Annotated in this window: 56 protein-coding genes and 1 riboswitch (1 of these 57 only partly in view); of the genes, 7 read left to right on the top strand and 49 right to left on the bottom strand. The window is 44.7% G+C overall.

Annotated elements, in window-relative coordinates; translation table 11 throughout:
- Positions 1–504: 504 nt before the first annotated feature.
- From ACIFSR_RS09170 to spoIIR, 12 genes are all read right to left on the bottom strand, one after another.
- Positions 505–1,467: an ABC transporter ATP-binding protein gene (locus ACIFSR_RS09170; protein WP_339205413.1), complete on the bottom strand. Its 963-nt coding sequence runs from the start codon at positions 1,465–1,467 to the stop codon at positions 505–507.
- A complete protein-coding gene (locus ACIFSR_RS09165; RefSeq protein WP_339209780.1) occupies positions 1,464–2,462 on the bottom strand; it encodes an ABC transporter ATP-binding protein in 999 nt (332 codons plus the stop codon). The genes ACIFSR_RS09170 and ACIFSR_RS09165 overlap by 4 nt, the downstream gene beginning before the upstream one ends.
- Before the next feature lie 13 nt (positions 2,463–2,475).
- On the bottom strand, positions 2,476–3,399 hold the full coding sequence (locus tag ACIFSR_RS09160) for an ABC transporter permease (protein WP_339205414.1): 924 nt from the start codon (positions 3,397–3,399) through the stop codon (positions 2,476–2,478).
- Positions 3,396–4,331 (bottom strand): ABC transporter permease, encoded by a 936-nt coding sequence (locus ACIFSR_RS09155; protein ID WP_076266265.1) that lies wholly within the window; start codon positions 4,329–4,331, stop codon positions 3,396–3,398. Before ACIFSR_RS09155 ends, ACIFSR_RS09160 begins: the two co-directional genes overlap by 4 nt.
- A 134-nt stretch (positions 4,332–4,465) precedes the next feature.
- Complete coding sequence (locus ACIFSR_RS09150) at positions 4,466–6,148, bottom strand: peptide ABC transporter substrate-binding protein (protein ID WP_076266266.1); 1,683 nt, start codon at positions 6,146–6,148, stop codon at positions 4,466–4,468.
- 721 nt (positions 6,149–6,869) lie between these two features.
- Positions 6,870–8,117: a serine hydroxymethyltransferase gene (gene glyA / locus ACIFSR_RS09145; protein ID WP_339205415.1), complete on the bottom strand. Its 1,248-nt coding sequence runs from the start codon at positions 8,115–8,117 to the stop codon at positions 6,870–6,872.
- Between the two features lie 98 nt (positions 8,118–8,215).
- Entirely contained in the window at positions 8,216–8,821 is a 606-nt protein-coding gene (locus ACIFSR_RS09140) for a TIGR01440 family protein (RefSeq protein WP_430056847.1), read from the bottom strand.
- A 16-nt stretch (positions 8,822–8,837) separates the two neighbouring features.
- Positions 8,838–9,296 (bottom strand): ribose 5-phosphate isomerase B, encoded by a 459-nt coding sequence (gene rpiB / locus ACIFSR_RS09135; protein WP_076266268.1) that lies wholly within the window; start codon positions 9,294–9,296, stop codon positions 8,838–8,840.
- 98 nt (positions 9,297–9,394) lie between these two features.
- Positions 9,395–9,475: riboswitch (ZMP/ZTP riboswitch) on the bottom strand.
- Between the two features lie 83 nt (positions 9,476–9,558).
- Positions 9,559–10,137, bottom strand: a complete 579-nt coding sequence (locus ACIFSR_RS09130) for a low molecular weight protein arginine phosphatase (protein WP_076266269.1) — start codon at positions 10,135–10,137, stop codon at positions 9,559–9,561.
- A gap of 142 nt (positions 10,138–10,279) precedes the next feature.
- Positions 10,280–10,840, bottom strand: coding sequence for a manganese efflux pump MntP family protein (locus ACIFSR_RS09125; protein ID WP_339205417.1), 561 nt, complete (start codon positions 10,838–10,840; stop codon positions 10,280–10,282).
- A gap of 123 nt (positions 10,841–10,963) precedes the next feature.
- Positions 10,964–12,025 carry an L-threonylcarbamoyladenylate synthase gene (locus ACIFSR_RS09120; RefSeq protein ID WP_339205418.1) on the bottom strand — a complete coding sequence of 354 codons (1,062 nt, stop codon included), beginning with the start codon at positions 12,023–12,025 and terminating at the stop codon, positions 10,964–10,966.
- A 124-nt stretch (positions 12,026–12,149) separates the two neighbouring features.
- The gene (spoIIR, locus tag ACIFSR_RS09115) at positions 12,150–12,917 is read right to left on the bottom strand and encodes a stage II sporulation protein R (RefSeq protein ID WP_339205419.1); all 768 of its coding nucleotides are present in this window, start codon (positions 12,915–12,917) and stop codon (positions 12,150–12,152) included.
- A gap of 184 nt (positions 12,918–13,101) precedes the next feature.
- Between spoIIR and ACIFSR_RS09110 the strand changes: the two genes are divergently transcribed.
- Together ACIFSR_RS09110 and ACIFSR_RS09105 are read left to right on the top strand one after the other, a co-directional pair.
- Positions 13,102–13,974, top strand: coding sequence for an RNA polymerase sigma-70 factor (locus ACIFSR_RS09110; protein WP_430056843.1), 873 nt, complete (start codon positions 13,102–13,104; stop codon positions 13,972–13,974).
- A 167-nt stretch (positions 13,975–14,141) separates the two neighbouring features.
- Positions 14,142–14,579, top strand: a complete 438-nt coding sequence (locus ACIFSR_RS09105) for a carboxymuconolactone decarboxylase family protein (protein ID WP_339205421.1) — start codon at positions 14,142–14,144, stop codon at positions 14,577–14,579.
- A gap of 748 nt (positions 14,580–15,327) precedes the next feature.
- Here ACIFSR_RS09105 and prmC read toward each other — a convergent pair.
- The 3 genes from prmC to ychF all read right to left on the bottom strand — a co-directional run bounded on the left by prmC (position 15,328) and on the right by ychF (position 18,926).
- Entirely contained in the window at positions 15,328–16,278 is a 951-nt protein-coding gene (gene prmC, locus ACIFSR_RS09100) for a peptide chain release factor N(5)-glutamine methyltransferase (RefSeq protein WP_430056840.1), read from the bottom strand.
- A 237-nt stretch (positions 16,279–16,515) separates the two neighbouring features.
- The gene (prfA, locus tag ACIFSR_RS09095; protein WP_076266276.1) at positions 16,516–17,586 is read right to left on the bottom strand and encodes a peptide chain release factor 1; all 1,071 of its coding nucleotides are present in this window, start codon (positions 17,584–17,586) and stop codon (positions 16,516–16,518) included.
- A gap of 239 nt (positions 17,587–17,825) precedes the next feature.
- A complete protein-coding gene (gene ychF / locus ACIFSR_RS09090) occupies positions 17,826–18,926 on the bottom strand; it encodes a redox-regulated ATPase YchF (protein ID WP_076266277.1) in 1,101 nt (366 codons plus the stop codon).
- A 351-nt stretch (positions 18,927–19,277) separates the two neighbouring features.
- Here ychF and ACIFSR_RS09085 point away from each other — a divergent pair, with 351 nt between their 5' ends.
- Positions 19,278–19,421, top strand: a complete 144-nt coding sequence (locus tag ACIFSR_RS09085) for a hypothetical protein (RefSeq protein ID WP_179089742.1) — start codon at positions 19,278–19,280, stop codon at positions 19,419–19,421.
- 93 nt (positions 19,422–19,514) lie between these two features.
- Here ACIFSR_RS09085 and ACIFSR_RS09080 read toward each other — a convergent pair whose 3' ends face one another.
- The 7 genes from ACIFSR_RS09080 to ACIFSR_RS09050 form a co-directional block, all read right to left on the bottom strand.
- Positions 19,515–21,899 (bottom strand): YcdB/YcdC domain-containing protein, encoded by a 2,385-nt coding sequence (locus ACIFSR_RS09080; protein WP_430056836.1) that lies wholly within the window; start codon positions 21,897–21,899, stop codon positions 19,515–19,517.
- Between the two features lie 139 nt (positions 21,900–22,038).
- Positions 22,039–23,301, bottom strand: a complete 1,263-nt coding sequence (locus ACIFSR_RS09075; protein WP_430056834.1) for a phospholipid carrier-dependent glycosyltransferase — start codon at positions 23,299–23,301, stop codon at positions 22,039–22,041.
- A 32-nt stretch (positions 23,302–23,333) separates the two neighbouring features.
- On the bottom strand, positions 23,334–23,678 hold the full coding sequence (locus tag ACIFSR_RS09070) for an EamA family transporter (protein ID WP_339205425.1): 345 nt from the start codon (positions 23,676–23,678) through the stop codon (positions 23,334–23,336).
- Positions 23,678–24,022 carry a DUF2304 domain-containing protein gene (locus tag ACIFSR_RS09065; protein ID WP_054025487.1) on the bottom strand — a complete coding sequence of 115 codons (345 nt, stop codon included), beginning with the start codon at positions 24,020–24,022 and terminating at the stop codon, positions 23,678–23,680. The genes ACIFSR_RS09070 and ACIFSR_RS09065 overlap by 1 nt, the downstream gene beginning before the upstream one ends.
- A 51-nt stretch (positions 24,023–24,073) precedes the next feature.
- Positions 24,074–24,856, bottom strand: coding sequence for a glycosyltransferase family 2 protein (locus tag ACIFSR_RS09060; RefSeq protein ID WP_430056831.1), 783 nt, complete (start codon positions 24,854–24,856; stop codon positions 24,074–24,076).
- Positions 24,857–25,140: 284 nt separating this feature from the next.
- Entirely contained in the window at positions 25,141–25,452 is a 312-nt protein-coding gene (gene trxA, locus ACIFSR_RS09055; protein WP_054025488.1) for a thioredoxin, read from the bottom strand.
- 73 nt (positions 25,453–25,525) lie between these two features.
- Positions 25,526–25,945 (bottom strand): RrF2 family transcriptional regulator, encoded by a 420-nt coding sequence (locus ACIFSR_RS09050; RefSeq protein ID WP_076266281.1) that lies wholly within the window; start codon positions 25,943–25,945, stop codon positions 25,526–25,528.
- Between the two features lie 303 nt (positions 25,946–26,248).
- Between ACIFSR_RS09050 and ACIFSR_RS09045 the strand changes: the two genes are divergently transcribed.
- Positions 26,249–26,458: a hypothetical protein gene (locus tag ACIFSR_RS09045; RefSeq protein ID WP_076266282.1), complete on the top strand. Its 210-nt coding sequence runs from the start codon at positions 26,249–26,251 to the stop codon at positions 26,456–26,458.
- 66 nt (positions 26,459–26,524) lie between these two features.
- Here ACIFSR_RS09045 and ACIFSR_RS09040 read toward each other — a convergent pair whose 3' ends face one another.
- The 20 genes from ACIFSR_RS09040 to cls form a co-directional block, all read right to left on the bottom strand.
- Positions 26,525–27,202, bottom strand: a complete 678-nt coding sequence (locus ACIFSR_RS09040; protein ID WP_430056827.1) for a serine/threonine protein kinase — start codon at positions 27,200–27,202, stop codon at positions 26,525–26,527.
- 129 nt (positions 27,203–27,331) lie between these two features.
- The gene (locus ACIFSR_RS09035) at positions 27,332–27,655 is read right to left on the bottom strand and encodes a DMT family transporter (protein WP_076266284.1); all 324 of its coding nucleotides are present in this window, start codon (positions 27,653–27,655) and stop codon (positions 27,332–27,334) included.
- A 1-nt stretch (position 27,656) separates the two neighbouring features.
- Positions 27,657–28,094, bottom strand: coding sequence for a DMT family transporter (locus ACIFSR_RS09030; protein ID WP_430056824.1), 438 nt, complete (start codon positions 28,092–28,094; stop codon positions 27,657–27,659).
- Positions 28,046–28,651, bottom strand: a complete 606-nt coding sequence (locus ACIFSR_RS09025) for a TetR/AcrR family transcriptional regulator (protein ID WP_430056821.1) — start codon at positions 28,649–28,651, stop codon at positions 28,046–28,048. Before ACIFSR_RS09025 ends, ACIFSR_RS09030 begins: the two co-directional genes overlap by 49 nt.
- 157 nt (positions 28,652–28,808) lie before the next feature.
- Positions 28,809–29,246: a hypothetical protein gene (locus ACIFSR_RS09020; protein ID WP_430056819.1), complete on the bottom strand. Its 438-nt coding sequence runs from the start codon at positions 29,244–29,246 to the stop codon at positions 28,809–28,811.
- A complete protein-coding gene (gene hisC, locus ACIFSR_RS09015) occupies positions 29,246–30,307 on the bottom strand; it encodes a histidinol-phosphate transaminase (protein WP_430056817.1) in 1,062 nt (353 codons plus the stop codon). The genes ACIFSR_RS09020 and hisC overlap by 1 nt, the downstream gene beginning before the upstream one ends.
- 74 nt (positions 30,308–30,381) lie before the next feature.
- The gene (locus tag ACIFSR_RS09010; RefSeq protein WP_430056814.1) at positions 30,382–30,834 is read right to left on the bottom strand and encodes a VanZ family protein; all 453 of its coding nucleotides are present in this window, start codon (positions 30,832–30,834) and stop codon (positions 30,382–30,384) included.
- A 3-nt stretch (positions 30,835–30,837) separates the two neighbouring features.
- On the bottom strand, positions 30,838–31,551 hold the full coding sequence (locus ACIFSR_RS09005; protein ID WP_339205432.1) for a metallophosphoesterase family protein: 714 nt from the start codon (positions 31,549–31,551) through the stop codon (positions 30,838–30,840).
- On the bottom strand, positions 31,548–32,054 hold the full coding sequence (locus ACIFSR_RS09000) for an N-acetyltransferase family protein (protein ID WP_430056812.1): 507 nt from the start codon (positions 32,052–32,054) through the stop codon (positions 31,548–31,550). The genes ACIFSR_RS09005 and ACIFSR_RS09000 overlap by 4 nt, the downstream gene beginning before the upstream one ends.
- 152 nt (positions 32,055–32,206) lie before the next feature.
- Entirely contained in the window at positions 32,207–32,809 is a 603-nt protein-coding gene (mobA, locus tag ACIFSR_RS08995) for a molybdenum cofactor guanylyltransferase (RefSeq protein WP_430056810.1), read from the bottom strand.
- A gap of 77 nt (positions 32,810–32,886) precedes the next feature.
- Positions 32,887–34,560, bottom strand: a complete 1,674-nt coding sequence (locus ACIFSR_RS08990) for a glutamine--tRNA ligase/YqeY domain fusion protein (protein ID WP_339205434.1) — start codon at positions 34,558–34,560, stop codon at positions 32,887–32,889.
- A gap of 126 nt (positions 34,561–34,686) precedes the next feature.
- Positions 34,687–36,051: a sodium-dependent transporter gene (locus ACIFSR_RS08985; RefSeq protein WP_430056807.1), complete on the bottom strand. Its 1,365-nt coding sequence runs from the start codon at positions 36,049–36,051 to the stop codon at positions 34,687–34,689.
- Between the two features lie 1,072 nt (positions 36,052–37,123).
- Positions 37,124–37,669 carry a glutathione peroxidase gene (locus ACIFSR_RS08980; RefSeq protein ID WP_339205437.1) on the bottom strand — a complete coding sequence of 182 codons (546 nt, stop codon included), beginning with the start codon at positions 37,667–37,669 and terminating at the stop codon, positions 37,124–37,126.
- A 260-nt stretch (positions 37,670–37,929) separates the two neighbouring features.
- The gene (locus ACIFSR_RS08975) at positions 37,930–39,276 is read right to left on the bottom strand and encodes a DUF2252 domain-containing protein (protein WP_430056804.1); all 1,347 of its coding nucleotides are present in this window, start codon (positions 39,274–39,276) and stop codon (positions 37,930–37,932) included.
- Positions 39,277–39,295: 19 nt separating this feature from the next.
- Positions 39,296–39,778 carry a CcdC family protein gene (locus ACIFSR_RS08970; protein ID WP_339205439.1) on the bottom strand — a complete coding sequence of 161 codons (483 nt, stop codon included), beginning with the start codon at positions 39,776–39,778 and terminating at the stop codon, positions 39,296–39,298.
- A gap of 267 nt (positions 39,779–40,045) precedes the next feature.
- Positions 40,046–40,546: a DUF559 domain-containing protein gene (locus ACIFSR_RS08965; protein WP_430057087.1), complete on the bottom strand. Its 501-nt coding sequence runs from the start codon at positions 40,544–40,546 to the stop codon at positions 40,046–40,048.
- Positions 40,547–41,801: 1,255 nt separating this feature from the next.
- Entirely contained in the window at positions 41,802–43,256 is a 1,455-nt protein-coding gene (locus ACIFSR_RS08960) for a catalase (protein ID WP_430056802.1), read from the bottom strand.
- A 169-nt stretch (positions 43,257–43,425) separates the two neighbouring features.
- The gene (locus ACIFSR_RS08955; protein WP_430056799.1) at positions 43,426–44,259 is read right to left on the bottom strand and encodes a winged helix-turn-helix transcriptional regulator; all 834 of its coding nucleotides are present in this window, start codon (positions 44,257–44,259) and stop codon (positions 43,426–43,428) included.
- Positions 44,235–44,630, bottom strand: coding sequence for a Fur family transcriptional regulator (locus ACIFSR_RS08950; RefSeq protein ID WP_076266298.1), 396 nt, complete (start codon positions 44,628–44,630; stop codon positions 44,235–44,237). Before ACIFSR_RS08950 ends, ACIFSR_RS08955 begins: the two co-directional genes overlap by 25 nt.
- A gap of 1,134 nt (positions 44,631–45,764) precedes the next feature.
- Positions 45,765–47,213 carry a cardiolipin synthase gene (cls, locus tag ACIFSR_RS08945; protein WP_339205444.1) on the bottom strand — a complete coding sequence of 483 codons (1,449 nt, stop codon included), beginning with the start codon at positions 47,211–47,213 and terminating at the stop codon, positions 45,765–45,767.
- 205 nt (positions 47,214–47,418) lie between these two features.
- Here cls and ACIFSR_RS08940 point away from each other — a divergent pair, with 205 nt between their 5' ends.
- Positions 47,419–48,735: a deoxyguanosinetriphosphate triphosphohydrolase family protein gene (locus ACIFSR_RS08940; protein ID WP_430056797.1), complete on the top strand. Its 1,317-nt coding sequence runs from the start codon at positions 47,419–47,421 to the stop codon at positions 48,733–48,735.
- A 157-nt stretch (positions 48,736–48,892) separates the two neighbouring features.
- Here the strand turns inward: ACIFSR_RS08940 and ACIFSR_RS08935 are convergent, their stop codons facing one another.
- On the bottom strand, positions 48,893–49,864 hold the full coding sequence (locus ACIFSR_RS08935) for a nucleoside hydrolase (RefSeq protein WP_430056794.1): 972 nt from the start codon (positions 49,862–49,864) through the stop codon (positions 48,893–48,895).
- 73 nt (positions 49,865–49,937) lie between these two features.
- Here ACIFSR_RS08935 and ACIFSR_RS08930 point away from each other — a divergent pair, with 73 nt between their 5' ends.
- The gene (locus tag ACIFSR_RS08930; protein ID WP_076266302.1) at positions 49,938–50,093 is read left to right on the top strand and encodes a DUF1540 domain-containing protein; all 156 of its coding nucleotides are present in this window, start codon (positions 49,938–49,940) and stop codon (positions 50,091–50,093) included.
- A 93-nt stretch (positions 50,094–50,186) separates the two neighbouring features.
- Here the strand turns inward: ACIFSR_RS08930 and ACIFSR_RS08925 are convergent, their stop codons facing one another.
- The gene (locus ACIFSR_RS08925; protein ID WP_430056792.1) at positions 50,187–51,074 is read right to left on the bottom strand and encodes a M15 family metallopeptidase; all 888 of its coding nucleotides are present in this window, start codon (positions 51,072–51,074) and stop codon (positions 50,187–50,189) included.
- Positions 51,075–51,414: 340 nt separating this feature from the next.
- Here ACIFSR_RS08925 and ACIFSR_RS08920 point away from each other — a divergent pair, with 340 nt between their 5' ends.
- Entirely contained in the window at positions 51,415–53,277 is a 1,863-nt protein-coding gene (locus ACIFSR_RS08920; RefSeq protein ID WP_430056790.1) for an LTA synthase family protein, read from the top strand.
- Positions 53,278–53,352: 75 nt separating this feature from the next.
- On the opposite strand, the gene bcp is transcribed toward ACIFSR_RS08920, so the two are convergent.
- The 5 genes from bcp to ACIFSR_RS08895 all read right to left on the bottom strand — a co-directional run.
- On the bottom strand, positions 53,353–53,823 hold the full coding sequence (gene bcp, locus ACIFSR_RS08915; protein WP_430056787.1) for a thioredoxin-dependent thiol peroxidase: 471 nt from the start codon (positions 53,821–53,823) through the stop codon (positions 53,353–53,355).
- Positions 53,824–53,837: 14 nt separating this feature from the next.
- Positions 53,838–54,518, bottom strand: coding sequence for a VOC family protein (locus ACIFSR_RS08910; protein WP_339205450.1), 681 nt, complete (start codon positions 54,516–54,518; stop codon positions 53,838–53,840).
- Position 54,519: 1 nt separating this feature from the next.
- Positions 54,520–55,578, bottom strand: a complete 1,059-nt coding sequence (locus ACIFSR_RS08905) for an asparaginase (protein ID WP_339205451.1) — start codon at positions 55,576–55,578, stop codon at positions 54,520–54,522.
- A gap of 222 nt (positions 55,579–55,800) precedes the next feature.
- The gene (locus ACIFSR_RS08900) at positions 55,801–57,132 is read right to left on the bottom strand and encodes an ABC transporter substrate-binding protein (RefSeq protein ID WP_430056783.1); all 1,332 of its coding nucleotides are present in this window, start codon (positions 57,130–57,132) and stop codon (positions 55,801–55,803) included.
- Between the two features lie 136 nt (positions 57,133–57,268).
- Positions 57,269–57,671, bottom strand: the final stretch of a protein-coding gene (locus ACIFSR_RS08895; protein WP_430056780.1) for a helix-turn-helix domain-containing protein. 1,148 nt of this gene lie beyond the right edge of the window; the window shows 403 of its 1,551 coding nt (coding positions 1,149–1,551); the start codon falls outside the window, past its right edge; its stop codon occupies positions 57,269–57,271.

Below are 57,671 nucleotides of genomic sequence, written 5' to 3'. Positions count from 1 at the left end.
CGTCGGTTCGTCTTACCCATATATTAACACATCTCCTAATCGCACGGGTCATCAGGATAATGAAGGTCACACATAAAATCGAGGCTCTCTTCTGAATAGAAGCCTTTAAACAGCGCTGTACTGCCCTGTATGCCTACTTCATGATACGGAAGGGTTCCCCTCAGTTAACCCCCCAATGTCCAGTACAACCGCTCTACGATCCTGCATCTTGCACTTACACACGGCGAAGCCGCTCTCCTCAAACTTATATAGTGGGCCTTGAAGTCATTTTGTAAACTTCTATCCACAATCAGTATAAAAATAATAAATTATTTATTGAAAAAACGTTTAAATGATAAACTATCCACATTTTTGATATGAGTTATCCACATTTGTCCACATGTTATCAACATTTTTGTGCACAACCTACTAAAAGCAAAAAAAGATGAAGCAGGAATCATCCTTGCTCCATCTTTTTTCAAAAACTTATTCACAACTAGCTTTATGCTAGATAATTGATAATGATTAAACTGACGCATAGTGACAAGCAGCAAAATGCCCTTTTCTCACTTCAAGTAGAGCTGGCTCATCCACCTTGCATTTGTTTGTCGCAATCGGACAACGCGTATGGAACTGGCAGCCTGTAGGCGGATTGATTGGGCTTGGCAAATCACCAGTCAGTACAATACGCTCACGGGTAGCTTCAATCTCCGGGTCTGGAATCGGAATAGCCGAAAGCAAAGCCCTTGTGTAAGGGTGAGCAGGATTCGCGTACAGCTCGCTGCTCTCTGCGAGCTCAACGATTTTACCAAGATACATAACCGCTACACGATCGCTTATATGCTTAACCATGGATAAATCATGCGCGATAAACAAGTAAGTCAAACCCATCTTGCGCTGTAGATCCATCATCAAGTTAACAACTTGCGCTTGGATAGATACGTCGAGCGCTGAGATCGGCTCATCTGCAATGATGAAGCGCGGATCAACAGCAAGCGCGCGTGCAATACCAATACGCTGTCTTTGACCGCCAGAAAATTCATGCGGATACCTTGTAGCATGGTCTGGATTAAGACCTACGACATCCAGCAGGTTCTCAACTCTGTGCTTGCGTTCTTTCTTGCTTGCAACAAGCTTGTGAATATCGAGCGCTTCTCCGATGATGTCCATGACCGTCATACGCGGGTTTAATGATGCGTAAGGATCTTGGAATATCATTTGCATATCACGGCGAAGCTCTTTTAGCTTAGGACCCTTCAACTTATAAATATCTTGCCCGTCGAAGTTAACACCGCCGCTAGTTGGTTCATACAGCCGCATAATAGTACGACCAGCTGTTGATTTTCCGCAACCGGACTCACCAACTACGCCGACCGTTTCTCCTTTTTTGATGGAGAAAGATATATCATTAACAGCGTGGAGCGTCGCTCCTCCGCCTAAATTAAATGATTTACGCAAATTATTAATTTCAATTAATGGCGCACTCATACTGACACCTCCCGATTTGCATAAGGATGTGCTAGCCAGCATGCCGACTCATGATTCTCATTGCCATCCACTGGGAGCAATTCGGGATCATTGTCCACGCAAACCCGCATGGCTTCATCACAGCGAGCACAGAAGCTGCAGCCCGTCGGCGGCTTAATCAAATCCGGCGGCATACCGTAAATCGGTACCAACGGCTCTTCCTTCTTCTGGTCAAGACGAGGAAGGGAGCGCAGCAAACCTCTTGTATAAGGATGCTTAGGGTTTTTGAAAATCTCCCATTTCGTACCGGTTTCCACAACCTTGCCTGCATACATAACGATAACACGGTCACACATATCTGCTACAACGCCTAAATCATGCGTAATAAGAATAATAGAAGTGCCAAGCTTTTGCTGCAAGTCCTTCATGACTCGCATAATTTGCGCTTGAATTGTAACGTCTAGTGCCGTTGTTGGCTCATCCGCAATAAGAAGCGATGGGTTGCATGCAAGCGCGATAGCAATCATCGCCCGTTGACGCATGCCTCCAGAGAACTGATGCGGGTATTGATTAACTCGTGATGCAGGGTTCGGAATACCTACAAGATCAAGCATCTCAATCGCACGTGCTGTCGCTTTTGCACCGCTTATTCCTTGATGCTTGATTAGTCCCTCTGTAATTTGACGGCCAATCGTTAGCGTAGGGTTAAGAGAGGTCATTGGATCCTGAAAGATCATCCCCATCTCTTTACCACGAATGTCCTCCATTTGATTATTGGACATTTTCAAAATTTCTTGGCCTTTAAACATAATCGATCCTTTAGTATCGGCCGGAGGCGATGGAATCAAACGCATGAGCGATTGTGCAGTTACACTTTTGCCGCAACCGGACTCCCCAACGATGGCTACTGCCTCGCCTTTGTTGACGTGAAAATTCACACCGCGAACCGCTTTAACGATACCGCCTCGAACTTTGAAATTAACACGAAGGTCTTTTACTTCAAGTAATTTCTCCATCATTGACCACCTCCTACTTCTTCATTTTCGGATCAAGCGCATCTCTCAGACCATCGCCAAAAATATTAAAGCAAAGCATCGTAACGCTTATAACTGCTGCTGGGAAAATCATTCTCCACGGATACAGTGTCCATGCTTTAATTGCATCATTTATCATCGTACCCAAAGACGCAGCCGGGGATTGAACACCTAGTCCCAAGAAGCTGAGGAATGCCTCTGCGAAGATCGCACTTGGAACAGTAAGTGTCAACGTTACGATAATCGGACCCATTGCGTTAGGAATAAGATGTCTGAATAGAATACGTGGAGTGCTTGCGCCGAGCGCTTGAGCAGCCATAACGTATTCTTGATTTTTGAGCTGCATGATCTGGCCGCGCACAATCCAAGCCATACTGATCCAACCGGTTATACTAAGCGCAAGCACGATCGTGAACATGCTCGGCTCTAATATGACAATCAAAAGAATGATAATAAGCATGCTTGGAATGGAGTATAGAACTTCACAGAAACGGTTCAAGATCTCATCGACACGACCGCCGAAGTAACCCATAATTCCACCGATAATTACACCAAGAACCAAGTCTGCGAGTGCAGCATATATACCAACCTGCAGAGATATCCCTGCCCCCATCCAAGTACGGGTGAAGAGATCCCGCCCAAGATCGTCTGTACCAAACCAATAGGTAGCGTTAGGATTCAGGTTCTTTTCCTTCAAGTGATTCGTTTGAAAATCCTGCTCTGATATGATCGGGCCAAAAATCGCCATAAGGGTGACGATAAGCAGCACAATTAAGCTGAACATCGCTATTTTGTTGGAACGCAGACGCAGCCAAGCATCTTTCCATGCCGAGATGCTCTCACGAACAACTACTTCCGTGTGCTTCTCATCTTTGTTCAGCTTCGCGAATTGATCCGGCGTAAAGGTCTTATCCTTCATCCTTTTCCGCCTCCTCTTGTTAGCTTGATACGCGGATCGACAAAGCCATAAGCAACGTCAGTCAAGAAACGCGCAACCATCAGGATAATTCCATAAAATAAAGTAAGCCCCATTATGAGCGTATAGTCGCGGTTAGTAATACTTTGTACAAAATATTTCCCAATTCCACCTATACCAAAAATTTGTTCGACAACGACAGAACCGGTAATAATGTTAGCGGTCATCGGTCCGATATAAGTTACTACTGGCAAAATAGCATTGCGTAGAGCATGACGAACCAAAATAATGCGGCCGCTGAGACCTTTAGCACGAGCGGTCTTAATGTAATCAGCGGATAGTACTTCTAGCATCGTTGAGCGCGTCAGACGCGCGATAAATGCAGCTGGAAGAAACGAAAGCGCAAGAACAGGCATAATAAAATCTGTAGGATCGTTAAGTCCCGATACATTGAGCCAACGCAGCTTGCTGCCTAGGACGAACTGTAAAATTGATGCTGCCAAAAAGTTAGGAATCGATACCCCAAGCACTGCAATAACAATCGTGAAGCTATCCAAAAATTTACGATGATTAAGAGCTGCAACTATGCCCAGAATCAAACCTAATGCTAGCGACACAATAACAGCAAAAAGGCCGATTTGCGCAGAGTAAATAAAGCTTTCTTTAATAATGCGAGTAACGGACATATATTGCTGCTTCATTGACATCCCTAAGTCGCCATGAAGCAAATTGTTCAAATACATCAAGTATTGTTTCCATACCGGCTGATCAAGGCCGTACATTTGCAAGAGGTGCTCCCTTATTTTCTCAGGAATAGCCTTCTCCCTAATGAAGGGATCGCCCGGGATAATTTTCATAAGAAAGAACGTAGCGGACGCAAGAACAAACAACGAGACAAACATGGACAGAAACTTCTTGGATACATATTTTATCAACGCAATGGACACCTCCTTACAGAATATAAACAAGAAGTAATGCTAAAAAGTGATAAAGCCTGAATCTGTCAACAAGAAAGGGATATATGCGGACACCCCGCATATATCCCTAGCTTCAGGTGCTGGAAGGACGACTATTTCGCTTCGTAGAAACCTCTAGTGTAGTCGATGTCCCCTTTGTAGTCCAAGAAGATGTTCTTGAATCCAGGTTTAAGCATGTAAACGTTGCTGTAGTAGTAAATTGGCATGATCGGCATGTATTCCATAAGAATTTTTTCTGCCTCAGTCATAGCCGCAATACGTTCAGCTTGATCTCCGCTTGCATTCGCTTTTTTGATCAAAGCGTCGTATTCAGGTGAAGCAAAACCAGTATTATTTTGACCGCCGCCAGTTACGAACATATCCAAGTAAGTCATTGGATCGTTGTAGTCAGCTCCCCAACCTGCGCGAGCGATTTGATAGTTCATTGCAGTACGGTTTTTCAATAGAACAGCAAACTCTTGGTTCTCGATACCAACTTCGATACCAAGGTTTTGACGCCACATTTCAACGATTGCTTCAGCAATTTTCTTGTGGCCGTCGCTTGTGTTGAACGTCAATGTTACTTTAGGGAACTTAGCAAGCTTAAGCTCAGCTAGACCTTCAGCAAGCAATGTTTTTGCTTCGTCAACATTTTCAGTGAAGAAATCATCTTTTACTTCGTTACGGTAATCTTCTTTCAAACCGATGATGCCTGGTGGTACAAAACCAAACGAAGGAACTTCGCCGGCCATTGTTACGCTCTCAACGATTGCTTGACGATCAATCGCCATTGCAAGTGCTTTACGTACTTTTACGTTGTTGAAAGGAACTTCTTCTGTGTTGAATTGGTAGTAGTACGAGCTTGCGATACCTTTAGTAACGATCTCGTCTTTTTTAGATTCTTTTAGAACCGGAATTTGCTCAGCTGGGATTTCACCAGTTGGTTTACCCGTGTAATCAAGTTTGCCTGTCTCGTAGTTAGCAAGCTCAGTTGCAGATTCAGCGATCATTGTGAAGTCAACGCCTGCAAATTTCACTTGTGCTTTATCGTAGTAGTTTTCGTTAGGAACAAGCTTAATGGAAGTATTGTGCTGCCATTCGCTCATTTTGAAAGGACCGTTACCGATGATTGTTTTAGCATCAGCAGCCCAAGCCTCGTTGTCCTTCACAGAAGGATGAACAGGGTTGTAAACATAGAATGATGTAAGGCTCAAGAAGTATGGTGTAGGTGAAACGAGTTTAACTTCAAGCGTTTGAGCATCAAGAGCTTTGATACCCACAGCGTCTGTGTTTGTCGTTTTGCCTTCGTTATAATCTTGTGCGCCAACGATGTAGTAGAATTGGTACGCGTAAGTTGAACCTACAGCTGGATCAAGCGCGCGCTTCCAAGAGAATTCGTAGTCATTTGCAGTAACAGGGTCGCCGTTACTCCATTTTGCGTCTTTGCGGATTTTAAATGTGTAGGTTTTGCCGTCTTCTGATTTTACCCAGCTTTCAGCTGTTGCAGGAATGGATTCACCATTCTCGTTTTTACGAGTAAGACCCTCGTAGATACCAGTTGCAAGTGTACCTGATACGTTGTCTTCCATAAGTGCCGGGTCAAGTGTCGAAGGCTCAGAGTGAATGTTCATTCTGAAAACTTTCGCTTCGGATGCTCCTCCATTTGTAGCGCCGTTTGTTGCGCCGTTCGTAGCACCGTTGTTGCCTGTTTCTTCTTTAGGCGTACAACCAACAGCGACAATAGCAAGAATGAGTAAAGCAGCAATAAATGATAAAGCAGACTTTCTTGTTCTCATTGTAATCCTCCCGTTTTTTTTCTGCTCAGTTCAACATGGCAAAATCGTCCAACTTACTCGCTTTGTACACAAACGTTTGCATCTTCTTCTAGCTTGTCCAATGCAAATATACGTATCCTCTTGAGCAATGCTAAACATTTTCCCCATTTAAACAATGAGTTTAAATATAATAATAAATTTCACTATACAACCATGTTAATTATTTATCAAGAATATGTAAGCTGTAAATTTTTGTTTATAATTACTTTTATACACTGTTCTTTAACACATTAACGCGTTTATTCAATTAATTATTCTGTTGCGTTAATGCTGTACAGCGTTTATTCAGTTAATTATTTTAATAATATTTCACTTTAATATTTTTACAGTCATTTATTTACAAAAATAGCACTAATACTTAAAAATACAGATTAAATTGAAAATCCTTTATATTTCCATATTGTTTTAAATTACATATATATTCCACAAATATATAATGTGTTTTTTTCGTATTTATACTATAACACAAATAATAACGACCATTATATTTAATTATTATTTTTCGGTTGTGCAAAATGAACGTTTTTTCATTTCAACATTGACGTTTGCTCATTTATTCCAAGCGGCTTTTAACTTTATTATTTTTTTTAGATATATTGTTTATGCACGGCATATAATCAAAAAAAGACCTATTCATGCATATGCACAAATAGGTCTTTTTTAATTAATAATATATTTATGATTAGTAAGTCATGCCAGGGTAAAGTGGGTATTGTGCCGTAAGATCACGAACCATGCCGCGCGCTTTGGAGAGCACCTCTTGATCTTGAGGGCTGTTAAGCACAAGTGCAATAACCTCAGCAATAACCTTCATTGCGTTCTCTTCCATGCCGCGAGCTGTCGCTGCAGGAGTACCAATACGAATACCGGATGTTACAAACGGGCTTGTTGGATCAAACGGAATGGCATTTTTGTTAACCGTAATGCCTACTTCATCAAGCACATGTTCTGCTACTTTTCCTGTAATGTTCAGGTTGCGCGTGTCGAGCAGCATCAAGTGATTGTCTGTTCCGCCAGATACGATATTAAAGCCTTTTGCAACAAGCTCTTCCGAAAGAACTTTAGCGTTCTTAACAACTTGTGTTGCGTATTGCTTGAATTCAGGTTGAAGCGCCTCGCCGAAAGCTACTGCTTTAGCAGCGATAATATGCATCAAAGGACCGCCTTGCGAGCCTGGGAAAACTGCTTTATCAATCGCAGCAGCCCAAGGTTGACGACAAAGGATCATACCACCGCGAGGTCCGCGAAGGGTTTTGTGCGTTGTAGTTGTTACAAAATGCGCATGAGGCACTGGGCTCGGGTGAAGGCCTGCAGCAACCAAACCAGCGATGTGAGCCATATCAACCATAAACAATGCGCCTACATCATTAGCAATTTTGCCAAGCTTCTCGAAATCGATTGTGCGCGGATACGCACTTGCGCCCGCAACGATCAAACGAGGACGGTGCTTGAAAGCAAGCTTGCGAACTTCTTCATAATCAATAGTGAAGGAATCTTCTTGTACACCATATGCAACAAAGTTATAAAGCAATCCAGATGCATTAACAGGGCTGCCGTGTGTCAAATGTCCGCCATGTGCTAGATTCATACCAAGCACAGTGTCACCAGGCTGCAAAGCTGCAAGGTAAACAGCCATGTTCGCTTGTGCGCCGGAGTGTGGTTGCACGTTCGCATGCTCAGCGCCAAAAAGCTCTTTCGCACGGTTGCGGGCAATATCCTCTACGATGTCAACATGCTCACAACCGCCATAGAAACGTTTGCTTGGGTAACCTTCTGCATATTTGTTCGTCAAAACGCTTCCCATAGCTTCCAATACCGCTTCGCTAACGATGTTCTCGGATGCGATAAGCTCGATATTGTCACGTTGACGAGTAAGTTCTAGTCCTAGAGCTTTCAATACTTCTGGGTCTTGTTTGCGCAAATTTTCCATGATTAAATTCCTCCTCAAATTAGATAACCTTTATCAAGCAAAAACGTCTTCGGTGTCCTTTAGACGCTGAAAATCAAAAAATTATGGCTATAAATCAACTATTCGCAAGTTCCAGCAGATTGCTCCGCCGTTATATTCTCGCTGAGCTCGTATACTGCTCGGGAGCCGCCTATTAACTTTGGCCTTGTGATAGCCATCGTGACATGCGCTCCGCCAATTTCACGAATCGTCGGACGAACTGGAACAGCCACCCGCTTCAAATGCATACCGATAAACGTATCACCAATATCGATGCCCGCATGCGCCTGCACCGTTTCCACCAAACAAGGCTCCTTCAGCTGACGATAGGCATAGGCTGCCATGGAGCCGCCCGCTTTAGGCACTGGCACTGCACCTACAATATCAAGCCCCAATCGTTCTGCCGAAGGTTGATCAATGACAAGCGCGCGATTCAGATGCTCACAGCATTGATAAACGGGAATAAAGCCAACTTCGCTGCGAACCGCTTCAACGCCTGCGTAAATTTGTGCAGCCGTTTCAATGGTTCCCGAAGTGCCAATGCGATGACCAAGCACCTCACTAGTACTTACACCGATTACTAGCAGCTGACTCATACCAAGCTTGCCTGCCGCTGCCAGTTCCCGAACAATTTGCCCAACCTGTTCTGCAATGCTTCCAAGCTGTACGTTTTCGTCTACGTTCATTGCGAATGCCCCCTAATTAGGACTGGCTGCTGTACTGTTCTTCAATTTGTTTCACTTTACTAACACGACCGACATGACGTTCTCCATTTGAGAACGGCGTTTCAAGCCATATGCGAATAATTTCGAGTGCCACTCCAGGACCGATCACTCGTTCCCCAAGCGCCAAAACATTAGTATCATTATGCTCCCGAGTTGCTTTGGCTGAGAACATATCATTCACAAGCGCACAGCGGATGCCGCGTACTTTATTAGCCGCAATCGACATGCCGATACCTGTTCCACAAATGAGTATACCGCGCTCTGCTTTGCCGCTCGTAACAAGGTCGCATACGGGCAATGCATAGTCCGGATAATCGACGGATTGGTCACAGTTGCAACCAAGATCTTCAATTTCATGACCAAGCGATTGAAGAAACGGTACAACTTCATCCTTCAAACGATAACCTGCATGGTCAGCACCAATAGCAATTTTCAACGCAAAAGACCTCCTTAGAAATGAAACATCACAGTGCTAGTATACCTATTTTTGCCCAAAAAGACGAAAAAAGAGCAAGACATGCTTATTAGCATGCTGCTCTTTGCCCAGGCGACCGGCCGTATATTCCGATGCTCCACCGTGGTTACCCACTTCCGTCGCCAGTTACATCGGAAACCGTATATTGTCATTTTATTATATCTTATACAGCTGTAAAAATCAATCGAACGGAAGCAAAAATGACTTCTGCAACCCTAAATACTTATCTTTTGGCAAGCTTGTCCAGCAGCTTGACGAGCGCGTCCTCTATTTCGTTAGCACTGCTGCTGTATATAGCAAGCGAGCCTCCGAAAGGATCAACGATGTCAAAGCTTGGTATGCGACGCTCCAGCTCAAGCAATCGTCTTCTCTCGCCAGTCGTCAGCTGTTGGCCAAGCGCCTGCTTCATATGAAGCTCTGTATAGAGCTGCTCCAGCTCCTCAATATCCGCGAGCACTTGCGCGTCTTGATTTGCATATTCCTTTAACGTATAGATTTTGTCGACCGCTTCGGGATGCCATTGCAGCAAACCACGCTTATGATTGACCGTCATTGTCAAAATAATATCAGCCCAACCAACCGCCTCGCTCGTCAGCGCCAGCGACGTGCTCTTATGCTCGATGTCCCGTTGCCTAAGCGTCTCCACCGCATGAGCTGACACGGGCAGTCCATCAATAGTAGATATGCCTGCGGAGCGAACGGCTACGGTGATCCCTCTCAGAGCAGCCATTCGGCGAAGCATAGCCTCTGCCATCGGTGAGCGGCATGTATTGCCTGTACATACAAATAAAATACGTTTCACACTGCCAACTCCTTTTTGCACGTTATTCCAAGCTGTTCAACGATTAAGCGAAAACAACTGCAGCGTTCCTTAGATGCTAAATCAGCTTTGACTTGAAATTTAAAATAAGACTGAAATATTGTTCTGCTTTCTTACTTATATTCTAAAAGATAAACAAGATGCCGAACACGAACAAAATTCCTCCGCCTATGGCCTCTCCATATTCGCCAAGCTGACCGCTGACTTTACGCCCCAGCATCAAACCGCATATCGACATCAGCCCGCCGAGCAGACCGATAAGTAAAACCGTCATCAACATGTTTGCAGCGAACATCCCAAGTGTAATGCCTACCGAGAACGAGTCGATACTGACGCTAAGCGAAAGAACGAGCAAGCCCCATAAAGATTTATGGTCAAAAGATTGAACCGCCTCGCCGCGCAGCGAGCTATAAATCATATGTCCGCCGAGCAGCACTAGCAAAATGCCTGCCGCAGTCGTGGCTACATCTCCAAGCAAGGAGCCGACGTATTGACCTGTGAAAATACCTGCCAGCGGCATGATCATATGAAACAATGCAATTACAATGCCAAGCTTCAAAACATCTCGCAGCCTTATGCCTTTGAGCCCTATTCCGAGTCCCAGAGAAAATGCGTCTAGACTGAGTGCCACCGCAATAATAAGCAGCGTCAAAAACTGTCCAGCTTGTAATTGTGCTTCAATCACAGCCTATCTCCCCCATGTCCGCTTGTAGTCTTTACCAAACATATGCGGACATGAGGACAAACATACTAGTGCGGTTTCAAGCTAATTTTGTTTCAAAAATGATCGTTCCCCTTACAGTGCTTTCTATACACGAATAATTCGGTTTCCAGCCGCTTTGGCTAACCGATTCATCAGCGCAGCGCCGATGCCATGCTCCGTGCAGCCTTCTGCCCAAATACGCTGAGCGCCTGCCCCGTCAAAATCTCGCAATGCCGCATAAAGCTGATGGGCTGCTGTGCCAAGCTCCGCCTCGCTGCCTAATGAGAAAACATGATCTGCATCGTAGCAATTCAATCTCTCTTCGAAAGCAAGTACGCCAGTTACCTCGCCGCGCTTCTTTGCAGCTTCTACTTGATCTCCAATATACGCTGCGACAGCTTCAAATTGGCCTTGCACAAGCTCAAGCTCCCCTTGTGGCGCATAATGAGTATATTTCATGCCTGGCGATCGCGGAGCCGACTCCGGTTCTTCTATCGAGGCACTATCAATCAACGCATGGGGTGCCGCTTCTTGAAGCGCTTCGCGCGTAATGCCGCCTGGCCGTAAAATACGAATGCCATGCTCGCCAGCAAGCTCAATTACAGTGGATTCCAGGCCAACGCCTGTTGCACCGTCATCAACAAGACCATCGATCCGCCCATCCAGATCCTCCAGCACATGCTCAGCAAGTGTTGGGCTTGGCCTTCCAGAACGATTGGCACTTGGTGCAGCAATTGGACAATCTGCGATCTCAAGGAGCGCAAGCGCTGTTCTATGATCCGGTATTCGAATACCAACGGTAGACAGTCCTGCCGTTACGAGCGGCGATAACGCATCCTCACGAACGGGCAGTACAATGGTAAGTGGTCCTGGCCAAAACTGTTCCATCAACGATGAAGCCAGCTCAGAATACGGCAGCACCAGCTCATCTAACTGCTTGCGACCCGCAATATGCACAATGAGAGGGTTGTCCGATGGACGTCCCTTTGCGGTGAATATCCGCTCAACCGCCGCTGAGCTGCGAGCATCCGCGCCAAGCCCATAAACCGTCTCTGTAGGGAAAGCAATAATACCGCCTTCTCTTAATTGGCTGGCAGCTTCCGATAATTGTTCACGCAGCTGAGAATCATGAGCCTGCTTTACGCGCCATACATTTGTTTTAGTCATCTCTATCCTTCAATCCTTGCTCTTAATTGAAATTGTTCATTCATTCGTTATTATAGCATAAGCACCCGCAAACAAGCAGAAACGACAACTGCACCAATACATTCAAAGGTGCAGCTGTCGTTTCTTATGAAAACAATGATTTAATCCAATTGATAAAAGATTCGATCATTTCCCAAATAAAAAATTTTGCTTCCGGCGCTTCGCCTTGGGAAGGAGTATCTGCCGGAGCTGCTGCTAAGGAAGCTGTCTTAGCCGCTGCAGTTTCCGATTTCACTACTGACGCTTGCTCTGTCTCTGCTCCAGCTGATGCTGCTGATGCTTCACCGCTTACAGCGTCGATAAAACATAACGGAGGGAACAATACGCACCACCAATTTTGTCCGCCGCCTTCGCCAAGTGTAATACGAAGGGCTTCATAGTCGCCAGCGGGGTAAACTTGATTGCCGTACATTTTTGTCGGGAACGGTACCATTCCAAGCTCTGCGGACGAGCCATATTCAAAGCCGCGGCTCTTTAGCACTTCCGCTGTAATGCGTTCAATTTCAGGCATATTGGCGAGAATCGTCTGACGTGCTTCCTCAATCGTCTGAGGTCCCGTCACCCAGCTATTCATCGCTTTAACGATTTCATCCCGGACAAGACGTTTCACGACTTGATCAGCAGGATTATCGGAATTGGCTAAAATACGAAGGCGAATGGCTTCCTGCGGAATTTCTCCGCCTGCAACCGCAGCATCCATTTGCTGAGCTTCCCAGCTCATAATTAAAATGATAAGTGCAAAAATAATAAAACCATATGATTTGCGATAAACAAATTTATTAGCCTTACCCGAATTAGAATGAGCGGATTTAGAAATATTGGAATAGGAATGAATAGAATAATGGCTGGACATATAACACAAGCTCCTCTCGTCGCACCCGTCAGTGCGTCTGCTTGCGTTCCGGAACGTATCTATCCGTCATTATGTCCGTTATGCTTAATATATAAACCTATCAATCTATCTATTTTTTATCTTATCGCAGACGCTCTTCTAGCAAGTTATAATATTTTCAATAAATGAGAAGGATGGATGAAAAATGGATTTTCAAAAAACTTATGCAGCGTATCGGCCGTTGCTCCATTCCATTGCTTATCGGATGCTTGGCACATTCAGCGAGGCCGAGGATTTGGTCCAGGATGTGTTTGCAGACTACAGCCTTTTGGACCCTAGTGAAATTAAAAATGAGAAGTCCTATCTCGTTCGGATGCTCACTAACCGCTCGATCAATCTCAGCCAATCCGCGCGCAAAAGAAAAGAAGTATATGTTGGACAATGGCTGCCCGAACCAGACGTCAGCACCATAAAACAAGACCCTGCTGAAATTTATGCGGAGCATGAAGAGATTTCCTACGCGCTGCTTGTCATGCTTGAGCAGCTCACAGCCGTTGAGCGGGCTGTGTTTATTTTAAGAGAATCACTTCAATACGATTATGAGGATATTGCTTCCTGCTTACATAAAACGACAGCAAACTGTCGTAAAATATACAGCCGAGCCAAAGAGAAGCTTCAGGAAGATAGATCGATGCTACCCATAAACACGGATAAAGCCGAGACCCTCGCTGTTGCCTTCATGGAAGCAGCATCCTCTGGGAATTTCGAGAAATTGATTTCTCTTTTGTCCGAAGAAGCGATTCTTGTTTCCGATGGAGGAGGCAAGGTACGTGCAGCTATTTTCGCTATTATTAGCAGAGAAAGAGTCATCGCCTTTTTGAAGGGTGTTATTCCAAAGACCTTCTTGGGAGATGGCCATCAATTCGCTGACGTGAACGGACAAGCTGGTGTCATCGTTAACCAAGCCGGTATGCCAAGAAGTGTGATCAGCTTTCGGCTCGATGAGGAAGGGCAGAAGGTTGAGCGGATTTATGTCATGTTGAACCCTGATAAGCTGAAGCATGTTCGGATCGAATGACCATTTGAAAATTTACGAACCGCCAATTGCGAACACTGCATGACTAAAGTATGACTAAACAAAGACGACTAAATAAAAAAATTTTTAACCTTCTGTCACAACCGATAACTGTGTTTTGTCTTAGAGGATGAAAGCAAATAAATAGAACATAGAGGAGAATGAGGAACATGACAGAAAGAGTCCAAATAGCAAAAGAAATACCTGCTGCATATCAGGCAATGAGCGGATTGGAGAAATACCTAGGCACTACGAGCATCGACAAGCAGCTGCTAGAATTGATTAAAATTCGCGCATCGCAAATAAATGGCTGTGCATTCTGCATTAATATGCACACGAAAGACGCTAGAAGCTTGGGTGAGACTGAGCAGCGTATTTATGCATTGAGCGCTTGGCGGGATACGCCTTACTTTACGAAGGAGGAGCGAGCGGTACTCGCTTTGACGGAGGCTGTCACAGTCATTACGAAAGAGCATGTGCCCGATGCGGTATATGAAGAAGTTGCCCGGTATTTCGAGAGCAAACAAGTCGGCGAGATTATTATGGCTATTATTACGATCAACGGGTGGAACCGTCTTGCGATAAGCACCGGTATGATGCCGGAATAAGTGTGAGCGGATAAAATCGGTGAAAAAGCGCTAAGTGATGGGTTGTAGTGAAAATAAGCCTAGTATATAGGCTTATTTTTGCGTGTCACATAAAAAAATGCGCTAAATGATGTGTTCGAGCGAAAATAAGTCTAAAAAGTAGGCTTATTTTCGTCAAAGGAGCTGTTTTCTCGAAAATAGAGCTAGAATGTAGGCTAATTTTTACATGTCACATACAAAAACGCGCTAAATGATGTGTTCGAGCTAAGTCTAAAAAGTAGGCTTATTTTCGTCAAAGGAACTTTTTTCGCGAAAATAGAGCTAGAATGTAGGCTAATGTTTGCTCATGAGCTACAAAAAAGCACTAAATGATGCGTTCCAGTGAAAATAAGACTAAAATATAGGCTTATTTCCGTCAATGGAACCCTTTTCTCGAAAATAGAGCTAGAATGTAGGCTTATTTTTACATGTCACATACAAAAACGCGGTAAATGATGAGTTCGAGCGAAAATAAGTCTAGAATATAGGCTTATTTCCGTCAATGGAACCCTTTTCTCGAAAATAGAACTAGAATGTAGGCTTATGTTTGCTCATCACCCGCAATAAAGCGCTAAGTGACATGCTCCGGCGAAAATAAATCTAGGAAATAGATTTATTTTGCTGAGCCCAGTCAGGCTGCTGCTTGAAAATGGCTGCTTTAAATGAAATAGAGGCTTTCCCGAAGTAGATAAATCTACTTTTGGGGAAGCCTCTTTTGCTGCAAGCGAAGTTAACTCCTTGTTGCAATGACATGGCGCTCGATTCCAGCGTAGTCACTGATGATTCGAATGTCGTCCCATTGCGACATTTCGCGCATCATGTCGGCAACGATGCGAGGCTGGCCCATGCCGAGCTCGAATGCGACGATGCGAGGCATTTGCGCGAGCAGCGGAAGCTGCTCCAGCATGCGCCGGTACGGGATCAACCCGTCCGGCCCGCCTTCCAGCGCGAGATGCGGCTCATAGTCGCGAACTTCGCGCTGCAGCTCTAACATATCCGCCGCCGGTATATACGGCGGATTGGATACTAGCACGTCGATGCGAAGCTCGCCGTGCTGCAGTTCACCCTGCTCATGCCCATGTACAAATGGCATGAGCAGGTCGCCCTGCACGAATGTCAACCGATCCGCCGCTTCATGGCGGATCGCGTTCGTGCGGGCGACTGCCAGCGCGTCCGGCGATAGATCGGACGCGCATACGCGCCATGCGTGACGCTGCGAAGCTAGCGTCACGGCGATGGCGCCGCTGCCTGTGCCGACGTCGACAATGGTCGGCGGCTGCATATCCCCTGCAATCAGCGCAGGGGGCCAAATAATATCAGCTGCCTCAAGCACAGCCTCGACGAGCAGCTCTGTTTCCGGACGCGGAATGAGCACGGCAGGCGAGACTGTAAATGGCTGCCCATAAAACCATTGCTCACCAATAATATATTGAACAGGCTCCCCAGCAGCCTTACGACGTATGAGGTCTTCCCATTCTGCTAACCGCTCTGCAGGAAATAACTCACTGCCATCACGCAGCAATGCCGCTCGATCCATATTCAGCAAATGCATGAGCAGAAGCTCTGCATTGTTGCGCGGTTCTTCCACCGCTTCCGATTGCAAAATCGCTGTCGCTTGCATGCAAGCTTGCCGCAATGTTAATGGCGCAACAAACCATCGCTCCTCCGAATGCTTGCTCATCCCTGTATCGCCCTTCCCACTTTAAAATAACTTTCTTCTCCTTCATGCAGCAACTATAGCCTCTTTTGCCATTACCGCCTCACAGCTAGCAGTACATTCGACAATAATTCACTGCCACGTCCAAACTATTTATGCACTCCACACGACCATTTGCCTTACCTTCGCTTCCCCAAACCGAACAAAACGCCAGACCGCTGATTGCTTATTGTAAGCAACCAGCGACCCAGCGCAAATTTGTTAAGCCATTTCACGTTCCATAAGATCAGCTTGCTCTGCAATCGTCAGGGAGGAAATAACCTCTGTCAAATCGCCGTTCATCACTGAATCCAGCTTATGAAGCGTTAATCCGATACGGTGATCCGTTACACGGCTTTGCGGGAAATTGTATGTGCGAATACGTTCGCTGCGATCTCCCGTTCCAACCTTGCTCTTACGCTCGCCCGCATACTTTGCTTCTTCCTCTTGACGGCGAACATCAGAGATACGTGCACGAAGCACGGCAAGTGCCTTCGCTTTGTTCTCATTCTGTGATTTGCCATCTTGGCAAGTCGCCATAATGCCGGTTGGAACGTGCAATACACGTACCGCGGATTTCGTCGTATTAACGGATTGACCGCCCGCTCCACTGGAGCAGAACGTGTCCACGCGAATATCCTTGTCGAAAATTTCAATCTCCACATCTTCAACCTCAGGCATAACAGCTACCGTAGATGTTGATGTATGAATACGGCCGCCTGATTCCGTTACTGGAATCCGTTGTACGCGATGAGCGCCGCTTTCGAATTTCATCTTGCTGTACGCGCCCTTGCCCGTAATCATAAAAATTACCTCTTTAAATCCGCCAACGTCGTTCTCGCTGAAATCCATTAGCTCTACACGCCAGCCTTGTGCATCAGCAAACTTTGTATACATACGATATAACTCATATGCGAACAATGCTGCTTCGTCTCCGCCAGCCGCACCGCGAATTTCGACAATAACGTTCTTGTCATCATTAGGGTCCTTCGGCAATAGAACGATACGAATTTGCTCATCAAGCTCAGCTTGGCGTTTGCTCAATTCGTCGATTTCCATTTTAACCATTTCACGCATTTCGTCATCGAGTTTCTCAGCTTGCATCAGCTTAGCGTCGTCCAGCTGCTCGGTAACTTGTTTATATTCCGTAAAGGCATCATATGCCTCTTGTAAATCCGACTGCTCCTTGGAAAGCTCTCTAAGCCGCTTGGGATCACTGGATACATCTGGATCACACAATAGCTCACTCAGCTTTTCATACCGGTCTGCGAGTGCTTGTAAACGGTCAAACACGATCATTCACCTCTGTTTATTCCATTAGGATAATGTTCATTATACCATATCATCGAGTTTCTATCGACTGCTGGTTTCGATTTACAGCCAGCTAATCATGCCCATTTTTACGAACCGCTTCAATCTTCATATACCAGGCAACCGCCATTGGTTACTGAGCATCCAGCATGAATCTTGATTGCAACAAAACCCTGTAAGCGCAAAGCTGCACTTACAGGGCTCTATTATTCCCCTAATATTTACACGTTAAAACGGAAATGGATAACATCGCCGTCACGAACGACATATTCTTTGCCCTCAAGACGAACTTGCCCCTTCTCACGAGCCGCTACCATCGAACCCGCAGCTGCAAGATCTGTAAAGGAAACAACCTCAGCACGAATGAATCCGCGTTCGAAATCGGTATGAATAACGCCAGCCGCCTGCGGCGCTTTTGTTCCACTGCGAATCGTCCATGCGCGAACCTCTTGTACACCTGCTGTGAAGTAAGTGTATAGACCAAGAAGCTTGTAAGCTGCACTGATCAAACGGTTCAAGCCCGACTCCGACATGCCAAGCTCCTCAAGGAACATTTCTTTGTCTTCGCCTTCAAGCTCAGCAATCTCAGCTTCAACCTTCGCGCTGATTGGCACAACTTCAGCACCTTCAGCAGCTGCGAATTCGCGTACTTTCTGTACGTACTCATTGCCGTCTGAATTTGAAACCTCGTCTTCGCTCACGTTAGCGGCATACAATACCGTCTTCATTGTCAGCAAATGCAAATCACGAACAAGCAGCTTCTCATCATCGCTCAGCTCAAGGCTGCGAGCAGGCTTGTCGTTGTACAACGCTTCCTTGATGCGTTCAAGCACTTCGATTTCTTGAGCAACTTTTTTGTCTCCGCCCTTAAGGTTTTTACGTGAGCGTTCAATCTTTTTATCAACCGAATCAATATCCGCCAAAATAAGCTCCAAATTAATCGTTTGAATATCGCTAATTGGATCTACCTTGCCAGATACATGCGTAATGTTATCATCTTGGAAGCAGCGAACCACATGAACAATGGCGTCTACCTCACGGATATGCGCCAAAAATTTATTGCCCAATCCTTCGCCTTTGCTTGCACCAGCAACCAAGCCGGCAATATCGACAAACTCAAACGCTGTAGGCACGATGCTCTTAGGAACAACGAGCTCAACCAGCTTGTCCAAACGCTCATCCGGTACTTCAACAACACCAACGTTAGGATCTATTGTACAAAAAGGATAATTGGCAGATTCTGCTCCTGCTTGCGTAATTGCGTTAAACAATGTTGATTTGCCGACGTTGGGCAAACCTACTATTCCTGCTTTCAATGCCATGCTATAAGACACCCCTATTTTCCCGAAAGTAAACAACTCCAGCTATTATACCCCAGCGTCACCTACTTTGAAAGTGCCATCCGTTAAGCCTAAACGGCATTTGATGGCTTCCTTGGCAAATGAAGACGGTTTTCTGATCGATAAAAGCATTGTAAGTTGTGAAAACCTATAAAACCCTGTATTTGAACAGCCGTTTGTTTTTAACCCGTTTTATACCCCTAAACGGTATTGTATTTGTGCCTCGCCGTAAGATAGTCATTTCTGAGAATGATAAGCCGCGCTGCGGAAATACTATGTTGGCGCTGGCTTAAGCTGTGCACACAAGCACCTAAAATTTGAGGAGGCAAGCTTATGGAAAATCAGACTCATAAGGGTAATTACAAAGGAACGACGAATATGAAAGCCAAAAATCAAGATATGGCATTCGTAAATGATACCATTGAGGATACAAAATCTGTAACAAATTTTACCTCGAAAAAGAAGAAAACGGATTAAAGGATAACTTCCGAGCCCTTATCTATAAAAAACCTGGGTTCTGCAAGCGTATCATCCACTTGTAGAATCCAGGTTTCTTGTATTAAGAATACATTACATCCGAAGCGGCGCTTCTTGCAGCTCTGCGCGCGATTGAAGGTAACGGAAAAACGCTACCGATGCTTCGCCTCGCGTCACTTGTTTCTTAGGCAAAAACTTGCCATCCGATAAGCTCATAATTTTGAGACCTACAACAATGGCTGCCTGCCCCTTATTCTCGATTTGATCCGAGTCTTTAAACGAGGCTTTAAAAATATGATCATAATTCGCAAGCGCATTATAACCAAGTGCTCGCACGATCAGCTCCGCCATCTCATCACGGGATACTTTACCGCTAGGGTTAAAGGAGCCATCCCCAACATCTATCAAATTTTGTTCCAATGCACTTTCAACATAAACGAAATAGCTGGAATCCGCAGCTACATCATTAAATGAGGCTTTACCACCAAGTTGATTACTGAAAGACATCGAGAGAGGTGATACTCCGCTGCTGCGCGCTAGCACCAGCATTTTAATCAGCTCTCCACGTGTAACTGCCTCATTGGGACGCACAAGACCATCTTTCACATCAAGCGCTTTGTATGCAACCATTAGTTCAAGCTGACGCTGTGCAAAGTGTCCATCAATATCCTTAGCCTTTGGCTTCTCGAGCTGTGTGACATCACCTGTTTCCCGATTTCGCCAGCCGCCTGTCACTGCATCGAGGAACACCGACTCATCCATAAGCTTAGGCACTAATTGGTAAACTAGTTCTGCTTCTGTCTTTCTATCCACTTCGTCGCCTCTTATTTCACCTGAAGCAATCATCAGCTTATATTTCTCAATTGGAATAGGCTGCCCGTTCCATGTGAAGCTTTGCACAAGCCGATACGTAAGCTGTGTTCGGTAATAATTCAGCCAGCTGTCAACTGCCTGCTCCTTCTTAATCAAGGCAGGAGCCTCAGCTGGATATTCAAAGTTCGACAAATTAGCATCGTAATTTACAACTTCCCCAGTGCTTGAATGTATCGACAAGTTAATGTTGTCATATTCAACCACTGCGCCATAGGTTTTGTGTACAAAATTGAAATAGTATTGACTAGGTTGCCCTGCGACAATTCCCTCATATTGCTTCGGATCAGGTTTGACCAGATATAGCTCATCCGTTAGCCATGGCAGACGTTTCTTAATTGCCTCTACCGCCGCTGTAGTCGCTTGCTCTAGCGTCACCTTTGTCCCGCCTGATTGACTTTGTTCGTTATACATATACGTATTGAAATGGCGAACCTCTCCAGTGCGACCGTTAACGGAAGCTGAAGCTGAGCCCACTTCCTTGCCATCCTTTTTCACTGTCCAATTCAGCTGCCAATAGGCTTCGGTTTCACCTGTGCTCTCATTGCTATTTTCACTGTAGTTGGAACCGTTCAGCTCCACCCCTGCCGGCAGCGCAAAAGCAGCTTTTACCGCATCTATCGCTTGCTTCTCGGTAACTGCCCCCGCCTTCGGCTTTTCGCCTAAAGGTTTCTCGGATATAGGTGTTTCCGATATCGTTCCCGCTCTAAAATAACTGTCTCTCGACTGATCCTTTAGCTGGCCAGTCACCGCATCGATCGATATAGGCTGAAGCTCATAACTAAGCAAAGGTTTCCTTTTCCCCTGCATATTGTAAGGCACGATATAAGCTAACAGTGGAGCTGCTGCTGCTCGCAGTTTTTCATTTGCCTCTGCTGCCGACAGCTTTGCATCTACTTTTGGGAAAATAATTGTATCATCCCACTGCAAGGAAAATCTTCGGACATGCCCTTCACTATCCACTTCAAGCTCTATGTAGTTATCTACATAGGGTATGCCATTCACCAACCGATCATAACGAATGGAATGCACAACCTCACCCGTTAGCGGTGGACGCAGTTGAACACCATAGTCAGGATTGTATTGAATTTGTCCTTTATAATCAGCTGCAATTTTATCTATGAATTGGAGCGCAATCTGCTGTGCGGCATCACGTTCAACCTTAAGCGGATACGTTGGTTTGGCAGATGGGTTATCGGTATAAGAGTTGAACTCAAGAAGCTGACCTTTATCCGCATGAATACGAACGTAGATGCTTCCCAAATGCTTGCCGTTCACCTTCTTCACGAAATCCAGTCCCCAAGCATTGCGTTTGCCGCTAGCCATCACTTCCATATTAAGACTAGCTCCTTGGAGGACATACTCCTTCGGAATGCTTACATACTGCCTCGCTAGCGCTTCCGCTTTCTCCTTCGTTATTGCTACATCAACTGGAGCTGCAAATCCTTCTTTCATGATGTCTCCTTCCGACGATGGCACGGCTTTTGCTGCTGCATTCGTCACTGCTGGCTTGTTTGAGCTTTCAGCAAATGCCGTTGCTGGCAACATACTCATAAGCATCGCTGTGGATAGCACTACCGCAAGCCTCTTTCGATGATTGATCCTCACTGCTTCACCCTCCAATGCTTTTCCAATTTATTCATAAATTAGACGCGCCATACATTGTGGAAGTTGCACAATAAGCGAAAAAAGACTGCTCAAGGCACTTGTCCTTTAGGCAGTCTTTTACAATATGCAGTTAAAACTGCTACGCCGTTTTTCTACGTTCAATATATGCCCATATTTTTTGCAAAATATAAATACCGAGCCAAGAGAACAATATAATAAACAGGGGCATAACGGTAAAGTTATAACGATATTCCGGTACGAACACAAGTCTAATCATCGTCATGACGAAGATGACCACCGCCAGCATGGCTGCAGGATGTCTCCATCTCCATATAAGCGCAAGCAGCGGAATAATCGTGCTGTATATAATCAGTACATGCAAGTATGCTACCTTCGGATAAGCATGGTACAAAGGAGCATGTCCCGAGCCGAAGAACATATGCGTATAAGTATATTTAAGCTTTCCTACCGTATACCATTTTACATATTTCCAGGTTTGCTGCGTGAAGCCTGCTTTGATGCGCGCCCATGCAACCTCATCCTGTGTCAATCCCGTTGGATCAACGATCTTGTCTGTATAATCTTTATTCGGATAAGTACCCGCTTTGAATGGATTGGACTGTGAAGCAGTCAATACAAACTCATTTAATGAAACGACATTCCTTATCCACCAAGGAAGCATCGTAGCTGATAGGCAGAGCCCCGTAATAACACCCATTAATAGAACTTTTTTGAAAATAGCCCATTTGGATATGACCTCGGTCTGCACACCCGATTTCTTCTTGTACCATTTCTGAAGCAGAAATACTCCGTACAAAGGAACAAAAATCGGTAGAAATTCCGCCCTAACAAGTACTGTCAGGCCTAACAAGATACCCGCTAGCGCAGCATCGCGCTTTCGTTCGGTACGAAAGGCATATAACTGCATAGACAGATAGGCCATTAAGAGAAATAATGCGAGCGTTTCTGTGAGAACTGCTCCATTTGCCCAAATAAAGGGATGATAAATTGCACTAATAAAAAACGCTACGATTGCCACCCATTTGTTTCTTGTTGCCTGCATCGCAATCATATAAATGATAATGAGTGTAGCCATGCTAATTAACACCTGTACCCAACGAATAAGCGGGAACGGCTCTACGCCGATTTGATCAGCCACTAAATACATACCCGTCATAAATAGTGGATAACCCGGTGTTACCCTTGCATTTGGAACCTCTTCCTTGTAGGCGTAAATGCCTTCATCAAGCAACCGGTGCACCATCTCATCGTAATACTTCGAATCATGTGAAATGTTATGTTTGACCGATGTAAGAAAATCAACCCTCAGCCACAAGGCAAGCATAAAAATAAGAACGATCGCTATCGTCCATGCTTTGTTTTTCCTAACCCATTCCACCACGTAAATTGATCCTCCCCAATGTTGAAAGCGGCTTATTTCCAAGCGAGTACGATTACACCCGCCAAAATAATAGCTGCGCCTATCCAGCGCTGCAGCGGTACCGATTCGTTAAATATAAATACAGCTGCAACCAGCGCTATTACATAAGCCAAGCTTTGCAGCGGATAGGCAAGGCTAAGCGGGAGCTTCTTAAGTACGTACAACCAAAGAACGGTAGCAATTCCGTACAAAACAAGTCCCGACCATATATGAGGCGACCACAATAACGATACCCATGTGTCGCCTTTCGCCGTATCCATTTTGTTCATTCCTGTTTTCCACAATAATTGGCCCGAAACAAGCAGCAAAATATTAAGAAACAATATGATATATGCCATTATGAATCCGACCTTTTGCGTTCATGTAGCTCGTGATGTAAAATTCCAAGCTCTTGTGTAAGACGAATAACTTTCTCCGACAATTTGGATACAATGACTGTAAGATGCAAAATAAGCATAATACAAAATAAAATTCCGACTAGAAAAAGCAGCGCCGGCGCATAAGCAATACCAATCGCGTGAGCCAACGTATCAATAATCTGGACGCGTACGGACAATATCAGCATTACTACACCAAACAACAGCCAGAGCATTGAATACTGCTCACGGAGCAATCTCCGGTTAATCAACATAATCAGCACGAACAAAAAAACCACACTTGTGATAATCCACAAGGCTTGCATGGTGTATCCTCCTTAAAGTTTGCAGAGCAAACTCTCATCGTAAACATTTTTCTAAGATTGAACCTCGACTGGCTTCGTTGCTTTCAAGCTGCGAATGAATAGCGACAATGTTACCTTAACCATATAATAAACCGAACGCATCGCATTTATTGATGACGTACCGCCTGTACGTGCTTCCATTACGACTGCTACCTCGCTTGTACGCAATCCGCTGCGATGAATGAGTACGATGGAATCCACTTCTGGATAGTCTGTCGCATAATCGCTTTGGAATACGGCAATCGCACGTTTATTTGCAGCACGGAACCCTGAGGTTACGTCCAGCACACGCTTGCGTGTCATTGCAGTAACAATAGTAGATAAAATTTTGATACCGACTCTGCGCGTTGCAGAAGACAAGAAGCCGGTTTGTTCAATAAAACGTGAACCAATCGCCAAATCTGCTTTCCCGTTTAGCACTGGGTCCAAAATCAAATGAAGCTGCTCCGCCTTATGCTGGCCATCTCCGTCCACTTGAACGGCAACATCATAGTCATAACGGTGAGCATAACGATATCCCGTCTGCATAGCTCCGCCGATGCCCAAATTGGTCGGAAGTGTAATGACAGAAGCACCATTCGCTTCAGCTACTTCACGCGTACGGTCTTTGGAGCCATCATTAATGACCAGAATATGAGCAGATGGGCAATGTGTCTTCACATCATGTATCACATGGCTTATGCTGTGCTCTTCATTATAAGCCGGAATAATGATCAAAATTTTTGAAGATGTCATACCTTGCCGCAGGGACTCTCCGGTAACCGTTTTGTCCTTTTTCGTACTGACTGCGTTCACTACATCACCACTCCATAAATCAAAGTTAGGGCACGCTGCTGCGTACAATTATTTTTAATTCTACTAACTAAATTAGTATAAAGCAACAGATAAGGTTGGTATAATCGCTTATTATTTCCTTAACATTTGCTTAATTAGGTCGATTTTTACATTCACACTTAGTACCTTTTATACCAATATTATCTTACTGAAAATAAGAGTTTCCAGAAAAAAAATATCGCCTGACACCAGTTGCTCACTGATACCAGACGATATTAAGACGGTTATTTATTACAAAATGTTGCTTACATTTGGCCGGAAATTTTTGCTTTCAATGCATCTTTGGATTGTACGCCAACCATTTTGTCAACGGGTTGACCGTCTTTGAACAAAATCAATGTTGGGATACTCATAACGCCGAATTGTGAAGCAAGTTCTGGCTGCTCGTCAACGTTAATTTTAGCAATTACTGCTTGGCCTTCCAGCTCAGCGGAAAGCTCCTCAACGATTGGTAGCTGCATTTTGCAAGGTCCACACCAAGGTGCCCAGAAATCTACAAGGGAAACGCCGTTTTGAATGGACTCGTTAAAGTTTTCTTTCGTCAATGCTACTGCCATTTCAATCATCCTCTCCAAACAATGTGTATGATAAAGGGAATACCCGTCTCACCGTTAAATGAAACATCATTTGCTAACCGCATGCGTGAATTTGCTTCAACACATCCTGAATCGTAATCGCGCTAAAATGACTTTCCAGCTGCTTCTCCGCTGTACAAAATATGCCGAACATCACTTGATTCATATTCGACCCAACAACACAATCCATCTCTGGGTTGCCCGAGCACCAGCTCGGAATTAGCGAGCCTTGTGCCATCACGCGATAGATATCGGCAAGTGTTACCACATTCGGATCAATCGTCAGCCTATAGCCGCCTCCTGAGCCTTCACGGGTATCTACATATCCACTGCGGCGCAAACCACCCATTACCTTGCGAACACGAGCAGAATGTGTGCCGACATTCTCGGCGATCATATCGCTGCTAGCCATTCTTTCCGGTAAATAAGCCAAGTAAACGAGACTGTGTACGGCAATCGTAAATTCGCTGTTCACTGTTTAAGGGCCTCCCTGCTTTATACTGTAATTTTATCCGTTACAGTTAAGTTTGTCAATAGGTCAGGTCGCCATCTCGCTTTCTTAGGATACGGCAGGAGCAATCACGTTATTCCCCAACAGATTTTGGATTAAAGGCAAATGTTTTTTTGAGTTTTCTGTCATGTTTGAAGGCTTATGCTGAATAAATATGAAAGGTGCATCCTTATTTGATTTGAACGTATAAGAAGACATTCAAATCCAATGGGCACATGGCTTCCTACACTAGTTTTACAATGTAAAACTTTAAGGAGGTGACGCATAATGGCGTTATTTTGGAATCGATGGGTAGTCATTCGTACGGAAGGGGGTTCTAGATCGGAGCTCATAGACCGATTGGAAGCTCATTTCAAAACTAATGGATTGAAAACCAAAATCACCATTGAGGGCAATTCCTTGAAACGGATTCATGTGCTTAAAAAGGATGCCGATCTCGCCAAGACGCTGCTGGACGCGTTTGACGAGGAGCATTAAGATGTGCGGCAAAGCTTTGCCAAGCAGCGGCACCCTTGCAGGGCAGCCGCTGTTTGTGCTGCTTCCCTAGGACGAGCGTCCCACTACGGATGAATTCCTCATAAAACGATAGCCCTTACGAACGCCGTTCAGCACCCATTCGGGAACCGGAATCGGTTTTTTGGATAGAAAAGGCATGTAAATACGATTGTAGGCTTTCTTCAAATCATCCCACATCGCGCACGGCTCTTCCTTCAAAAAATCTGAAATATCAAGCACGATGCCCCTTCCATCCTTAATCATTACATTTTTTCCATGCACATCATGCGGGAACAAACCGCGGGATCTTGCATACTCCAATGCTTGATCAATATCTTCTATCGCCTTTTTTGGTATTGCTGCTCCATCAATGATGCACTGATATAAAGTTTTTCCCTTTAATCGCTTTAAAATCAAATAATAATGGCCTTTATATTCTCCGGCATGATAACAAGTTGAAAAGGCAGGATGCGTGCCAATTCGCCGGTAAACCTCGCATTCACTCTCCCAGCCGTCCCGGCCTGGCGCATAAACCTTCATAGCTATATCCGAATAATCCTGATGTGTAAATACGCCTGCGTAATTGCCAGCCCCAAGCAGTCTCCAACCGCGCGGCGTCTCCGCTACTCGGATTGGATTTGTGGGGTCAACGCTATCAAGCACAAGCTCCGAGAGCAATGACTGCTCCATAAGAGCAATAAACGTATTCAGCTGCTTCTCCTCCATAGTAAGTACTCCTCTTCTCCCTATCTACATACATGCTTTCCTTTCATTGTAAGACCAGTAGCTGCAAAAATAAAGACCGCACCAAAAAGCTTTACAGCCCTTTTGCACGGTCTCGCTTCGAATTTGATCCTAATGGCCTCCACTTACTACTTTCAGCCCGATAACGCCTGAGATAATCATAGAGAGAAACAGCATCTTGCGCCAATTTCTCGACTCTCCAAAAATGACCATACCTAGCACTACGCTGCCTATCGAGCCGATTCCGGTCCATATCCCATATGCCGTACTAATTGGAATCGTCTGTAACGCTTTAGATAAGAAGAAAAAGCTCACGAAACCAGCGCCAATCGCCCCTACCGTCCCCTTCCAGCGTTTAAAGCCATCAGAGAGCTTCATGAAAGTAACGCCGGCGACCTCACCGAAGCCTGATATGATTAAAAAGACCCATGCCATTTTATGAACCCACCTTATCTTGTTCTATGTTGGTTACAGCCTTTGGTGCTTTGTCAGGAGCTGGCTTGTCATTTGACACAAGCTTAAGTCCAACTATGCCCCCTACAAGCAATGTGATAAAGAACAAACGCCAAAAATCAGCCGGCTCATTCAGTATAATGATACCTGCGAGAACAGTGCCTACTGTTCCAATTCCCGTAAACATTGCATAGGCAACGCCTATCTCTATCGTACGCATCGCGCGGGCAAACAGCATAAAGCTTATGACAAGCAGCACCACTGTTATTATGCTTGGAACAAGCACTGTAAAGCCCTCCGAATATTTGAGGCCAAACGTCCAGCCTACCTCAAGAAACCCCGCTAATAATAAAAAGACCCATTGCATTTTGTTCAATCCTCTCTCGCTGTCATCGTCCAAATCTGCCATAATGATTGCCACACCATTTGCTTCCTTTTCTCAAGCAGCTCTTTTCCATATATTTGATTCTCAACAAGGATGCCATCTACACATACATAAAAGGTAGCAATTAACCGTTCCGTCTCTTCCAGGTTAAACAACCCTTGCGACGCTCCCTTTTCCAGCACGCTAATAATTCCCTTGTTCAGTTCATACTCATAGCGCAATAAATCTTGATTGAGCTGTTCGCGCAAATGGCGCGGCGGTACAAGCATCGTTTTCTTCAAGAAAGCTTGACCTGTCGTTAAATGAGTGAGATCAGTAAAAAAAGTAAACAGTCGATGTACTTGCTCCTTAATCGGCGCCTGAACCATATCGTGAAGAAGCTCTATAAACTGATTATGCTCTTCAACAATCATTTCCTGAATGAGCTGCAAGAACAGTTGTTCTTTGGATTTATAATGTGCATATATGGACGGCGTCTTAATGCCCACTGCCTTAGCAATTTCGGACAAGGATGCCCCCTCATAGCCTGATTCTGCAAACATCGTCAGCGCCGCCAGCTTTATTCGTTCCGACGTTGTTAATTCAGCACTCATGTCATTCCCTCCGATCCGCTTTCGTTCCCCTACCTAACGAACGTTAGTTTTTACAAATTTTAAAATGAAATAATCATTTAGTCAAGATGAAAATAACGATCATCAAATAAAGCCATGCATGCTCCCCCTTCATTGGAGATCATACATGGCTTTATTGTTATTGCTTTGAGGCTTGGCTATATTTCTTCCAAAGCGTAGATCCTCCATTAAAGATCATGCCGAGTGTAATGCCAAGCAGCGTAACGATAACGTTCAAAATAAGGCAGTAAACAAGCAGCAGTCCAAAATCGACCGTATTGTCCGAAAGAGGAAGCACTTGGCTTAGTATAAATGCGAGAAGCACGCTAAACGGGATCCAGAACAAAAATATGAAGATCGGAAAGTACCAATGCTGATTTCGAAAAAACTTTACGATCGGCAAAGCGAACGCAATAATCATAATCATGCAAATGATGTAGCTCTGCTCCACAATCCCGCTATAATAATAAGCTGTATATAGAAACACATTACTCACTGCAGCATAGATGGCACTTAAAACTAGTACCAACCGCATCGACCGCCGAAACAACAATTGCTCCTTCGTAACCTCTTCCATTACTCGCCTACGATTTCTTGGAGTGCTCGAATAAAGGCATCCATTTCTTCATCCGTTCCGATGCTCACCCGCAAATATTCATTAATCCGAGGTTGATCGAAATATCGGACCAGCACGCCCTTATCGCGCAGCTGCACAAAGATGTCCTTAGCTGCTATCGTTTTATGCGAAATGAAGACGAAGTTTGCCTTCGAGTCTGTTGCAGCAAAGCCGAGCTCCTTCACCTGCTCCGTTACACATTCTCGTGTAGCAATGACCTTCTCCGTCGTATCTCGGAAATAAGCGTCATCCTCAAGAGCAGCAATGGCGCCTGCCAAAGCAAGCCGATCCATCGTATAGGAATTAAATGAATTTTTGATTCGGTTCAATCCATCAATCAACTCCTCGCTGCCAAAAGCAAAACCAACGCGAAGGCCAGCGAGCGAACGGGATTTCGAGAGTGTTTGAACGACAAGCAAATTCGGATAGTCGTGAATAAGCTCCACTGCTGATTGTCCGCCGAAGTCAATGTAGGCCTCGTCGATAATAACAACCTGATCGGGATTGCTTGCAAGCAATGTACGAATATCCTCGAGCGGAAGCAATTGAGCCGTTGGCGCATTCGGATTCGGTATGATGATACCACCGTTGTCCGAATGGAAAGCTTCGACTTGAACGTTAAATTGCTCGTCCAATGCGATAAGTTCTGTTTGCAAGCCATATAACTTCGCATACACCTTATAGAAGCTGTAAGTAATATCAGGGAACAGTACCGTCTTAGCCGGATCAAAAAAAGCTGCGAAAGCAAAAGCTAAAATTTCATCAGAACCGTTGCCCGCAAACACTTGCTCTGCTCGCAATCCGTAATAGGAGGCAGCTGCTTTCACGAGCCCTTCGCAAGTAGGATCAGGATATAGCCGCAAATCAGCATTAGCTGCTCCTTTGATCGCATCAATTACCTTCGGAGATGGCGGGTACGGATTCTCATTCGTATTCAATTTGATATACGTCTTATCCTTAGGCTGCTCGCCTGGAACATACGGCACCAGCGAAGCAGTAAGCGGACTCCAAAATTTACTCAATGACAATTCTTCCTTTCGTAATCGATATTTCTATCGCTTTTTTTCAATTATTTTAACATTAAAGGATTTGTTAATTACAGAGTCCGACGAACGACAAGCCTAGTCATCAGCAGTCCAAGCAGCGCGCCAAACGTATTAAGAATAATATCGTCAATGTCGAAGCTGCCCACCCGCGTCAACATTTGAGTAAGCTCAACGGCTGTAATCAACATAATCGTGACCATTGTCAGTCTAAATACTTTCAAGTACTTCTTATTTAATAAGGGCAGGAATATGCCGATCGGTATGAATAAGACAATGTTTCCGAATAAGTTTTTGAACCAAATGTCAGGGTTGAAATGATCATAATGGATGATATATTTTTTTATCGTATAAAGCGGTACCAGATTATAGTTATACCCCTCGCCAAAATAACGGCCACGATGAAATAAAAGCCAGCACATGATCAAGGTGTAGAACAAAGCAATTACGGTAATCAACATATTCAGGAGAGAGCTTTTGAATATGGCTTTCGAATACCCGCGCATCCCTTACAATCTCCAAGGGACAGAATACACGTTAAACTCTGCCGCTCCTGTAATCGCTAGTCCGTTAAGCTGGTGTCCTGTTGCACATCCTCCGTCAACGCCAATCTTCCCTGCGCCAAACCAAACATCTGGTTTTCCATGAATATCGATGGTTTTTGTATGGCCGAAAATAACCGTTTTGTTTACATTGGTCGGCCTCTCAAGGAATGGTTGTTTTATGTAAAGAAAATCTCTGGCAGGCTGCTCTTTCCAATTCAAGTAATTCGGATTAAGACCCGCATGCACATATATAAAGTGTTCATCCTCATGATAATAGGGCAGGTTGTCTAGAAAAGTCATATGATGCGCGTAACGCTCCTGAACAGCTATTTTGGCTTGATCGATAACATACTCAATCGGACCTTGCTTAATGCCAGCATAGCTCTCTGCGGTTTGCCTGCCGCCATGGCCGGTAAACTTAAGCAGTGCCTGCTCGCTTCGCTCCAGCATAACATCAACGAGCCTCTCGTCGTGATTGCCTTGAATGGCGATTGCTCCATCCTTTTGGACTAAGCCGATGACCTGCTCTACCACTTCTCTGCTTTGCGGTCCCCGATCAACGAAATCACCAAGCAGCATAAGCTGATCCTCGCCGGGACAATAATTCATACGTTCAAGCAAATCATTAAAAGGTGTATAACATCCATGAATATCACTAATCACAAGCGTTCGCTTCATATACGCCTCCCCGAGATCACTAGATCTCTTTCTACACCGTCCAGTACCGCTACCTTAGGCAAATGACCCCAAACCTCAAATCCAAACTTACGAAGCAGAGCGAGGCTCGGCTCATTATGTCCAAATACAAAACCAAGCAGCGTATTTATTCCCAAGCCCGGACTTGCCTCAATCGCTTTCTGAATCAGTACCGTTCCAAGACCAAGCTTACGGTATTCTTCCGCTATATAAATGCTTATCTCGGCAGTCGCATTGTAAGCCGGCCTGCCATAAAACGATTGGAAACTAAACCAAGCTGCGATTTTCCCTTCAATCGTTAATACCCATAGCGGCCTGAAATCAGGAGAATGGTCATCAAACCACGCTTTTTTGCTAGCTACAGTAGCTGGCTCAAGATCAGCCGTCACCATTCTGCTTGCAATTGTTGAATTATAAATATCAACAATACGCCCCAGATCACTTAGCTGCGCATCGATAATTTCATATTTGAGTTCTTTGGTCATACCTGCCACCTCTTACCCTTCTACGTCTAGATGGATGCTGCTTTAAATAGGCCTATTACAACTTTGACAAATTATATCACATCGCTGAATGTTTAAGCATCTATGCTGCATGGTAGATTCCGTCTAATTCCGCCTATAAAGGGCGAGCTTCTTCAGTCCCCTTGTCCCTGCCTATACTTGTTATAATCTTCAGGCGTGTTGAGATTCGTAAAAACAGATACACCATACTCCTCTGGCAGAGAAACCTCGATGGTCTGAAGCCTGCGCAATAAACCCATGAGACGATAATCTTGATCCTCTAGCGCTTCTTCTATTTGAATGGCAATGCTAGCATGATAGAGTGCATGAAAAGGCTGGTCAGACGCATGGATTACGTCTACCCCTTTTTCCACATGAGTCATTAGCTCAGCAAGCAACCCTTCGGACAATTGCGGCATATCACACGCCATAACAAATACATAACCCTCTGCAATCATGGACAAGCCCGCGTGCATTCCCGATAACGGGCCGCATTTTGGATAATGATCCGTCACGAAGCTTACCGACTCTCCTAATTCTTCAAGGCTTTTACGATAAAGCTCTTCACGCTGAGGCGTTCCTACTGAGACAACTACATGCTGCACAAGCTCTGTTAGCTGTTGTACGAGACGATATAGGAGCGGTTTGCCTTCAATAAGCAGCAGCGCTTTGTCAGCTCCCATTCTCGTGCTTAAGCCTCCAGCTAGTATTAAGCCATAAATATCATGCTTCGCCATCTTCTCATCCCCCTCTAAACAGAAAGAAAGCCTGCCGAGCACTCAGGCAAGGCAGGCTTGTATTATTTTTGACGGGTTTACGCCTTGGACGGATCGAACGAGCTCTTTAATGAAACGATTCGGTTGAAGGCAAGCTTCTCATTTGTTGTATCCTTCGGATCTACATTAAAGTAGCCGTGACGGAAAAATTGGAATTTATCGCCGCCCACAGCATCTTTCATATTAGGCTCAACAAAGCCTTGCAATACTTCAAGTGAATTCGGGTTGATGCATTCCATGAAAGGTTTGCCTTCATCTTCCGCTTCGCTCGTAATGAGCGGTTCAAACAAACGGAACTCAGCAGCTATCGCCTGAGAAGCTTCAATCCAATGAATGGTGCCTTTCACTTTACGTTCATTAAAGCCGGATCCGCTCTTCGTCTTCACGTCATAGGTACAGCGCAGCTCAATCACATTGCCCTCTGCATCCTTGATCGCCTCTTGGCATGTAATGAAGTAAGCATGTTTTAGACGCACTTCATTGCCAGGGAACAGACGGAAATATTTGTTCGGAGGATTTTCCATGAAATCATCCTGTTCAATGTATATCTCACGCGAAAACGGAATTTGACGGATTCCCATCTCTTCGTTTTCCGCATTATTTTCGGCGTCAAGCAGCTCGGTTTGACCTTCTGGATAGTTTGTAATGACCACTTTAAGCGGACGCAATACAGCCATCGTACGAAGCGCCTTCAGCTTCAAGTCTTCTCTTATAAAATGCTCCAGGTTGCGCTCATCCACTAGGCTGTTGCTTTTCGATACACCGATCTCACGGCAGAAAGCACGCAGCGATTCCGGTGTATAGCCTTTGCGGCGCAAACCGCTGATCGTTGGCATACGCGGATCATCCCAGCCGTCTACTGCCCCTTCATCCACCAATTGCTTCAGCTTGCGCTTGCTCATAACGGTGTTCGTTACGTTCAGGCGGGCAAATTCATATTGATGCGGTGTGGAAGCCATCTCACATTCAGCTATCGTCCAATCATAGAGTGGACGGTGATCCTCAAATTCCAGCGTACAGATCGAATGCGTGATGCCTTCAATGGCATCGCTTAGCGGGTGAGCATAGTCATACATCGGATAGATGCACCAAGCATCTCCTGTACGGTGATGATGCGTATGCGCAATGCGATACAGCACAGGATCACGCAATGTGATGTTCGGTGATGCCATATCAATTTTTGCGCGCAGCACCTTTTCGCCGTCCTTAAATTCGCCTGCGCGCATGCGTGCGAACAAATCAAGGTTTTCCTCTACTGTACGGTTCCGATACGGGCTTTCCTTGCCTGGCTCTGTCAACGTGCCGCGATACTCGCGCATTTGCTCAGCTGTCAGATCACATACATATGCTTTGCCCTTTTGAATAAGAAACACCGCACGATTGTAAAGCTCTTCAAAATAATCGGAAGCAAAGCGAAGGTCGTCCCATTCGAAGCCAAGCCAGCGAACATCCTCTTGGATGGACTCTACATACTCAGTATCTTCTTTTAACGGATTCGTATCGTCAAAACGCAAGTTTGTCTTGCCCTTGAATTCATCAGCCAGCTCAAAGTTCAAGCAAATCGACTTGGCATGTCCAATATGCAAATAGCCATTTGGCTCTGGCGGAAAACGAGTGACGATTTCTTTCACTTGGCCGCTCTTCAAATCTTCGACTACGATGCTTTTTATAAAATTCGAGGATGAGGACTTGTTATCTACTGCATTCTCCATCTGCGACCAACCTTTCCCACGGAAAATATTTATCCTCTTATAATACACAAATTCCCGTCAAATTATAATACTTAGTATGTATCAGCCACTTTCAGAGCATGCTCCCGAGCCTAGCAATCCAGAGCACTAGAACGAAATAATGCCGGAAGAATAAAGAAATACGAGCAATACCAGAATTGGCGCAACATAACGCAGCATGAATAACCATACTCGCAGCCACCATGCAGACAAGCCTGACTCCTTAGCTCCGCCTTTCCATACATACCCGACAAATATAGTAACGACTAGTCCGCCAAGCGGCAGAACGATGTTCGTGCATACAAAATCAACCCAGTCAAAAAACGACTTCCCGCCAAACGTAAGCCAAGGTATTTTGTCACCAAGCGATAACGCCGATGGCACCCCAATAACGAAGCAAAGAATGGATAACAAAATAACTGAAAAGCTTCGGCTCCAGCCAAATTTCTCGCGAACGAAAGCAACCGGCACCTCGAGCAGTGAGATGGTTGAAGTAAGCGAAGCAAAGGCGATCATTACGAAGAACAGCCCTCCAAACAGCCACCCTAACGGCATCGCTGAGAATGCTGCAGGCAAGGCTACGAATACGAGACCAGGGCCTTGCGAAGCCTCGAGTCCAAATGCGAAGGTAGTAGGGAAAATAATCAGTCCTGCAAGAAGTGCATAAACAATATTGCCTGTACCTACTGCTGCTGTTGCTAGAGAAAGCGACTGCCGTTTATCCACGTACGCCCCATAAGTAATAATGGTACCCATGCCAAGGGAAAGGGATAGGAAGGCATGGCCAAGCGCTACGAAGGCAGACTCCGCTGTCAGCTTGCTAAAGTCAGGCTTTAGGAAAAAGGCTGCGCCTTCGCCGGCTCCATCCAGAAACATAACACGCACACAAAGTACAATGAGCAGTACAAGCAGCCCTGGAATAAAAATTTTATTAACCTTTTCAATACCTGCCGATACACCTCGAATAATGATCAGGCCCGTTAGAAGCAAGACGATGAATTGCCAGAATACCGGCATCCAGCTTCCATTAAGATCACTGAACTGCTGCGCAAAATCATTATTTTCAAACAGCTGCCCTGTAAAAGACAGCATCGCATAATGCAAAGTCCAGCCTGCGACTATCGCATAGAACGACAATATAACGAACGCTCCCAAAATGATAATAACGCCGAAGCCGCTCCACAGCTTATGCGCGCCCAGCCGCGTGAACGAAGAGGACGCATTGCCGCGGCCGCCTCGACCTACTGATAGCTCCGCTAGCAGCACCGGCAGCCCTACTAACAGCATGCATATAAAAAATAGAAGAAAAAAGGCCGCTCCTCCATATTTACCTGTAATATACGGGAACCTCCACATGTTGCCGAGTCCGACCGCACTGCCTATTGCCGCCAAAATAAATCCTGAGGACGTAAACCGCTCCCCTGTACCGCTCTCCTCGCTTTGTGAGGCTCCTTCTTGTTTTTGATCCTTCATAAGCCATTCCTCCTGTAGTAATCTAAGCTGTCTGCGACTTATCTATTGCTCCGATGGGTAGTATAACCTTTTTCAAAAAATATATCTGCAAGCGCACGTTCTGAGCCGGTATAGTTTCATTTGAAAATCACACAATCCAACAGGCTGGAATGTGTATTGACGATGGTTACTTTGTGCTTCGCCAATCATCAGAATGGTGTCACGAACGGTATCATAAATCAGCATATTTCACACTGCCTCATTGCCGCTCCGTTTTCACTTCTATTTATTCATTTGATTCTAGTTAACAGGACTGAATAACTTTTAATTTTGCATATATAAACCTTTTTAAACTTCGAATGAATCATGTACATGTAAAGGATAATTCCATATATAATAAAGCAATACGTTGAAAACGTAAAAAATTTTATCTGAATATAATTGCATATTTACAACTTTAATTCGTGATCGAAAAATGCTCGAATATCGAATTTTAAGATATTTAGGACCATCAAAAAATGGACAGAAACGATTAATCGTTTCTGTCCATTTTCAACTTCTATCTTATATTAATTTAATAGAGTATAAGTACGATATTTTCAAATGAATTGCAGTGTAGTAAGGCACAGTATGAAGTGCATGATGAACCCAACAATTAACTCTTAAACTGAGGTTAGGCCAATCACATTTTGCTTAATAGACGCTGTGTGAACGTGTAGTCGCATCCGTTGTTCTCCCAATTAAAAACCCATCTATTGCTCGTTGTTCACTCTATCAAAACCTCAGCAATTACCCTTTGATTTTACGGCATTGCGATAGCATATTGATCTAGCCTCGCACATCTCGTTGTCCGTAATGATCCTACTTTATTCTATATCACTTCTAAGAACCATCCGATTCACGCATATAGAAGTAAGCTTTGCATTCACTTCCAAAGGTCGAAGTATAGTCCTTCACATCGAAGAATGTTTGGTTATAAGGAAGCTATTCGTCATTAGACGCCAGTCTTACCTACAAAACGACTAAAACAACCATTAAATGGGCTTTTTTTCGCCCGGAAGCCGCATCTATTTCATTTTTAAGTGAGGGAGCACTATAGCAGCTGCTCGATATTAGCCTTCATATCGGAAGGTTCATCGGTCGATTCGAACCGTTTTACGACATTGCCTTCACGGTCAATTAGAAATTTAGTAAAGTTCCATTTGACTGAGTTGCCTTCGAGGTAATGAGGCAGCTTCTCCGAAAGGAAAGCATTGAGCATTTTACCGCTAGGGTTGCTTGTATCAAAACCTTGGAAAGGCGCATCTTCCGTTAGCTGCTTGAAAAGAGGATGAGCGGTCTCGTCCCGTACATCAGTTTTCTCAAAAAGAGGGAATGTCACTCCGTAGTTCAACTGGCAAAAGCTTTGAACATCAGAGTTTGCACCCGGCTCCTGCTCGCCAAATTGATTACTTGGAAAACCAAGAATCTCAAGGCCTTGGTCTTTATATTGTTCATATAGTTTTTGCAAATCCGCGTATTGTGGTGTAAAGCCGCATTTGCTTGCTGTGTTGACGACAATTAGCACCTTCCCTTTATATTGTTCCATGCTTTGTTGTTTACCATTAATGCTTTGCAGCTCATGTGAGTAAATGCTCATTGTTTATTGCCTCCTCTAAAATATGTGAGTTATAATAAATTAAATTGTACACAATTTAATTATTACATAGAATACCATGCAAAACAAATGAATGTCAAACCTAAAGCCTTTATAGGAAAAGCGAAGCATGGTTCTAAAACCGATAATCCAGTCTTTATATGTAATCCCCTACGCTGACCACCGTTTTTTTATAGCTGCTACGCAAAAAAAAAGACTGCTCCTCTTGCGAGTTACCTCGCACCTCAGTGCAGTCCCATTATTTATAATTGCGATTGCTTCTTTCTACTGCCCAGCCATTCCGTGAACAAAGCATAATCCTGCTCCACTTGATCCGCGTAGGACAGCGCCCAATTGGCAATTGACGTGCAAAAAGCATCCTCGTCATTGCCCATCGCCTTCACAATCTCAATCTCACTGTGATACGCAAGAATCCCTTGCGCTACATCGGCATCCGCCCGCGCATGCATTTTTGCAGTCAGCCTGCCCATGCTCGTCGTAACCGACAGCAAATCTCCAGCCGTATCAAGCGCTTCTAGCTTAAGCCGCTTCTTATATGGTGATCGCTCACGCACATAAAACTGCCGCTCTCCAATAGATAACCATCCAAGATACGGGTCTGCCTCATGGTGCATCGCTCTCTGAGTCATGGTGACGCGCTGTCCCTGATGCTCAAACATAGACCAAAATGTCTCATCATAAGGCATAAAATAAGCTGGAACTGGAACGCGCACTTCCTTTACCTCAAGCACGATATCGTCCTCGCCTTGTGCATCTTCGCCTGCTTCAATCAGTACATAGTATCTATCGAGCCCAATAGATGCTGTCCCCGAGCCATGCTTCACTGCAATATCCTTTACCTGAAAATGACGCAATTCCTCTGAGTCATCGGCTTTGACGGTATCTAAATACATCGGCCATGCTTGCAATAAAGCCTCACGTTCTTCGTCAGTCGGAGATACAATTTCATCTGTCGTTGCAAACTGCCTATGCTCCTGTACGAGCGCCGTAACCTTTTCAAGGAAGTGCTGATCCTTGCGTTTTTGCAGTTTTTTGAGCAGCTTCTTGACGGGACCTTCCGCACGCTCAATATCAATCACATAAGTGCCAGGGTCATCCTTGCCCTTTGCGAATCGACGCATCTGCTTGGAATAGGCCTGTAGATAAGCTTCAACCGCGCTAATCTGATTAGCATGGGTTTGTCCTTTAAGCCTGCCGACGAGCGCTATACTTACCGACATTCGCATCAAATCATACAAATACGAGCCCAGATAACCTTCGTCAAAATCATTCACATCATAGACGAGCGTACCTTGCTCATTGCGGAAAGCACCAAAGTTCTCAAAGTGCAGATCGCCCTGAACCCAAGTGGGACGCCCCTCTGGCGTGTGATAAGGAAACCAAATTCGTGATGCGTCAAAATAAAACAAATAAGCGCTGCCGCGAAAAAAAGAAAATGGCGTTTCCGACATTTTAAGATACTTTTCTTCACGTTTGCCGCGCTCAAGCTTCATTATTTTTTGATCAAATTCTTGAAAAATCGCAGATAGTGTCCGTCTTCTAAGTTTGCTCTGGGTCAGCTTCACTCGTTCTGTCAGCTTCGAATCCATACATTCTCCCCCATTCAACTTACATTTCTACTTTTTGCAGTCTCATATAATCACTAATCATAGCCAAGCGCCATGGTAGAATCATGCCAAAAGCGAGCAAATAGAAAACCGCCCCGGTTTGCGGAATCGACATATATTGCTCTACGACACTATGTAGAGAAAGCCTGATTATGAACAGCGTCAGCATAATAAATACAAACGCCTTAGATCGTCTGACATAGATTTCCGACTTCACGCGTTCCAAGCGGGTCGTGACGATTAATGGGAAAGCAAAGATCAGCATGCCGGTCAAAAAAGCGGCTAACCCCCAAAACCATGGAATATGCGTCTGGGAAAAGGCAAACATGACGAAGCCTGTTGCCATGCCTAACGGCGGTATGATGATTTTGCGCAATGAGGTCGGCCGTTTACCAGCGCGCATACGCAGGATAATAAGTGTAAGACCGGCCAGAGCTGATATGACGATGGAACCAACTTGAATCACTTGCGTTGACAGCAGCACCGCTAATTACCCCCGTTTTCATGGTGTGGATGCCCTATTTTTATAATCGCGAAAACGCTCTTAATCCTTTACAAGGCAGCAATAAACTACTCTTTATTCCATCGTACTTCAAAACCATAAACATCGCAAACATACGCTATTTTTTTAAGCCTATGACCGTCTATGGAAGCTTTTCTTCTGATCTAAAAGTTCCTCATTTTCATCTAGCTTCTTGGAAGCTGCGATGTAAGAAAGAAGCTGAAGCCGGTCGCAATAATGATTGAACCATTAATCCAGAAAATTAAGAAAGTCATGAGCGAGCTCATATCCTACGACTCGTTGTCGATTGCCACGATAAAGAGGGATAAGCCCTCCTTTTGAGCATAACTTTTTCAATAAATTTACTGCTGTTTTATGATCAATACCAAAATGGCGCTCCACATCCTTTGGCCTGATTAAACGAGCCTGTTGAACTGCAAGCCGTATAAATTCTTTATCTGCTAGTTGAATTCGTGTTATTGGTGCTCGCCTAGCCTGGTACCTGCTCATCACCATTTTGAGCATGGTCATACATATCTCAGGGTTTTTCTCAACATCATCATAAGCGAAAGAGATGACCGGATAGCCCATCGCATGCAAAAAGGTTTCGCGGTTTAGTTCATGGCAATATTTTTGTCGATCCATGTCTCTAACATGAGATGCAAATCCTTTGATCTCAATAATGAGCTTTACAGTACCCGAAAACCAAGCAAAATCTGCAAAATAGGATCTGCCGCGCCAATCCAACACTTCATACTCAGGATGCAGGTTTCGAAAATCTCCACACAAAGGCCACCAGACATTACACAAAATTTGGATTCCGCATGTCCATGCCCTCTTTCCAGCCTTCCGCGACGTTCCCCTGACCTTTTATCTAAATGGTATTGAATAAATGTGCGATGCGCCTCCTCATAAGTCACCTTCAATCATCCCCTCTGGAAAATAGAAAACGTCCCGTCACCACTCTAGAGTGAGTGGTAACGGGACGTTCTTCGTCTCTTGTCATTGATTATAAGGCATCTGGAATCATAAGAATAGTGTTGTTCTTGCATTCTTTTTAGCGTTATATCAACCTTATCCGTTGACTGAAAGTCCAACCTTATCCACCTCATATAAACGATCAGTTGGCATGAAACGCAACTAAAATGCTTCCTCAACTTGTCTCCTCAAAAGAAAAGTAACTTAGCTGGAATATGTACCGCTATTTCACCCTTTTTTACGGAAAATAATAATTTAACAGGAATTTCTCCTGTTAATTCAGTCCATTTCAGCGGAATTTGCTAATATCCAACAAATTAACGGGAGGCTTTCCTTCTAAATGAATAAAATCAGCCGAATTAGTAAAATTAGATGGAGGTTTTCCTGTTAGTGTTAATTGATATTGAGTGATTTGGTTAAAATGAACGTATCCTTCGCATAAGAAATGTAACTTACTTGCCTCCATAACTTGTCTCCTCAAAGAAAAGTAGCTTAACTGGAATTTCTACCGCTAATTCACACTTTTTTACGGAAAATATTAATTTAAGAGGAATTTCTCCTGTTAATACTGTCCATCTCATCCGAATTTGCTAATATCCAACAAATTAACGGGAGATATTCCTTCTAAGTGAGCAAAATCAGCTGGATTAGCATAATTAGCCGGAGGTTTTCCTGTTAGTGTTAGTTGAAATTGAAAGAATTAGTTAGTTTTGTTTGGTGGGTTCGTGGGTTCGTGGGTTCGTGGGTTCGTGGGTTCGTGGGTTCGTGGGTTCGTCGATACGTCGGTTCAATAGTTCGTAGATTGTTGAGTAGAGTACTGGGTGGTTAAAAGTTTCTTCATTTTTAGTTAAATCGCTCGTCTTGAATGGGTTAATCATTTAAGATTGACCGATTGTGGTTTCTCACAGCTGGAGGTTGCTTTAAGCTTGTTCATGGCTTCTAGTGGATTTAAGAATATGTAGATGGGAAACCCAGAAACACGCATATTCAGCGTGCTTCTGTCATCATGTTCCCGTTTGCTTTTGAATTAACTCTGAGGTACAAACTTGCGGATATCGACGCCCAGCGCTTGCGAAAGCTTCATGCCTAGTTCGCGATCAGCTCGGAAGAAGTTGCAGATGGCGCGGAGTCTTATATCATCGTTTGTTTGCTCCAGCTCACCAGTCAAATTGGCGATTAGGTTTGCTCGTTGTTCTTCAGGCAATGAGCGATAGCGCTCGCCCGCTTGAGTGAAATCGTCAGTTTTGTCGATTTTTTGGCGGCCAGCCTGTCCCTGAAGAGGTACATAAGAATCCCCGTAAGCCTTTGCTTCCTTTGGACTCTCTGATGAGCTATTAGGTTCGTAATTCACTGGAGAAGGATTTGCATGCATTGTCATTGCACCATCTCGTTGATAGTTGCGAACAGGTGCATACGGGCAATTTACTGGAATGTGCAGGTAGTTCGCTCCAAGGCGATAGCGCTGAGTATCCGGATAAGAGAACAATCGGCCTTGCAGCAATTTATCCTCCGATGGCTCGATTCCTGGTACAAGTGTGCTTGGCGAGAAAGCAGATTGCTCAACCTCAGCAAAATAGTTTACTGGGTTGCAGTTCAACGTCATCGTGCCTACCTTTTGCAACGGATACATATCCTCCGGCCACACCTTCGTTGGATCTAATGGATCAAACGCATACCGTTCCACATGATCGACAGGCATAAGCTGTACATGAAGCTCCCATTCTGGGAAGTTGCCGAGTTCAATTGCATCATGTAAATCACGTGTCGCATGGTTAAAGTCTTTGCCTTGCATCACGCTAGCTTCAGCTGCTGTAAAGTTTCGTACTCCTTGCAGCGACTTCCAATGGTATTTAACATAAGTCGGCTTACCATCATCATTAATCCATTTGAAGGCATGAACGCCGAATCCGTCCATTTCACGATAAGTAGCAGGCGTTCCGTCATCGGAGAACAACCAGGTGAGCATATGCGTCGATTCTGGGGAGAGCGTCATGAAATCCCAGTAGCGCGCAGGCTCTTGGACATTCGTATTTGGCGCCGGCTTGAGGGAATGCACCATATCAGGAAATTTCATCGCATCTCGAATGAAAAATACCGGCAAATGGTTTCCAACAAGATCATAGTTACCTTCCTGCGTATAAAATTTTACCGCAAAGCCGCGTGGGTCGCGCGCCGTCTCCGGCGAACCTGTTCCGTTAATAACCGTTGAAAAGCGTACAAATACAGGCGTCTCTACTCCCGGCTCCTGCATAAAAAGAGCCTTCGTATGATCCTTCATACTAACTTCCGTACGAAATACTCCATGTGCGCCTGCTCCCCGGGCATGCACGACACGCTCTGGAATACGCTCCCGATCAAAATGCGCAAGCTTCTCAAGCAAATGGTAATCCTCTATTAGTGTTGGTCCACGCTGCCCCGCTGTACGCGAGTTTTGATTATCGCCAACCGGCGTGCCTTGGTTCGTTGTCATATAGTTTTCCATGATAGCACCTCATCGATCATTTTATATATTTAGACTTGATCTAAATCTATAAAATAATCTTATCGAATCAAGGCTCAACTGTCATGAAAGCCTAATGAATGAAAAATGAATATTTCATGAACCACAGCATGCTGGTGAAATTCATTACCTAAAATGATGCACTTACCCCTTAGTCACGAATATCCGCTATCCGGTAGCCTACACCACGCACGGTAACTATATATTTTGGCGCTACGGCGCTATCCTTTAGTTTTTTGCGCAAGCTCTTAATATGAGCATCCACCAGATTGCTGCCTCCATAGAAATGCAGCCCCCAAACGGTATCGAGCAAAGATTCACGCGTTAGAACGGAACCGTCCGATGTCATGAAATGCAGAAGCAAATCATATTCCGTCTTCGTAAGCTCAATTCGCTGCCCCGCCCGATCAACGGTCATTTTTTTGAGATCAACTGCAATATCCTTAAACACACGAATGTCGCTATCCGCCTTCGCAGCTGCTGCTGGCTTATTCAGAAGCATACGGTTGATTTGTTTTATCGCTTGCTCAGGTTTAGCCGGCCAGACTAGCAGCTCAGATGCGCCAAGGGCAAAAGTTTCACGGCTATCATACGATTTTTGATCCATTAAAATGAGGACAGGAACCGCATGCAGCTCAGCCGCTTCCACCAGTTCTGCACCTGCTTGCAGCGTATGGCTCGCGGCAGCTTGAGCTACAGGAATCGCATCAAATACGAGCAGCTCTGGCTGCAAGCTTTGGAGCATGCTTTTATTGAAATCATGCAATGAAAACACATCAAAACATTCGGATGAAAGCGCGACAAGCAGGCTTTTGACCCTCTCTGGAAACGGACTAATAATCATGACCCGCTTCGTTATCGAGCAAAGCATCCCGTTTTGCAGCAGCTCTTCCTCTGAATAGCCAGCGGCTGAGGCTGCACTCTGGTCGAGCGGCATGTTCCCGTTCAAATAATCTTTGTTCATTGTGGTTGTTTCGTCGCGCATTGATCACAAACCCCCTCTAATACAACTTGCACATGCTCGATTTTGTATTTCGTCTCCAAAGCGACCTTCTCCATCCACTCACTCGGCAAGTCGGTCAATACTTCATCCACGCGCCCGCATACAGTACACACGATATGCTGATGTTCATCCGTCCGAGCATCATAGCGGCTAACTGTTTCTCCAAGCTTCAATTCTCTAATGAGACCCACGTCTGTCAAATAACGCAATGAGTTGTACACGGTGCCGTAAGCGAAGTTGAAGCCTTTGCCCCGAAGCCGTTCAATGACATCGGCCGCCGTCGGGTGATCATGGGCTTGCTGCACAACTTCAAAGATGGCCTTGCGCTGTATCGTTAAGTTAATTTTATTCATAAAAAGATCATTCCTTTAACTACTGATTTTAGACTAAGTATAAATTGAAGGTCGAAAACGGTCAACCTCATGAGCTTTCCTTTATCCTCCTTATTCCAAAAGGCGGCTCAAAGCCACAACCAATACTAGACGAAACAATATGGAAGCTCATTAACTTTACACAGAAGCCACACGCTATCTACAAAAGCACCTCGCAAAAAGTTGAAACGAACCCCAGAAGTCTTATTTGCTTCAATTTCACACTCTTGCAAACGTAACGAACCCAGATAACCCTATTAGCCTCCAAAATCAATGATTCAACTCATTTTTGAGCGTATAGCGTTCTCTAAGTTCGTTAGAATTCAGATTATGCCTAAATCATTATAATAACGACTTTTGAGTTCGTTAGAGGCAAGCATGAACTCCACTCATCATTAACTTCGACTTCTACGCTCATTACAAAAATGGTGACGGACACAAAAGTTACTGTTTGAGGTGTATGAAGTACAGGTTGAACGCTGGCGGGCATAATAGTCAATGTTTTGTCGCGTTTACAGCTCTTGCAACCATTTCTACATCCCCTACCATCATGCGCAACTTCCACTCACCATGATCAACAGCTTATACTACTTTAAGATGCAATTCCTACCCACCTCACACGCAAAATCACACCTAAAAAACAACACAAAATTTTTTGTCGAATTAAATAATCTGAATATTTACAAAATTCAAATAAAGGTGTATACTAAGCCTATCTTAAACGAGAGGGGATAGCCCATTGAAGTAGGTTAGCGATGCATGTCTCATAATCTCGGGAAGGAGCATTCAATCACTGCCGGACATGCTGGGACAATAGCGAAGACGGATGTAGTCGATCATTTGGATGAGAAGTACTTACAAGCAACAGGGATTTGAAACAAATCGAAAGGAAGTTGATCGAGGTCAATAAAATGAGGATCGAAGTCGATAGGGTTTGTAACAAATTCGAAAGGACGAAGAAGAGGCAAACAGCGGATTGGAGCGTTAGAATAAATTGAATAGTTCTCTACCAAGCACGTGAAGGGCTTCTGGTTATCTTAGATAAGCAGAAGCCCTTCTTATGTGCGTCTATAGGCTCGGACTAATTTGCGTCTATAGGATTAGACTTATGTTTATCTATAGAATTGGACTGAGCAGCCTGGAAATCGATTCTTTCAATCGATTGATGATTGGACGATTAGCATAAACTTGTTCCGTTAACTGCGTGCAATGTTTGACATCATCTTCAAAAATGCGTTGCAGCTTTGCCGATGTCTGCGTATCATAGATAAACGCATTCATCTCGAAATTAAGCTTAAAGCTGCGAATATCGACATTGGCTGTTCCAACGGACGCCACCTTGCCGTCGATGACAAGCGTTTTTGCATGAAGAAACCCTTTCTCGTACATATAACATTTCACTCCGCCTGCGAGAAGCTCTCCCAAATAAGAATGAGTTGCCCAGTATACAAAGAAATGATCCGGCTTGCTCGGCAGCATAATACGTACATCTACCCCAGACAGGGCAGCGATCTTCAGCGCGGTCATCAAGCTTTCATCCGGTACAAAATATGGCGTTTGTAAGCTGATTGTTTTCCGAGCTGAATAAATCATTTTGATATAACCATTTTTAATTTGCTGATATTGCGTATCCGGGCCACTCGCTACAAGCTGCATGCCAATTGTTCCCGTATCATCGCTCATAATTGGGAAATACAGCTCGTTAAGCTCAATTCGACCGGAAGCCGCTAAATTCCAATCCATCAGAAACTGCGCCTGCATCTGCAGCACGGCATTGCCGCGAACTCTAAGATGTGTATCCCGCCATTCGCCGAAATGCTCGTTTAATCCTAAATATTCGTCCCCGATGTTGAAGCCGCCAATATAACCGACTTGTCCGTCAACGATAACGAGCTTGCGATGATTGCGATAATTGATTTTTAAATTCAAATAAGGAATTCGCGATGGGAAAAACGCCGCTTCCCTGCCGCCTGCTGCAATCAACTCCGCAAAATAACGCTTCGGCAAGCTTGAGCTTCCTATATGATCGTACAAAAACTTGACTTCTACGCCCTCCGCCGCTTTCGCTGCCAGCGCCTTAACCAATCTTCTGCCAAGCTCATCGTCTCGGACGATATAATAAACGAGATGAATATGATGCTGGGCTGATTCTATATCCTTAAGCAGCGCATCAAACTTCTGATTGCCCTCCGTGTAGATCTCAACCGCATTATTGCTCGTATATACCGCATAGCTCGTTTTCAGACTCATATAGATCATGTCTTGATAACTTCGCATCGCCGGATCATTATATACAATTTCATCTTCTCGCAGCTGGCGCATTTGCCTCTCGACCGTATGCTCGATAATGCGCTGACTATCGCCCAGCAGCTTATACAGCTTTCTTTTACGTACCTTCTGCCCTAATATTAAATACAAAACAAAGCCGAAAACGGGGATGAAAAAAAGAATCATCAGCCATGCCCAAGTTGTACTTGCGCTGCGCCTCTCTAGAAAGATAACCGTAATCGCCAAAAAAATGTTTAGCAGCATAATAATTGCAGATGCATTTTGCATTATAACCATCCGTATTATAGCACCTCAGTTTTATGTTAAAGCTAATGCGATCATACTCCAAGCACGGTGTATGTTCAAGCCTCATTATATGCTACAATTCAAGCAACAAAGCATTTTTCCTAATTTAAGTCGTAAAAAAACCTATCTACAACATGTACTAGATGAGCTAATATATTTCAATAATACCCGCATAAACGGCACTGGAGGACTTACGATGGACATACGCAAGCTTAGATTGGACGAGAAAGCGCTCGGTACTTTAAGCGAGGAGCGAGATGAGTATGAACGAGATTATGCGAGACTCATTCAATCTCCCGCCTTTCGCCGCCTGCAAGGTAAATCACAAGTATTTGGCGCAGGTACGGGCGATTACTATAGAACAAGGCTAACTCACTCACTCGAAGTGTCGCAGATTGCACGCGAGGTTGCTCGCAAGTTAGGCAAACAATATGATTTCCTTGCACGCAAAGAGCATCCGGGGCTCATATTAGATCCCGCTGTCGTCGAGATTGCCGCGATCGCGCATGATTTGGGTCATCCCCCTTTTGGACATAAAGGGGAAGAAGTGCTCAACCATTTGCTCATGGAGGAGTATGGCATACCATACGAGGGCAATGCGCAAAATTTTCGAATATTAATGTTTTTAGAGAAAAGGGCAGGAAGCGGAAGCGGCCTTGATTTAACTGCAGCTGTCTTGCTTGCTATTAATAAATACCCTTTTAGCCTCAGTGAGCCTGGCCGTCTAAAAGGGCTATACAGCACAGAGTGGGGAGAGATTGAACAGCTTCGCTATTTATGGAAAATTCCAGAAGGCTGCTCAACATTGGAAGCACAGCTCATGGATTTATGCGATGACATCGCTTATTCCACACATGACATCGAAGACGGCATACGTGCAGGTAAAATCCAAATGAACCGTACTTTCTTTGAAGACAGCAGACTTATCGACCATGTTGTTCAGGAAATTGTCGAGGATAAAGGCAATACCGGAATCGGCTGGGGTGAGGTGGATATCCCTGCGATGGTGAAGCGTGTACTCGTCTCCTATTTCGAGCAGTGGCAGGAGTTGTATGCAAGCTGTGATCGCGAAGCCTCGCGTACAAGGCGGGAGATGAAAGCGCGCTGGGTCAGCTTGTTTGCAAGCAAAGTCGGCATTATAGACGATACATCGCGCAGCTGGAAAAAGGTCACGTTCGTCAACAATGGGCAACAGGATATCGAGTTACTCCGCACGATGGAGATTTTGAAGAAGCTTGCATGGGTAACACTCATTAAGGATTTCCGTGTTCAGCGCTTGCAGATGCGCAGTGAAATTATGATAAGACGGTTATGGGACAGCTTCAAGGTTCAAGAATCTGGTCGCCTTATCATTCCGCCAGACTGGATAGAAAATTACGAGATCCATAAGAACAAATGGAGCTGGCCGCGATTTGTTGCGGATTATATTTCGGGTATGACCGATGCTTACGCCGAGAAGGTATACGCCGAGCTTTATGCCAGCAAATCAGGTTCAATTTATGAAATGGATTAAACAAGCTAAAACGCCTTCGGCGTCCTTCTGACACTGAAGCAGCTTAGACCGTGAAATATAAGCTAAGTATGAGAAAATAATATACTTTCTTATATTTTAAAAAAAGCGCAGCCTTGGATGAGTGTAACTCATTCGAAGCTGCGCTTTTTGTTATGGTTTAGTCTTGCTTAACATTGTAGCTAACCGCACTTGCAGAAAGGTCCGTAATATAATCGAAGAATCGAACAGGATCAACATCATACACAAGGCTGACCGGGCGACCGCCCTCCACTTCCACCGTACGGCCTTGACTAGGTCCATCCTTAATCACGCCGCTGTGTACCGTCTTAATTTCCACGAGATCCGGGTTGCCGACAACAGCTGTCGTAAGCACATCCCACAAATAATATGTCGAGTTCGTCTCCATATAAACAAGTGGAGGACATGCAGCGTAACATTGACCGACAAAATCTAGTCCTTCATGCTTGCGAAGCGATGCCCAGCGGTTGCGTACATCCATCGTAAGAGGTACTTTGTTCGTGCTCTCAAGCGCAACAAGCAAAATCGGAATGCTGCTTGCCCATACGCGGTGCATAGATTCAGGGTCCCAGAAGGCATTCCATTCTGCGGTTCCGTCATGCTCAGGCTCTTGAACATTGCCCTTCTCATTAAACGTGCCGCCCATCCATACAAGCTTCTCAATCTTCGCTTCCACATCCGGAGCTTCATCCAGCGCTCTTGCTAGGTCAGTAAGCGGACCTGTAAACAGCAAAGTCACCTTCTCATCCGATTTGCGAAGCTGTTCAATCATATGTTGATGCGCTGGCAGCGCAGATACTTTCGTGTTAATCGTTCCTGATTCATTCAAAATAGGCAGCGCGTCCACAAAAAACGTATGCATACGCCATTCAGCAGGGAATGGGTTTACACCGCGTGAATTTGATCTAGCCACTTCAAGTGATTTATTTTTGATAGGGTCGCCAAAGCGGTCAATGATTTTGCTGCTGGCTTTGATGCCAGGCTCCAAATAGCCGTCGGCTGGAATAACGGATACCCCAAGCAGATCAACATCTTTCATTTGCAAAAGAAGAAAAAGCGATACCAGGTCGTCTACACCGGCGTCATGATTAAAATAAAGCTTAACTCCCATATCTATCCATCCTTCCTGAGTATAAAACGATATATCGTTTGTCCATCCTATATAGAGAGGAGGTGAATTGTCAATGGCTAAGGATGTACTGTGCGAAGTGAATTCATGCAAGTTCTGGGCAGCAGGTAATCACTGCGGCGCCTCTTCTATTTATGTGGTCAGCAATCGCGGCAAGCAAGCCAGCAACTCCGAAGAAACAGATTGCAAAACGTTTGAAGCAAAGATCTAACGAAGGGCATTACCAATAGCAAGCAGCGCAAGTGACTATCCTTTATGAACAATAAGGCTTGTCCGAATATAGCTTGCGCTGCGCTATTGCTTCTTATTTTGTAACAGGAACCGCGTCAAAATACTCTTCCAGCACTTCTCCGCTCTTCGCCATCTCAGTAGCCACATCCACACCTACATACCGCAAATGCCATGGCTCATATTGATAGCCTGTAATCTTTTCTTTGCCTTCCAAGTAACGAATGATAAATCCATACTCATGTGCATACTTCTCAAGCCACTGCGCTTCCTTTGTATCTGCAAAACAATCGGCAGCCGCACACTTGCCGTCACTACCCGACACATCGATCGCTAGTCCCGTTTCATGCTCGCTTGTACCAGGTAGAGCGCTATAGGTTCTTGCCTTTTCGAGTCCATCCCTCTTCACATAGCGATCAAAGAGCGTTGTTTGCGTCTTATGCGAGCGATAAGCGGATACACCGGCCAATTGGATGTTGTCTTCCTCAGCGGCTGCAAACAGCTTCTCAAGCGCTGTAGCTGCATCCTGTCTCATCAAGCGTTTTTCAATTTTCTCTGCAAATATAAACCGAACGTCAGGATAAACTAAATCCGTGGGATTGTATTCCTCCGGAAGCTTGTGCTGCTTATTCACAAGCACCGCGATATCCTCTGGTTTAGCAATAACGACCATTCCATCCTCAGTCTGCTCTGCTTTTCCTGTGCCGGAGCCCTTACCGTTATTGCTTGAATCGGGCTTATCCGTAGCTGTTGGCTGTCCATCTGTTGGAGTTCCGCCGCTCGGCTTATCCGTAGGGTCAGAACCTATGCTGCCCGACACTTCCCCGCCGTTAGCGGAACCATCAGCGGAAGCTTGCTTTGGCGGAATCGTGGTTGTCTCATCCTTATTAAATAAAGAGTAACCAAACACCATTCCTGCGCATACAATAATAAACAGCAGCAGCCTTCTTCTTCTTTTTTTCATGATAAGCCTCCAACATAATTTTTTACATATATTTCAAGTAATTATACTTGTAATCATGGTTTGTCTAATAGCATCTAATTAATAGACTACTAAATCAGCTATAATGTTTCAATCTAATAGCTTGGAAATGTTGTAATGAATAGGAATAAACAAAAATCCTTATAAATTTGTTATTTACAATAAATTATGATTGGACATGGAGGAGCCTTTTGCCTTTTGACATTCGACTATAATTAGGAGCATAATGGATAAGAATTTACAGAACGAACGTATATTATGATTAGCGGCCTGGCTGCCTCTGTGAGATGGCCAGTTTTTGCTGTGAAAGGTAGGCGGTTATATGACATTTTTAACTCCAAAACGATTATTAAGCACTCGTCCCATCCTTTTCTTTTCATTTATCATGCTTCTCAAAAGCTATCTGGCTTGGATGGTCATTTTCGAGGATGGTTTTTCGTGGACTACTATTTTAAAAGAAATTCCGTTTGTCCTCATTGTTTATTGTCTCATAGAGTGGTTCGCTTCGAAACGTAAACTTATTTACTATTTAATAGCAAATCTAGTAATGACACTCATATTATTTGCCGTCATTATGTATTACAAGTATTACGGCGTTATTGTAACCTATCTCGCTCTAGAGCAGGTAAACCAAGTCACCGCGGTAAAAAATAGCGTATTTTCACTGATGGACCCTTACTACTTGCTCATCTTTATCGACATTATCATTATGGCTGTGCTGCTGTTCAGGCCTAAGAAAGCCGTGAATTGGAAGAAACAAAGCTCCGTCAAGGAAAGCAAACGCCTTGTCCTTGCCCTGTTCAGCATTTCAATTGCGCTTTGCTTGTTCAATATTTTGCCTAACCGCGCCAGCATGAATGAGATCGTCAAAGCGGAGCAAATGGGCATACTCAATTACGAGGCTTATATGATTTTCAAAAACAAAACGATTGACTTTGTTGATCCAAATCATATCACGCAAGAAAAAATCGATTCCGTCAAAAAGATCGAAACACCTGCAGCTCCGCAGCTGTGGAAAACAGCAGCAGGCAAAAACGTCATCATTATTCAAATGGAGTCATTTCAAAACTTCCTCGTCAATTTGAAGATTGACGGAAAAGAGATTACGCCTAACATTAATAAGCTGGTCAACGAAAACTATTACTTCAAGCATTTCTATCAGCAAGTCGGCCAAGGCAATACATCCGATGCGGAATTCGTCGTAAACACGTCTTTCTATATTCCTCCACGCGGTGCGGCAACGATGATTTATGCCGACAAAGAGCTTCCGAGCTTGCCGAAACTGCTGAAAGCAAACGGCTATGATACAACTACGTTCCATACGAATGTTGTTGAGTTCTGGAATCGCGGCGAGCTTTACAAAGCGCTTGGTTTCGACCGTTACTACGATCAGAAGTTTTTTGGAGAAGAAGATACCGTATTTTTTGGTGCTTCCGATGAGCAGCTTTACAAGAAAACAGCTGCTGAAATGTCACGCATGAGCGAGAATGGCAAACCATTTTATTCCCATGTTATTTCGATGACATCACATCACCCATTCACCATTCCTGCTGACAAATACAAAATGACGCTCCCTGAGCGTTATGAGAAAACTTTTGTTGGTGATTATATCCGTGCACAAAACTACGCTGACTTCGCCCTTGGCGAATTCATTGCAGATTTGAAGGAACGCGGCATTTGGGACAACAGCTTAATCTTGTTATACGGTGACCATCTCGGCCTTCCAGTGTACTCGCTGGATCGTGATGACAAAGCGCTTATGGCTGAAATTTATGGTCATGAATATAGCTACACCGATATGATCAACATTCCGCTCGTTGTTGCATCGACAGGCGTAACTGAAGGCAAAGTATTCGATCAGCTTGGCGGTCAAGTTGACGTATTGCCTACGATCGCGAACATGCTTGGTATTTCCTTGGATGATCATATCCACTTCGGCCAAGACTTGTTTAATCAGTCGTATAACGTATTGCCACAACGTTATTATCTCCCGACTGGCTCATTCTTAAGCAGCAAAGAGCTATTCATGTCAGGCAGCGGATATGAGGACGGCAAGCACTATTCCTTAGCCGGAGACGGCATTACGGAGCAGGCTGCGACAGAAGATGAGTATCAGCGTGCATTAGAGCTCCTCAACTTATCTGACAGCTATGTTAGCCAACTGCCTTCTTGGAAGACCAAATAATAATAAAACTAAAAGGCTCCCCTTGAAGCGAATATCACGCTTCGAGAGGAGCCTCTTTTTATGCAAATGACAAAGCTAGCTGCTTTTTACCGCTTCAAGTACTTCCTTCACATGTCCATCTACGCTTACACTGCGCCATTCCTTAACAAGCTTGCCCTGTTCATCAAGCAGGAAAGTCGAGCGCTCGATACCCATAAACTCCTCACCGTTCCAGCTCCGCAGCTTCCATACGCCGAACAGCTCCGAAACCGTATGCTCGGTGTCAGACAGCAATAGGAATGGCAGCTCATGCTTGTCTACGAATTGCTCATGGGAGGCAAGATCATCTGGGCTGATTCCGATTACCCCCGTGTTGTTCGTGCCGAACTCGCCATTAAAGTCACGAAAATCACATGATTCAGTCGTACAGCCAGGCGTCATGTCGCGCGGATAAAAATAAATAACGAGCTTCTTGCCTGAGTAATCCGCAAGCTCAACTTCTTTGCCATTGGATGCTTGCAGCTTAAAATTCGGGACCTGGTCCCCTACTTTTAAATGTTCTCCCATCGTTGAATGCTCCTCTACTTTTTATTTTCAATCAACAAGCCTTGCTCGCCTTCCACCAAGTACAGCTCACCCAGCCCGCGCACGGTCACAACAACTGGGAAGCTCTCTGCGGTTTTGTTCGTAAAATGCCAGCGTCTTCCTTTTCCAACCACTATAAATATACCATTATCATCGCCGATTGGATTGAAATTGTCATTGCGCGTCCTATAGGTCATGATGCCAAGCTCTGCAAATTGATCGACTGCTGTAGGAACGTCGCTGGTCGTTATGCCAATTTCACTGATACAAAGAATGTCTTGCTGCGGGTCAAAGGGACGGTCAACACCGTTATCCATCGTATGGCGGGCAATCAGCTCTAAAATATTACCCGACGGGTCTTCAAAATAAACAGAATGCGAGTTCCATGATTCACTATACGACACATCCTGACCTGCCTCCGTACCAATCGGAACAAGCGCTTCGATCCACTTTTTTGCTTCCTCAAGCTTATTCTCTGGAATCGTAAAGGCAAAGTGATAACAATACGCTTCAGCAGCTTGATCACCAGTCTCTTGAAAAGTCAGCTCGCTCCAGCCTGCCTGAACGGTAAAGCTGTCCTTCTCGGAGCGAATAACCGGCAATGCCAGCACATCCCTATAAAAAGGCAAAATGCTTGCTGCTTTTTCTGTCAAAAGCACCAGCTTTTCTATAATCATTTTACACCTCGTTATGTTCGTGATACAAAACACTTTCCGTTACGAAAGCTTTTGCCTGTGCTTTATCATCATATAGACCATATGCGAGCATGAGCTTCGTTATTGCAGCCTCAACCGACAGCTTCTCAATTACAATGGCACCCGCTTCAATAAGGCGCAGTGACGACGAATATAGGGCTGCCGAACGATCTCGGATCGGACATATGTATACATCGATGCCAAGCTTTTTACAGTTTGCAATAAACGCAGGAAGCGAGTACGGCCCTGCTTCTATTGCGCTTGCAGTACCCGAATGATGCAAATCATGGAGGATCGCCTTCGGCCGAATCGTTGTAAAATCATACAGCGAATAATTCAAGCCCGGATATGGCCGAATATAGACGATGCTGGAATCGAGCTTAAGGGTGTCCGGCTCCCATGCAAACGACGCTTTAGGCTTAGTACTCAGCGCTTCCGGTCTTGGATTTCTCTCATGCTCCAGCCAGTTGAACACTCGATCTGCCATCTTTCCGTACGGCACGCCGTAGGGGCTGCCGAATTGATCCGTAAAGGACATCGCTTGCGTAACTCTAGTTGCTAAGTAAACAAGTGCATCCCCTTTGTCATCCTCGTAAACGACAAATACGCCCGGCAGCTGTGCATCCACTACAAAATCGATTGCATTTGCAAAATTACGGCGCCCATTGCTTCTTTCATCGGCAACCGGGTAATTGCTGGCGGTCAGCACAATTGGAATTTTTGTATCTGTGAACAAATAACCGATCATCGCTGCGCTATAAGCCAGCGTATCTGAACCATGGGTGATGACTATCCCAGCATACGAGTCGGTATCTATCCCATGGACAGCCTCTGCAAGCGCAATCCAATCCTCGGTCGTCATATTTTCACTTAACAAGTTAAGCGGCTGTATCGCATCAAGTCTAACATCATCGCGCTGCTCAGCACTGTTGATATAATCATCTATAAGCGAATAAGATCCCGCGTCATTAACATCGATGCCGTTTCCCTGCTTTTTGCTTCCAATGGTCCCGCCTGTAAAAACAACCAATAACTGCTTCACTAATGTTCCTCCTTATTGTCTTGCAATCGCTAGCCAGCGATAAAAAAAGATAACTTCTACTATCGTATATGCGGCTCTGCACTCTGGTCAAGGCACAAGCTCTATCCTTACATGTTGCCCTGTGCAACTCGCTTCATACGAGATCACATCGCCTATCCATCCAATTAAAAAAGGAGGTGCTGGGCATTTGAAACTAACATGCCTACAGCATCCTCCAGTCATTTAATCTCGCTCCTGTTTTCCTTGCTTCCGCCAAAAATCATCGAACTGCTTAAGCAATTCCTCCGTAGAAATGATATTCATCAAATGTTGTCGACCCAAATCCGTTCCCATTTGAAAAAATTGACTGTAATTTTTATAATAGCTCGGTTTTTTTACGCCCTGAAACCGATCGGGGTCATTTGCCATCAGCATATAAGGGGCATACGGCCCTGTAGAATACTTTTCCTCTTCAATCGTATTGTTATAGATGGATATAACGCCTGAGGCATCAGCAAAGGCACGATTGTTCTCAATCGATGACAAATAGGAAATGAATTTCCAAGCCTCATCCTTATGCTTAGACTGGGAAGCAATCCCCCAGCCGGCTGCACCAACGTTGTAATGAGAGATCCCATCAGGCCCTGTAGGCAAAGGGGCTGTTGCCCACTGGCTGCTCTCCAGCTTTTCCTTGATCATCTCTATCACGTCTGAGTCTTGGATAAGCAAAGCCGCATTGCCGTTCACAAATGCTTGAACCTGTTCATTAAAGCCCCAATCTATGGACGCAGGATCTGAGATCTCTGTATAAATCTTCTTGTAAAGCTCAACAGCCTCTGCTGCCCGCTTGCCTGAGAATATCGTCGAGCCATCCGTATTAAACATGGAATCGCTTATATCGACGTTCTCTCCGTTATAGTCCTGAACGATTGAAGACAACGTATTAACGGCACCACTGCCTCCTCGAAAGGAAAAGCCGTATATCCTCTCCATCGGCTTCGTCAATTGCTTGCCGACAAAGAAGAGCTGCTCCCATGTTTCTGGCACTTGCAGCGCCTTGGCATCGAACCAATCCTTGCGATAATAAAGCTGCACTTGATAAAGACTGCTCGGAATATAATAAGCAACATCGCCTGCATCTCTAGACATCAGCTTTGCATTATTGTTAAGCAGCATATAATTGCTCCATGATGAAATATAACTCTCCAAGCTGGTTATCAGACCACTTTCCGCAAGCTGATGTACCGTAACGTCCCGCACCTCAACAATATCAATCGCTTGGTTCTGCTCCAGCATCGTCAAGATCGTCTGATCAGCGGTCTCGTATTCTGACGAAACTCTCACAATCTCAATGGTTGGATTGTCGAGCTCAAATTGTGCAATCAATTTGTCTAATTCCACTGTCCGTAGAGGCGTCATTAGGCTCTCAACAATTTTTAAAGTCACCTTATTCGGAGCTGGTGTCTGTTCAAGCGGTTCCGGACTATTTGGATTAAGCGTACAACCGCTTATGAAAGATATCATGATAATTAACGAGAGCGGGTATAGTGCTTTGCCCATTAGATTGAGCTTCATAAATTCCCTCCCGATCATAAAGTAATGATGCATAACCATTACTTTATTTATCGGCTACATGCGCTTCAATCAATACAGCTGACCTCTTCTTTTTTTTTGCAGAATACCACAGATAAAATGGAACGAGCGCCCTCATTTATTGCGCGCAACTCATCAAATGCCTCACTGTCTCATCGATGAGCCCATCGTGGACGGTCGGATTATAGTTCAGCCGGTCGTGATAGCCGATAAAGATACATCTTCTGCGTGCATCCTTTTCCCTCAATCGGCGCCAGCCCTCCTCCAGCTGATTGCAATAATCACGGGAAGCCTCCGCTGGTACGAGGAAGAGAACGCTGCTGCAGCCTAGTTCAGCGATCTCCCTTAGCGAGCTCGTATCAAGAAATCCGATCTGGTGTGCCGATTTCGGATAGGTCATTTGCAAATCGTCATAAAAAAGGTCCTTCATCTTGCGGCGGCGCGGGCCAAATATTCGAAAGCCCGTTTTTCCGGCATGAACAATTAAGATAGGCTCATCGCCTAGACTATTTTTGAGCTGC

Source organism: Paenibacillus sp. NRS-1760 (assembly GCF_050467785.1).
GTDB lineage: Bacteria > Bacillota > Bacilli > Paenibacillales > Paenibacillaceae > Pristimantibacillus.
The sequence above is the reverse complement of the archived record's forward strand: the minus strand, read 5'-3'. Positions and strand labels throughout refer to the sequence as shown.

Bases quoted from the DNA above. Each gene is read 5' to 3' on its own strand.
- ACIFSR_RS09170 (WP_339205413.1), bottom strand. From the start codon at position 1,467: ATGAGTGCGCCATTAATTGAAATTAATAATTTGCGTAAATCATTTAAT.
- ACIFSR_RS09165 (WP_339209780.1), bottom strand. From the start codon at position 2,462: ATGGAGAAATTACTTGAAGTAAAAGACCTTCGTGTTAATTTCAAAGTT.
- ACIFSR_RS09160 (WP_339205414.1), bottom strand. From the start codon at position 3,399: ATGAAGGATAAGACCTTTACGCCGGATCAATTCGCGAAGCTGAACAAA.
- ACIFSR_RS09150 (WP_076266266.1), bottom strand. From the start codon at position 6,148: ATGAGAACAAGAAAGTCTGCTTTATCATTTATTGCTGCTTTACTCATT.
- glyA (WP_339205415.1), bottom strand. From the start codon at position 8,117: ATGGAAAATTTGCGCAAACAAGACCCAGAAGTATTGAAAGCTCTAGGA.
- ACIFSR_RS09140 (WP_430056847.1), bottom strand. From the start codon at position 8,821: ATGAACGTAGACGAAAACGTACAGCTTGGAAGCATTGCAGAACAGGTT.
- ACIFSR_RS09120 (WP_339205418.1), bottom strand. From the start codon at position 12,025: ATGACTAAAACAAATGTATGGCGCGTAAAGCAGGCTCATGATTCTCAG.
- spoIIR (WP_339205419.1), bottom strand. From the start codon at position 12,917: ATGTCCAGCCATTATTCTATTCATTCCTATTCCAATATTTCTAAATCC.
- ACIFSR_RS09110 (WP_430056843.1), top strand. From the start codon at position 13,102: ATGGATTTTCAAAAAACTTATGCAGCGTATCGGCCGTTGCTCCATTCC.
- ACIFSR_RS09105 (WP_339205421.1), top strand. From the start codon at position 14,142: ATGACAGAAAGAGTCCAAATAGCAAAAGAAATACCTGCTGCATATCAG.
- prmC (WP_430056840.1), bottom strand. From the start codon at position 16,278: ATGAGCAAGCATTCGGAGGAGCGATGGTTTGTTGCGCCATTAACATTG.
- ychF (WP_076266277.1), bottom strand. From the start codon at position 18,926: ATGGCATTGAAAGCAGGAATAGTAGGTTTGCCCAACGTCGGCAAATCA.
- ACIFSR_RS09085 (WP_179089742.1), top strand. From the start codon at position 19,278: ATGGAAAATCAGACTCATAAGGGTAATTACAAAGGAACGACGAATATG.
- ACIFSR_RS09070 (WP_339205425.1), bottom strand. From the start codon at position 23,678: ATGGCATATATCATATTGTTTCTTAATATTTTGCTGCTTGTTTCGGGC.
- ACIFSR_RS09065 (WP_054025487.1), bottom strand. From the start codon at position 24,022: ATGCAAGCCTTGTGGATTATCACAAGTGTGGTTTTTTTGTTCGTGCTG.
- trxA (WP_054025488.1), bottom strand. From the start codon at position 25,452: ATGGCAGTAGCATTGACGAAAGAAAACTTTAACGAGTCCATTCAAAAC.
- ACIFSR_RS09045 (WP_076266282.1), top strand. From the start codon at position 26,249: ATGGCGTTATTTTGGAATCGATGGGTAGTCATTCGTACGGAAGGGGGT.
- ACIFSR_RS09040 (WP_430056827.1), bottom strand. From the start codon at position 27,202: ATGGAGGAGAAGCAGCTGAATACGTTTATTGCTCTTATGGAGCAGTCA.
- ACIFSR_RS09035 (WP_076266284.1), bottom strand. From the start codon at position 27,655: ATGGCATGGGTCTTTTTAATCATATCAGGCTTCGGTGAGGTCGCCGGC.
- ACIFSR_RS09025 (WP_430056821.1), bottom strand. From the start codon at position 28,651: ATGAGTGCTGAATTAACAACGTCGGAACGAATAAAGCTGGCGGCGCTG.
- ACIFSR_RS09020 (WP_430056819.1), bottom strand. From the start codon at position 29,246: ATGGAAGAGGTTACGAAGGAGCAATTGTTGTTTCGGCGGTCGATGCGG.
- ACIFSR_RS09010 (WP_430056814.1), bottom strand. From the start codon at position 30,834: ATGCGCGGGTATTCGAAAGCCATATTCAAAAGCTCTCTCCTGAATATG.
- ACIFSR_RS09005 (WP_339205432.1), bottom strand. From the start codon at position 31,551: ATGAAGCGAACGCTTGTGATTAGTGATATTCATGGATGTTATACACCT.
- ACIFSR_RS09000 (WP_430056812.1), bottom strand. From the start codon at position 32,054: ATGACCAAAGAACTCAAATATGAAATTATCGATGCGCAGCTAAGTGAT.
- mobA (WP_430056810.1), bottom strand. From the start codon at position 32,809: ATGGCGAAGCATGATATTTATGGCTTAATACTAGCTGGAGGCTTAAGC.
- ACIFSR_RS08990 (WP_339205434.1), bottom strand. From the start codon at position 34,560: ATGGAGAATGCAGTAGATAACAAGTCCTCATCCTCGAATTTTATAAAA.
- ACIFSR_RS08985 (WP_430056807.1), bottom strand. From the start codon at position 36,051: ATGAAGGATCAAAAACAAGAAGGAGCCTCACAAAGCGAGGAGAGCGGT.
- ACIFSR_RS08980 (WP_339205437.1), bottom strand. From the start codon at position 37,669: ATGAGCATTTACTCACATGAGCTGCAAAGCATTAATGGTAAACAACAA.
- ACIFSR_RS08975 (WP_430056804.1), bottom strand. From the start codon at position 39,276: ATGGATTCGAAGCTGACAGAACGAGTGAAGCTGACCCAGAGCAAACTT.
- ACIFSR_RS08960 (WP_430056802.1), bottom strand. From the start codon at position 43,256: ATGGAAAACTATATGACAACGAACCAAGGCACGCCGGTTGGCGATAAT.
- ACIFSR_RS08955 (WP_430056799.1), bottom strand. From the start codon at position 44,259: ATGCGCGACGAAACAACCACAATGAACAAAGATTATTTGAACGGGAAC.
- ACIFSR_RS08950 (WP_076266298.1), bottom strand. From the start codon at position 44,630: ATGAATAAAATTAACTTAACGATACAGCGCAAGGCCATCTTTGAAGTT.
- cls (WP_339205444.1), bottom strand. From the start codon at position 47,213: ATGGTTATAATGCAAAATGCATCTGCAATTATTATGCTGCTAAACATT.
- ACIFSR_RS08940 (WP_430056797.1), top strand. From the start codon at position 47,419: ATGGACATACGCAAGCTTAGATTGGACGAGAAAGCGCTCGGTACTTTA.
- ACIFSR_RS08935 (WP_430056794.1), bottom strand. From the start codon at position 49,864: ATGGGAGTTAAGCTTTATTTTAATCATGACGCCGGTGTAGACGACCTG.
- ACIFSR_RS08930 (WP_076266302.1), top strand. From the start codon at position 49,938: ATGGCTAAGGATGTACTGTGCGAAGTGAATTCATGCAAGTTCTGGGCA.
- ACIFSR_RS08925 (WP_430056792.1), bottom strand. From the start codon at position 51,074: ATGAAAAAAAGAAGAAGAAGGCTGCTGCTGTTTATTATTGTATGCGCA.
- ACIFSR_RS08920 (WP_430056790.1), top strand. From the start codon at position 51,415: ATGACATTTTTAACTCCAAAACGATTATTAAGCACTCGTCCCATCCTT.
- bcp (WP_430056787.1), bottom strand. From the start codon at position 53,823: ATGGGAGAACATTTAAAAGTAGGGGACCAGGTCCCGAATTTTAAGCTG.
- ACIFSR_RS08910 (WP_339205450.1), bottom strand. From the start codon at position 54,518: ATGATTATAGAAAAGCTGGTGCTTTTGACAGAAAAAGCAGCAAGCATT.
- ACIFSR_RS08900 (WP_430056783.1), bottom strand. From the start codon at position 57,132: ATGAAGCTCAATCTAATGGGCAAAGCACTATACCCGCTCTCGTTAATT.